This window comes from Croceivirga sp. ABH4_376 (assembly GCF_056160685.1).
In genome coordinates, this window is sequence record NZ_JBSWXQ010000001.1 from 115,344 (window position 1) to 173,014 (window position 57,671).

At 37.1% G+C, this 57,671-nt stretch carries 46 protein-coding genes (2 of these 46 cut by a window edge); 24 read left to right on the plus strand and 22 right to left on the minus strand.

All coding sequences use genetic code 11. From position 1 onward, the window contains the following. The 5 genes from ACXAGS_RS00475 to ACXAGS_RS00495 all read left to right on the plus strand — a co-directional run. Window positions 1-456: the final stretch of a WD40/YVTN/BNR-like repeat-containing protein gene (locus ACXAGS_RS00475; protein ID WP_474903624.1), read on the plus strand. The gene continues 2,763 nt to the left of window position 1, outside the view; only the last 456 of its 3,219 coding nucleotides appear in the window; its start codon lies beyond the left edge, outside the window; its stop codon occupies window positions 454-456. Window positions 457-528: 72 nt separating this feature from the next. After that, the gene (locus ACXAGS_RS00480) at window positions 529-1,011 is read left to right on the plus strand and encodes a hypothetical protein (RefSeq protein WP_474903625.1); all 483 of its coding nucleotides are present in this window, start codon (window positions 529-531) and stop codon (window positions 1,009-1,011) included. 66 nt (window positions 1,012-1,077) lie between these two features. Beyond that, window positions 1,078-1,476: a hypothetical protein gene (locus ACXAGS_RS00485; protein WP_474903627.1), complete on the plus strand. Its 399-nt coding sequence runs from the start codon at window positions 1,078-1,080 to the stop codon at window positions 1,474-1,476. A gap of 72 nt (window positions 1,477-1,548) precedes the next feature. Further along, the gene (locus ACXAGS_RS00490) at window positions 1,549-5,874 is read left to right on the plus strand and encodes a CusA/CzcA family heavy metal efflux RND transporter (RefSeq protein WP_474903629.1); all 4,326 of its coding nucleotides are present in this window, start codon (window positions 1,549-1,551) and stop codon (window positions 5,872-5,874) included. 3 nt (window positions 5,875-5,877) lie between these two features. Continuing rightward, window positions 5,878-6,993, plus strand: a complete 1,116-nt coding sequence (locus ACXAGS_RS00495) for an efflux RND transporter periplasmic adaptor subunit (protein ID WP_474903631.1) — start codon at window positions 5,878-5,880, stop codon at window positions 6,991-6,993. 4 nt (window positions 6,994-6,997) lie between these two features. Here the strand turns inward: ACXAGS_RS00495 and ACXAGS_RS00500 are convergent, their stop codons facing one another. The 8 genes from ACXAGS_RS00500 to ACXAGS_RS00535 all read right to left on the minus strand — a co-directional run bounded on the left by ACXAGS_RS00500 (window position 6,998) and on the right by ACXAGS_RS00535 (window position 19,665). Beyond that, window positions 6,998-10,996: a DUF2194 domain-containing protein gene (locus ACXAGS_RS00500; RefSeq protein ID WP_474903633.1), complete on the minus strand. Its 3,999-nt coding sequence runs from the start codon at window positions 10,994-10,996 to the stop codon at window positions 6,998-7,000. Then, window positions 10,980-12,962 carry a hypothetical protein gene (locus ACXAGS_RS00505; RefSeq protein ID WP_474903635.1) on the minus strand — a complete coding sequence of 661 codons (1,983 nt, stop codon included), beginning with the start codon at window positions 12,960-12,962 and terminating at the stop codon, window positions 10,980-10,982. Before ACXAGS_RS00505 ends, ACXAGS_RS00500 begins: the two co-directional genes overlap by 17 nt. Before the next feature lie 12 nt (window positions 12,963-12,974). After that, a complete protein-coding gene (locus ACXAGS_RS00510; RefSeq protein WP_474903636.1) occupies window positions 12,975-13,751 on the minus strand; it encodes an endo alpha-1,4 polygalactosaminidase in 777 nt (258 codons plus the stop codon). Window positions 13,752-13,764: 13 nt separating this feature from the next. After that, window positions 13,765-15,366 carry a hypothetical protein gene (locus tag ACXAGS_RS00515; protein WP_474903638.1) on the minus strand — a complete coding sequence of 534 codons (1,602 nt, stop codon included), beginning with the start codon at window positions 15,364-15,366 and terminating at the stop codon, window positions 13,765-13,767. Continuing rightward, window positions 15,366-16,913: a GT4 family glycosyltransferase PelF gene (gene pelF, locus ACXAGS_RS00520; protein WP_474903640.1), complete on the minus strand. Its 1,548-nt coding sequence runs from the start codon at window positions 16,911-16,913 to the stop codon at window positions 15,366-15,368. Before pelF ends, ACXAGS_RS00515 begins: the two co-directional genes overlap by 1 nt. A gap of 118 nt (window positions 16,914-17,031) precedes the next feature. Further along, window positions 17,032-18,060 carry an endo alpha-1,4 polygalactosaminidase gene (locus tag ACXAGS_RS00525; RefSeq protein WP_474903642.1) on the minus strand — a complete coding sequence of 343 codons (1,029 nt, stop codon included), beginning with the start codon at window positions 18,058-18,060 and terminating at the stop codon, window positions 17,032-17,034. A gap of 126 nt (window positions 18,061-18,186) precedes the next feature. Then, window positions 18,187-19,008 (minus strand): ZIP family metal transporter, encoded by an 822-nt coding sequence (locus ACXAGS_RS00530; protein ID WP_474903644.1) that lies wholly within the window; start codon window positions 19,006-19,008, stop codon window positions 18,187-18,189. Next, a complete protein-coding gene (locus ACXAGS_RS00535; protein ID WP_474903645.1) occupies window positions 19,009-19,665 on the minus strand; it encodes a metal-dependent transcriptional regulator in 657 nt (218 codons plus the stop codon). 193 nt (window positions 19,666-19,858) lie between these two features. Between ACXAGS_RS00535 and ACXAGS_RS00540 the strand changes: the two genes are divergently transcribed. The 3 genes from ACXAGS_RS00540 to ACXAGS_RS00550 all read left to right on the plus strand — a co-directional run bounded on the left by ACXAGS_RS00540 (window position 19,859) and on the right by ACXAGS_RS00550 (window position 24,357). Beyond that, complete coding sequence (locus ACXAGS_RS00540; RefSeq protein WP_474903647.1) at window positions 19,859-22,135, plus strand: TonB-dependent receptor; 2,277 nt, start codon at window positions 19,859-19,861, stop codon at window positions 22,133-22,135. A gap of 106 nt (window positions 22,136-22,241) precedes the next feature. Continuing rightward, window positions 22,242-23,180 (plus strand): TerC/Alx family metal homeostasis membrane protein, encoded by a 939-nt coding sequence (locus ACXAGS_RS00545; RefSeq protein WP_474903648.1) that lies wholly within the window; start codon window positions 22,242-22,244, stop codon window positions 23,178-23,180. A 25-nt stretch (window positions 23,181-23,205) separates the two neighbouring features. Next, window positions 23,206-24,357, plus strand: coding sequence for a lycopene cyclase family protein (locus tag ACXAGS_RS00550; RefSeq protein ID WP_474903650.1), 1,152 nt, complete (start codon window positions 23,206-23,208; stop codon window positions 24,355-24,357). Window positions 24,358-24,378: 21 nt separating this feature from the next. On the opposite strand, the gene ACXAGS_RS00555 is transcribed toward ACXAGS_RS00550, so the two are convergent. Continuing rightward, complete coding sequence (locus ACXAGS_RS00555) at window positions 24,379-25,353, minus strand: polyprenyl synthetase family protein (protein ID WP_474903652.1); 975 nt, start codon at window positions 25,351-25,353, stop codon at window positions 24,379-24,381. Window positions 25,354-25,487: 134 nt separating this feature from the next. Between ACXAGS_RS00555 and ACXAGS_RS00560 the strand changes: the two genes are divergently transcribed. The 7 genes from ACXAGS_RS00560 (at window position 25,488) to ACXAGS_RS00590 (ending at window position 33,302) form a co-directional block, all read left to right on the plus strand. Beyond that, window positions 25,488-26,033, plus strand: a complete 546-nt coding sequence (locus tag ACXAGS_RS00560) for an RNA polymerase sigma factor (RefSeq protein WP_474903654.1) — start codon at window positions 25,488-25,490, stop codon at window positions 26,031-26,033. Further along, window positions 26,020-26,427, plus strand: coding sequence for a hypothetical protein (locus ACXAGS_RS00565; RefSeq protein ID WP_474903656.1), 408 nt, complete (start codon window positions 26,020-26,022; stop codon window positions 26,425-26,427). The genes ACXAGS_RS00560 and ACXAGS_RS00565 overlap by 14 nt, the downstream gene beginning before the upstream one ends. Then, the gene (locus tag ACXAGS_RS00570; RefSeq protein ID WP_474903658.1) at window positions 26,417-26,554 is read left to right on the plus strand and encodes a hypothetical protein; all 138 of its coding nucleotides are present in this window, start codon (window positions 26,417-26,419) and stop codon (window positions 26,552-26,554) included. Before ACXAGS_RS00565 ends, ACXAGS_RS00570 begins: the two co-directional genes overlap by 11 nt. Before the next feature lie 82 nt (window positions 26,555-26,636). Further along, window positions 26,637-27,242, plus strand: a complete 606-nt coding sequence (locus ACXAGS_RS00575; RefSeq protein WP_474903659.1) for a TetR/AcrR family transcriptional regulator — start codon at window positions 26,637-26,639, stop codon at window positions 27,240-27,242. Further along, a complete protein-coding gene (locus ACXAGS_RS00580; protein WP_474903661.1) occupies window positions 27,243-28,583 on the plus strand; it encodes a TolC family protein in 1,341 nt (446 codons plus the stop codon). 18 nt (window positions 28,584-28,601) lie between these two features. Continuing rightward, window positions 28,602-29,792 (plus strand): efflux RND transporter periplasmic adaptor subunit, encoded by a 1,191-nt coding sequence (locus tag ACXAGS_RS00585; protein ID WP_474903662.1) that lies wholly within the window; start codon window positions 28,602-28,604, stop codon window positions 29,790-29,792. A 3-nt stretch (window positions 29,793-29,795) separates the two neighbouring features. Further along, window positions 29,796-33,302, plus strand: coding sequence for an efflux RND transporter permease subunit (locus tag ACXAGS_RS00590; protein WP_474903663.1), 3,507 nt, complete (start codon window positions 29,796-29,798; stop codon window positions 33,300-33,302). A gap of 50 nt (window positions 33,303-33,352) precedes the next feature. On the opposite strand, the gene ACXAGS_RS00595 is transcribed toward ACXAGS_RS00590, so the two are convergent. Continuing rightward, window positions 33,353-33,700 carry a toxin-antitoxin system YwqK family antitoxin gene (locus ACXAGS_RS00595; protein WP_474903665.1) on the minus strand — a complete coding sequence of 116 codons (348 nt, stop codon included), beginning with the start codon at window positions 33,698-33,700 and terminating at the stop codon, window positions 33,353-33,355. 286 nt (window positions 33,701-33,986) lie between these two features. Here ACXAGS_RS00595 and aspS point away from each other — a divergent pair, with 286 nt between their 5' ends. The 4 genes from aspS (at window position 33,987) to ACXAGS_RS00615 (ending at window position 38,105) form a co-directional block, all read left to right on the plus strand. Next, entirely contained in the window at window positions 33,987-35,735 is a 1,749-nt protein-coding gene (gene aspS / locus ACXAGS_RS00600; protein ID WP_474903667.1) for an aspartate--tRNA ligase, read from the plus strand. A gap of 52 nt (window positions 35,736-35,787) precedes the next feature. Further along, the gene (locus tag ACXAGS_RS00605; protein WP_474903669.1) at window positions 35,788-37,569 is read left to right on the plus strand and encodes a chloride channel protein; all 1,782 of its coding nucleotides are present in this window, start codon (window positions 35,788-35,790) and stop codon (window positions 37,567-37,569) included. A 1-nt stretch (window position 37,570) separates the two neighbouring features. Continuing rightward, window positions 37,571-37,828 (plus strand): hypothetical protein, encoded by a 258-nt coding sequence (locus tag ACXAGS_RS00610; RefSeq protein WP_474903671.1) that lies wholly within the window; start codon window positions 37,571-37,573, stop codon window positions 37,826-37,828. Between the two features lie 85 nt (window positions 37,829-37,913). Further along, window positions 37,914-38,105 (plus strand): cold-shock protein, encoded by a 192-nt coding sequence (locus tag ACXAGS_RS00615; RefSeq protein ID WP_010518744.1) that lies wholly within the window; start codon window positions 37,914-37,916, stop codon window positions 38,103-38,105. A gap of 59 nt (window positions 38,106-38,164) precedes the next feature. Here ACXAGS_RS00615 and ACXAGS_RS00620 read toward each other — a convergent pair whose 3' ends face one another. Then, window positions 38,165-38,614, minus strand: a complete 450-nt coding sequence (locus ACXAGS_RS00620; protein WP_474903672.1) for a nucleoside deaminase — start codon at window positions 38,612-38,614, stop codon at window positions 38,165-38,167. Window positions 38,615-38,683: 69 nt separating this feature from the next. On the opposite strand from ACXAGS_RS00620, the gene ACXAGS_RS00625 reads away from it, so the two are divergent. Together ACXAGS_RS00625 and ACXAGS_RS00630 are read left to right on the plus strand one after the other, a co-directional pair. Then, window positions 38,684-40,450, plus strand: a complete 1,767-nt coding sequence (locus ACXAGS_RS00625) for a 1-deoxy-D-xylulose-5-phosphate synthase (protein ID WP_474903674.1) — start codon at window positions 38,684-38,686, stop codon at window positions 40,448-40,450. After that, window positions 40,434-41,513 carry a DUF3078 domain-containing protein gene (locus ACXAGS_RS00630; protein WP_474903676.1) on the plus strand — a complete coding sequence of 360 codons (1,080 nt, stop codon included), beginning with the start codon at window positions 40,434-40,436 and terminating at the stop codon, window positions 41,511-41,513. The genes ACXAGS_RS00625 and ACXAGS_RS00630 overlap by 17 nt, the downstream gene beginning before the upstream one ends. A gap of 1 nt (window position 41,514) precedes the next feature. Here the strand turns inward: ACXAGS_RS00630 and dgt are convergent, their stop codons facing one another. After that, on the minus strand, window positions 41,515-42,873 hold the full coding sequence (dgt, locus tag ACXAGS_RS00635; RefSeq protein ID WP_474903677.1) for a dGTP triphosphohydrolase: 1,359 nt from the start codon (window positions 42,871-42,873) through the stop codon (window positions 41,515-41,517). Between the two features lie 159 nt (window positions 42,874-43,032). Between dgt and ACXAGS_RS00640 the strand changes: the two genes are divergently transcribed. Next, complete coding sequence (locus ACXAGS_RS00640; protein ID WP_474903679.1) at window positions 43,033-45,312, plus strand: inorganic phosphate transporter; 2,280 nt, start codon at window positions 43,033-43,035, stop codon at window positions 45,310-45,312. Continuing rightward, on the plus strand, window positions 45,305-46,018 hold the full coding sequence (locus ACXAGS_RS00645) for a DUF6503 family protein (RefSeq protein WP_474903680.1): 714 nt from the start codon (window positions 45,305-45,307) through the stop codon (window positions 46,016-46,018). Before ACXAGS_RS00640 ends, ACXAGS_RS00645 begins: the two co-directional genes overlap by 8 nt. On the opposite strand, the gene ACXAGS_RS00650 is transcribed toward ACXAGS_RS00645, so the two are convergent. Next, complete coding sequence (locus ACXAGS_RS00650) at window positions 46,002-47,468, minus strand: YfdX family protein (protein WP_474903681.1); 1,467 nt, start codon at window positions 47,466-47,468, stop codon at window positions 46,002-46,004. The two genes, ACXAGS_RS00645 and ACXAGS_RS00650, sit on opposite strands and share 17 nt — an antisense overlap. A 155-nt stretch (window positions 47,469-47,623) precedes the next feature. Here ACXAGS_RS00650 and yiaA point away from each other — a divergent pair, with 155 nt between their 5' ends. Continuing rightward, window positions 47,624-48,079, plus strand: a complete 456-nt coding sequence (gene yiaA / locus ACXAGS_RS00655; protein WP_474903682.1) for an inner membrane protein YiaA — start codon at window positions 47,624-47,626, stop codon at window positions 48,077-48,079. A gap of 78 nt (window positions 48,080-48,157) precedes the next feature. Here the strand turns inward: yiaA and ACXAGS_RS00660 are convergent, their stop codons facing one another. The 9 genes from ACXAGS_RS00660 to ACXAGS_RS00700 form a co-directional block, all read right to left on the minus strand. After that, a complete protein-coding gene (locus ACXAGS_RS00660; RefSeq protein ID WP_474903683.1) occupies window positions 48,158-50,635 on the minus strand; it encodes a zinc-dependent metalloprotease in 2,478 nt (825 codons plus the stop codon). Between the two features lie 63 nt (window positions 50,636-50,698). Next, the gene (nadD, locus tag ACXAGS_RS00665; protein WP_474903684.1) at window positions 50,699-51,286 is read right to left on the minus strand and encodes a nicotinate (nicotinamide) nucleotide adenylyltransferase; all 588 of its coding nucleotides are present in this window, start codon (window positions 51,284-51,286) and stop codon (window positions 50,699-50,701) included. Then, on the minus strand, window positions 51,283-51,885 hold the full coding sequence (gene gmk, locus ACXAGS_RS00670) for a guanylate kinase (protein WP_474903686.1): 603 nt from the start codon (window positions 51,883-51,885) through the stop codon (window positions 51,283-51,285). The genes nadD and gmk overlap by 4 nt, the downstream gene beginning before the upstream one ends. Continuing rightward, window positions 51,882-52,739 carry a YicC/YloC family endoribonuclease gene (locus tag ACXAGS_RS00675; RefSeq protein WP_474903687.1) on the minus strand — a complete coding sequence of 286 codons (858 nt, stop codon included), beginning with the start codon at window positions 52,737-52,739 and terminating at the stop codon, window positions 51,882-51,884. Before ACXAGS_RS00675 ends, gmk begins: the two co-directional genes overlap by 4 nt. Before the next feature lie 70 nt (window positions 52,740-52,809). Continuing rightward, on the minus strand, window positions 52,810-53,628 hold the full coding sequence (locus ACXAGS_RS00680) for a 3-keto-disaccharide hydrolase (RefSeq protein WP_474903689.1): 819 nt from the start codon (window positions 53,626-53,628) through the stop codon (window positions 52,810-52,812). Between the two features lie 11 nt (window positions 53,629-53,639). Continuing rightward, window positions 53,640-54,380 carry a 3-keto-disaccharide hydrolase gene (locus ACXAGS_RS00685; RefSeq protein WP_474903691.1) on the minus strand — a complete coding sequence of 247 codons (741 nt, stop codon included), beginning with the start codon at window positions 54,378-54,380 and terminating at the stop codon, window positions 53,640-53,642. Continuing rightward, window positions 54,377-55,429 carry a sugar phosphate isomerase/epimerase family protein gene (locus ACXAGS_RS00690; protein WP_474903693.1) on the minus strand — a complete coding sequence of 351 codons (1,053 nt, stop codon included), beginning with the start codon at window positions 55,427-55,429 and terminating at the stop codon, window positions 54,377-54,379. Before ACXAGS_RS00690 ends, ACXAGS_RS00685 begins: the two co-directional genes overlap by 4 nt. A 119-nt stretch (window positions 55,430-55,548) precedes the next feature. After that, entirely contained in the window at window positions 55,549-56,688 is a 1,140-nt protein-coding gene (locus tag ACXAGS_RS00695) for a Gfo/Idh/MocA family protein (RefSeq protein ID WP_474903694.1), read from the minus strand. A gap of 27 nt (window positions 56,689-56,715) precedes the next feature. Beyond that, a protein-coding gene (locus tag ACXAGS_RS00700; RefSeq protein ID WP_474903696.1) for an MFS transporter crosses the window boundary here: on the minus strand, window positions 56,716-57,671 show its 3' portion. The gene runs 274 nt beyond the window's last position; 956 of the gene's 1,230 nt are visible here — the last part of the coding sequence; its start codon lies beyond the right edge, outside the window; the stop codon is at window positions 56,716-56,718.

Below are 57,671 nucleotides of genomic sequence, written 5' to 3' on the forward strand. Positions count from 1 at the left end.
AAAGGTATTTCTAACACGGAAAGAATTGCATTCAAAGAGCGTTATGATGCTTTTACGTTGGAATTAAATAAAACTAATTTACAGTTAGATAAGGCGCAGCAAAGATTAGACGCCATGCAACGCGCATTCTTGTTGGCAGACAGCCAACCTACCAACTTAGCAAATTCTTTATACAGCCTAAAGAAAGAATTAAACAATCTAGAAATTCAATTGAATGGAAGCAAGAGTAAGGATGAAGTGGGTGCTAACCAAGCCCCGACTCCCAACGACGTACGATATTTGGGCAGAAGAGCCCTTAGTACAACTTACGGACCAACGGGCAATCACAGCAAAGCAATTGATAGGGCTTCTAAACAGTTAAATGCCATAGCCCCACTAGTGAATACCGCTGTTGCAAAAATTCCAGCTTTGGAAAAGCAGTTACATGCAATTGGAGCACCTATTATAGAAGAATAGAAAGACTAAATCTATATTTAAATAATCCCCTTCTTCAAAAAGAAGGGGATTTCTTTTAGTTATTTTTAGCCTATGAAAGCAGCTACCCTTGCACAACTAAAAAAAGAACTTCAACATTTAGACCGTGAAGAACTACTGCAATTTTGTTTGCGTTTGGGCCGGTTTAAATTGGAAAACAAAGAATTACTTACGTACCTTCTATTTTTTGAAAACGATGAAGACGGCTACATTGAAACAGTAAAACAACAGCTAGACAATCAGTTTGCAGAGATAAACACTACCAGCTACTTCTATATAAAAAAGAGTGTTCGAAAAATAGTAAAAGGGTTGAAAAAGAACATTAGGTATTCTGGCAAAAAGGAAACCGAAGCTGAGCTGTTAATATACTTTTGCAAAAAGCTTTTAACCATAAAACCTTCCATTAAACGCAATAAGGTACTCACTAACACCTATGAGCGTCAACTTGCATTGGCCCAAAAGAAAATAAGTAGCCTACACGAAGATTTGCAATATGATTTTCAAATAATGATTAATGAGTTATCCACAACCAACTAAAATTAAGACTAGTTATAAATTAGTAGGAAATAAAATTAATGTCCCTTTAAATTGTAATTTTAAGGTATGTCAAGGTGTTTTTATTTAGTGCTTTCATCTCTGATTTTACTTCAGAGTCTCAACATACATTTAAATGACTTGTTGGAAATTGATGCGCTAATTGAGCACTATGGATATCATAATAAAACCTATGGAGATACATTTTTAGAATTTGTTTCCAAACATTATGGCGAGTTAAAGACAGAACATAACCAAAAACATCAAGAGGAGCAATCTGACCATGAAAAACTACCTTTTCAACATACGGGCCATGCTTCTTCTATGTTAGACTTTATTGTTTCTACCGGATTTCCATACAATTCTTTAACGGAACCCTTAATTACAAAAAAGGCTAATTTTTATTATCAGATATCTTATTCTTTTGATTTAACCTACGGCTTATTGCAGCCACCCAAGCATTCATAGAATCAACTTCCTTTATTTTTTTTGACTATGACCTTTACTCGTAGTCTTCACTATTATCTATTTCTATGAATCATGCTTTCGTATATCATCAACTTTAGTTTCAAGAATAAGGTTATTGTTATCTTATTCACCCTATTTATTATAGGATTTGGGTTGTATTCGTTATCCAAAATATCCGTTGGAGCAGTGCCCGATGTTACCAATAATCAAGTTCAGGTAATTACTACGTCTAGAAACCTATCAACCCAAGATATTGAACAATTTATAACCTACCCCGTTGAATTGGAAATGGCCAATCTACCGGGCGTTAAGGAAATTCGCTCCATATCTAAGTTTGGTTTATCTGTAGTTACCATTGTTTTTGAAGATGAAATGGGCACTTATTTGCCCAGACAACTCATCGCTGAGAAAATACAATCGGCCAAAGAACGCATTCCTAGCGAGTTTGGCAGTCCACAAATGGGTCCTATTAGTACAGGTCTTGGAGAAATTTACCAATATATTCTAGATGTAAAACCAGAATTTAAAAATCGATATTCACCAACCGAATTACGTACCATACAAGATTGGATTGTTAAACGACAATTATCCGGAATACCTGGAGTAGTAGAAGTAAATACGTGGGGAGGTTATTTAAAACAATATGAGGTGGCTATTTCTACTCAAAAACTAAATGCCTTAAATATTAGCGCCAGCAAAATATTCGCTGCGCTCCAAAACAACAACAGTGTTGCAGGCGGCGGTTATATTGAGAAGGTAAATCAGGCTTATTTTATTCGTGGAGAAGGTTTGGTCACCAATCTAAACGATATAAAAAACATTGTAGTTGAAAATAGAAATGGCAAGCCTATTTTAATTAAAGATGTGGCCCAAGTTGGTTTTGGTAGAGCTCCCCGTTTTGGAGCTATTACAGGTAATGGCGAAGGCGAAAAAGTACTGGGCCAAGTAATGATGCTCAAGGATGCTAACTCTAAAAATGTAATTGAGGCGGTAAAAAAACGCGTAGCCTCTATATCAAAATCGTTACCAGAAGGAGTCTACATAAACGCTTTTTTAGACCGAAGCGACTTAATTGGAAGAACCACATTTACAATAACCGAAAACCTAATTTTAGGCTGTTTAATTGTCATTTTTGTAGTGGTGTTATTACTTGGCAATTGGCGGTCTGGTTTGGTAGTTGCCTCGGTAATTCCACTATGTTTATTAGTTGCAATCTCTTTAATGTATTTATTTGGTGTAGATGCTAATTTAATGAGTTTGGGTGCAATTGATTTTGGCATTATCATAGATGGGGCTGTTATCATTGTGGAATTTATAGCCTTTCAATTTACTAAAAATCAAAAGCTGCTAAACACAGGTGATAAAGCTGAAATTCAAGCTAAAAAAGATGAAATCACCTTTGATGGAGCTTCTAAAATGATGAATTCTGCTGTTTTTGGCCAACTGATTATTCTATTGGTTTTCATCCCCATTCTATCCTTAAGCGGTGTTGAAGGTAAAATGTTCAAACCTATGGCACTGACTTTTAGCTTTGCTTTAATTGGTGCAATGGTATTGTGTTTTACTTATGTACCAGTATTAGCTTCTTTAGTTATTAAACCATCAACAAAACAAAATGGAATTTCTCAAAAAGTAATGCATTGGCTCAGCCAAAGATTTGAACCTATATTGGAGTGGGGTTTGCAAAAGAAAAAATTGGTTTTGGTTATAGCTGCTGGCCTACTTGTGGGTACTATTCTTTTGTTTAGCAGCATGGGTTCAGAATTTGTGCCCACTTTAGACGAGGGCGATTTTGTAATACAACCCGTATTAAAGACTGGTACTTCTTTAGAAAAAACAGTAGCTACTACAACTAAAATAGAACAAATTTTATTGGATTCTTTTCCAGAGGTAAAACAAGTGGTTAGTAGAATTGGTGCGGCAGAAGTACCTACAGACCCCATGTCCATGGAAGAAAGCGATGTCATAATTGTACTAAAGCCAAAATCAGAATGGACATCTGCAAAAACCAAAGACGAACTTGCCGATAAGTTTAAAGAGACCTTGAGTATTCTACCGGGCATGGAAGTAGAATTTACCCAACCCATAGAAATGCGATTTAACGAATTAATTACTGGAGTAAGAGCAGATATTGCCATTAAAATTTTTGGAGAAGATTTAACCGTTCTTAATTCCAAAGCCAATGAAATAAAAACACTAATTGAAAAAGTAGAAGGTGCAGCGGATATTACCGTAGAAAAGGTAGAAGGCTTACCTCAAATGAATGTAACTTATAACAGAGCTAAAATAGCGCAACATGGAATGGACATTGCTTCGTTAAACCAAATGGTTTCCATGGGTTTTGCTGGTAAAACAGTAGGCAATGTTTTCGAAGGAGAAAAACAATTCGATTTGGTGGTACGCCTGGATGATGACCACCGTAAAGATATTACCAACCTACAAAATTTGTATGTAGACACGCCTACGGGAAACAAAATTCCACTTAGTGAATTAGCTGCAATTACCTATCAAAAAGGAGCAGCTAAAATCTCTAGAGACGATACCCGCAGACGTATTGTTGTGGGGATTAATGTTCGTAATAGGGACTTACAATCAGTTGTTGATGATGTGGAACAATTAATAAATACCAATGTTAAACTACCCGTGGGTTATACCATCTCTTATGGCGGACAATTTGAAAATTTGCAAAGTGCAAGACAACGCCTACTTGTAGCAGTTCCCATAGCATTAGCACTCATTTTTATAATGCTATACTTTGCTTTTAAATCAGTCAAAGAAGCCTTACTCATTTTTGCAACAATTCCATTATCAGCAATTGGTGGTGTATTGTTGCTATGGTTAAGAGGAATGCCATTCAGTATTTCTGCAGGAGTTGGGTTTATTGCCTTATTTGGTATCGCCGTTTTAAACGGAATAGTACTCATCGAGCATTTTAAAGATTTAAAAAAACAAAAATTCGATACCATGGAAGCCTTAATACAACAAGGAACAAAAGACCGTTTACGAGCCGTTTTACTCACAGCTTCTGCTGCGGCTTTAGGATTTTTACCTATGGCAATTTCCACGGGAGCAGGTGCCGAAGTACAACGCCCTTTAGCTACCGTAGTCATTGGAGGTTTGGTTTCTGCAACCTTATTAACCCTTGTAGTGTTACCGGTACTTTATGCCTATTTCAATTCGTTTAAAAACACTACTAGATTACAAGTATCAAAAAAACTTATTGTTGGTTTATGCTTAGTGTTGCCCTTTACAGGTTCTGCACAAGAAATATTAGGCTTAGAAGATTTAAAAGCAATGACTATTGAAAACAACCTAACTTTAAAAGCGTCAGCCTTACAAGTGGAACAGGCAAAATCAGATAGGGGCTTAGCCTTTGATTTTGAAAAAACTGAGGTGTATTATCAATACGATGAGAATAATATTGCTAGAAACGATTTACCTATAAATGTTTTTGGGGCACAGCAAACCTTTAGTTTTCCTACGGTTTATGCCGCTAAGAACAAGACGCAAAAACTAAACGAAAATCTTCAAGAATCGGTTTATCAAATCACTCAAAAACAGATATTAAAACAGTTAGAACAGGCTTATTACAATTACCAAACCCAGCAGCAAAAATTAGCGTTATACCAAAAGTTAGACAGTATTTATGCCCAATTTGCCTATTCTGCCAGAAGACGTTTTGAACTTGGGGAAACCAATTACTTGGAGAACGTAACGGCAAAAGCCAAACAAAAAGAAATCACGCTACAAAAGGATAAAGCTAGCCAAGAAGTCAAAAATCAATTGCTCCAGTTACAACTTTTAGTTCAAAGCAAAGACTCGTTAGTTATTAAAAAGGAAAACCCTAGTAGATTAGATTTCAATAGCAATGACCTAAACGTTGGTTTAGAAAAGCAATATTTAGAAAATAGACATCAACTGAGCATAGCTCAAAAACGTCTTCAAAATCAAGGTTTTTTACCCGATTTAAGCTTGGAATATTTTCAAGGCACTAATAACGAATTAGACAATACGCTATATGGGGTTCAGTTTGGTATAAAGCTACCCTTGTTATTCTTTGGTCAAAAAAGCAAAGTTAAAGCCGCTAAGTTACAAGCTGATATTATTGCCACAGAAAACATTTTATTAAGCAAAACATTGGAGAAAGAAAAGAAAGAAAAGCAAAACCTTCTTCGCCAATACAATGCAGAACTCACCTATTATGAGAACGAAGGTAAAGTTTTGTCAGCACAGCTTTTAAAAGTAGCACAGGCTGGTTTTAAAAATGGCGAAATAGATTTTTTCCAGTACATCCAAACCTTGGAAAACGCGTATACCATAGAACTCAACTATCTGGAAGCATTAAACCAATACAATCAAACCCTTATTTCTATTAACTATTTATCTTTTAGTAATTAAGTCATGAAAACATATTTACAATATTTACTAGTAGCCCTATTCTTAGTGAATTGCGGCACTAAAAATGAAAACGAAACCAACACAAATGCCATTTCTGGCATTAGTTTGACCAAAGAGCAAATAGCCACGAATAACTTTGAACTAGGTACTTTATCTGAACAAAATTTTGAGGTTACCGTACAAACCACAGGTATGATAGATGTACCACCACAAAATAAGGCCGTTATTACTGCGCCATTAGGTGGTTTCATTAAAAACACACATTTAATCATAGGCGATAAAGTAACCAAAGGGCAGCCCATGGTTACTATTGAAAATCAAGAATTTATACAATTACAAAAAGAGTATTTAACGGTTTACAATAATCTTGACTTTTTACAATCTGAATACGAACGTAACAAAACCTTATTGGAGGAAAATATAACTTCTGAAAAGAATTTTCTACAAGCCAAAAGCAATTACGAAATGGCTAAAGCCAGCTACCTTACTTTACAAAAGCAACTGCAAATGGTAAATATCTCGCCTAAAACAGTTGAATCTGGTGCAATTAGTTCACAAAGCACCTTATTTGCTCCTATATCTGGTAGCGTAACTCAGGTTAATGTAAATAAAGGAAGCTACGTTTCACCAAGTTCAGAGATAATTCAAATTGTAGCTAATGACCATATACATTTAGAGCTAATTGTATTTGAAAAAGATGCGCTAAAAATAAAGAAGGGCCAACACATTGATTTTACCATACCAGAAACTGGTAATACACATTACAATGCTGAAGTTTATCTAGTAGGAACCACAGTAGATGAAGCCAACAGAACTATAAAGGTCCACGGTCACCCGAAAACCGAAAATGAGCTGCTAACAGGAATGTTTGTTGAGGCTTCTATACAAATAGATTCTAAGAAAGCATTAGCGCTACCAGAGAATGCTGTAGTTGAAAAAGATGGCGAATTTAGTGTTTTGGTGTTATTAGAGCATAAGAATGGTAGCTACATCTTTGAAGAAAAAATGGTAACCATTGGTTCACGACGTAATAGTTATGTTGAAATTCTGAATGCTCAATACTTTGAAGATGACACTCAATTTTTAAGTAATGGTGCTTTTGAGTTAATACAGGAATAGAAATCTAAAAATTATATTTAAACGGTTTTAAATGGTAGGTAAACCCTAAGTTAAAAGCATTAGAAAAGAAGTTTTCTATAGTATAAAATTCAGCCCCTGCACTTACGGTAAAGTATCTTCCCAAATTGGCATTTAAATTAGCTAAATACCTTTCAAAATTTGGCTGATTCTGATTTTCATAAAAATAAGTTGCGCTGCTATCCAAGTAAAATTTGCCGTCTTGTTTACCAATAATAAGGTGTACTCCCCCACCGCCAATAAAACGTTTGTCTGCTAACCAATACGGAAAACCATCTCTTTGGTCCTTACTTGCAATACCATAAGATGCTTCTACTAATGGCCCCATTTGCCAATTAGCATTTGCATCTAAAACATTATAAGTAGTTCTTGCCGTGCCCGTAGCCATAAAAGCAGCATCAGTAAAGTAATTACCCTCAAGGTTAATCACTTGGGTAAGTTTGGGCATTAGCATTAATTCATTATAACTTTCTACGGTTGCCATATAAATTCCACGTACATATCCGGGTCCTGTAGGGACCGGGTTAAAACTCAGTTTATTGCTATAAAAATTCTTCTGCTTAGCAAAACTAATATTGGCAGCAGCGTGGAAAAATGTATTGTTAAAGTTATCCCCTTCTATCCTTGCACTTAAGGTTAAATCGTATTCCTTATTCCTATCGTTCTTAAAGATATATTCTAAGCCCAGTAAGTTACGCTCCTCATTATCTAACGTATCTCCTATAAAATTGATAGGGTACACAAAACCCCTAACACCAGCCAAAGCATGAATATTATTTTTTTTGTCCCTAAGATTATACCCCCCTTTAAAATTAAGTACGGTTGGGTCTAATCTATCATTCATAGAGTTGCCCTTAAAAAAAACATCGTTCCCCTCTAAAAGTCGCTCTTTAGACCGCAATCCTGCTTTGGTATTATCACTAAATAGTTTAGGATACTTACCAACCAAGTACATCTGTTCTTGGGTGGGCAGGTATTCTATGTTTTTATTGATTTTACCCCGTAATTCAATGTAGTTTTTTCCACTTGCAATTTCGTTAGTTATAGTTGCTGCGCTGTTTAAATCTCCCGTGTACATTAATAAGGTAGCCATATGGTAACGCACCTCGTTATCCTCTGGATATAAATCCATGTATTCTTGATAGATACGTTTCATTTTGGTGTAGCGTCTAACCTCGTAATTCCAAGTAAGCAAATCTTTAACGGGTACTGCCGTTGCGCAGTCTGTCCATGCTAAAGCTCCTTTGTAATTTTCTCTATTACCAAAGAGAATCGCTATTTTATCAGCGATAGGCACCAGTTCCTTTGCACAATATGATTTATTTAAAAGTTCCGCATAAGCCATCTCCTCATCGGTTCTAATTAAAATACCGTAATATTCCGCTGGGTTAGTTTCTTTTAAGGCCTCAAAACGTGTAGATTTTAAAAACCAAAAATCTTTAGTCTCCTTATCTATAGCTTCTGAACAGTACGCCCAATCCAAGGCATTGGTATAATCTAAAACATCTGCATAATACCAAGCCAATTCTGTTGCTATATCCCTGTAATTTTCTTGGCATGGTTCAATACTTGCCAATACCGTATTTAAATCGGCATCTTTATTGTCTAGTAAAAACTTTACATATGCTTTTTGGTGTTCTGCACTTCCAGAAACTTTGCTTAATTGTCTATACGCTTCTTTAATATTTTTAAGGTTGCCCTCTGTGTAAAACACGGCAATGTATTCCTTTGTAAAAGCTGTACTGCCTTGTTCTGCTTTAAGCATTCTATCAAACCAAAGTTTCTGTACGGCCATGTTATTATACCCATGCTCTTTACCAATTTGCAGTACGTTATGTAAAAAAGCGGCATCTTCAGAATTTTTAAAATAGGTATCAAAATAATCCCACATGCCTTCTTGTCTGTTGGCGCCTAACATAAGGTCTGCATACTTTTTCCACAGAGAGGCCGTCAATTTATTACCGGCCGTAACATGCTTTTCCAGCTCTTCCGCTGCCTTTCCATATTCCCCTGTGTTCACCAATTTTTCTAATTTCATGGTTAAGGGCAAAAACTGAAATTTAAAGTCTTTAAAGGTTTTTCTTTCTGCCGTAACTCTAGCAACAACTGCAGCATCTTCTTCTCCTGTCTTCGCTTTTAAGTGGCCTACAGCAATAAATGGGTCGTGCGTTTTTATTTGGTATAAATGACCGTTTAAAATAGGAAGTTTTGTGAACTCTAAAATGTTCCCTGTTAAATCTTGCTCAAATTGTGATGCCTTCTCTGTTGGTACATAAGCAAACCAAAGATGCTCTGTTTGTTCTTGACCATAACTATCTGAAAATACCATATGTACCCCATCCTCGTCTGTGTGTTCGTATTTTGCATAGCGCCATTTAATAGTAAATTCAGAACCATCTTTTGCGGTAACAAAGCGGGTATACGGGTATTTACTTTTAAATGAAAGTAGTTCTTCTTCAAAAGTTTCATACAAACCTTTTTTGCCGTCCTTAGTTCGCCAGGGTAATTGATTAGCATTTCTATAGGTGTAATGACCACTTGTCTTTTTATTAGAACCATCTGGTATTTGAAAAACATCGTCTGGATGCAAAAAGTGATTCCATATTCCAGTGAATAAAAACAAAGAGTGTATTTCCACTTTTAAGTCGTCCGAAATTTCAAAACCACTACTTATCCTTGGATAATCAAAAAAATGGGGATTCCACCTATCTGGATCAAATTCCCTATTACTACCTCTATCAAAATCTCCAAAATACTGACTCTGCATGTACCTTAAAGTAGGGAAGGCTTCTTCTAGTTTGGCCAAGCCAACACTATCTATAACATTAGATGGGGGAACGTAAGAGACTGGCAGCGTACCAAATTTTGCCGTTTTCCATTTTTTTTCTGCAGAATTCAAAGCCGTTACCATATAGTCTTGATTGGGCCATTCTTCTTTGGTCAAGGAAACATGGTTATAACCATGTAAACCCAGTTCATGACCATTTTTTAGTAACTGCCTACCAAACCAATTACTAATTTCTTCTTCATAACCACTACGTTTAAACCTGTTAGCTTCCCATTCTGTAAAAATAAAAGGAGGCTTTACATTGTAATTGTAATCAAAGGCTGGGTATGCCGTGTACTTAAGTTCTAACCTTTCTGCTAAAGCTAACATATCTGGCCACCATACATCTGTAAAATATTTAGACATGGTTATGTTCTGATTAGTATTTACAGGTTCCTTATAAATATTATAAACAGGCGCAGGGAAATCATCTAAATGCACATTGGCTACATTAGAAACAGGGTAAGGCATCCCTTCTAAACCTAGCAGCAAACTAGAAAACAATACACCTCTAGAAACCTTGTAGAAATTATCGTCTGTATTGTGTACAATTACTTTTCCTTTACCAATCTTATGTTCAAAAATTAAAGGGTAAGCTTTATTGTTTTTAGCGGTAACCCAAACTTTTATATCGTCTTTAAAATTATCTGCCGCAAAACCATTATGTACATAATTTAAACCAGGATGTACTTTTCCTTTACTTTCTGGAAATAACTCTTCTTTTAAAAAATAACCTTTAGCAGATTGGTCTCTATTTAATTTGTACGTAGGATCCATACCCATTAAATACGCCATGCGTTCATCTGCATTTACATTTACCAAAAAGAGACTACCGCCTCTGGCAACAAATGCATGTAAGGTATCTACAGCTCTTTCATTTAACTCAAACGAGTTAGAAACGCATAGTAGTTTTACAGCGGCAGGTATTTTTGCTGTTAAGTTAAATTGATTGGCACCAATTGTGGTTAATGGTAATTTAGCATAGTCCGTAACCTTTGCTAAGTTGGTATAGGTATTGCTCTTTTGGCCAATATAGGCTAATACAGGATTAGTATTATTACGTTTAACACTACTCCAATCTTTTTGTAAATCTTTACCTGGTTGACAACCATAAACCAATACCAAAACAAGACATAAAAACTTAAATCCCTTGGTCATAATTAAATATCATTTCGTTAATGCTACTAAGATTAGGCGCATTGATTATTTCTAAAACTTTTAAATGTTCTGTTTCGTGGTAGGTTCTTACGGCGCGTCCTCTAGCTTTAAGCTCCTGAAGTAACGCCTCTATACCAGCATACGCTTCTTCTTGCGTATGAAACAGTGATTCTGAAGTTTTCTCTTTAGTAACCACAACAAAAACACTTTCTGGTAGAATCTCATCCTCTTTAAATTCTACCGCATCTCCCAAAGCTTTCTTGGCATAAAACACCGAATCCCTTTGGGCATAATTCGTAATAAACTGTTGATGTGATAAGAACAAATGTTCTTTTTGCGCTAGTTTATATCCGTAGTAATTGTTTACTACGATGTAGCTATTCTGAAATTGATTTCGGTACAACTTGTCATACAGGTTAACAATTTCTTTTTTTACTGCTCCTGTTTTAGCGGTAGTAGTATTAGTTGCATCTACCATAAAGGTGGTAATGGTTAAACAAGCTAATACTACAATTGTACTAATTCTTTTAATTTTTACCCAAGAGGTTTTCTTAAGTAAAACCATATCTAACATGCGTAAAACAGCGTATAAAGAAATTGCAAACTGTATAGGGTAAAGAACCATAAGTGCTTTAAAGAATAAATCAATATCCATCCATTTAAAGCCCATGACACTAATATTAAATGCCAATAAAAAGAAAATGGTAAACGATAGGTTAGGCCCAATATTCTTTTTATTCAACCTTAAAAAAACAAGTACTAATAACCCTACACCTGCCGTAATTTGGTAGAGTAATAATAGCGTATTAAAATCTACCAATATAGTTGGAAAGTAAGAATACGTATCTACACTCAATATATTACTGGTAAAAAACGAATAAACATCAATTTCTCTAGCATAGCATACCAATAACTTTATACCTACCATAAGTAGTACCGCGAACAAATACGCTAAAACACTTTTTACTATAAACTTTTTATTCTTTCCAAAATCTACCAGGGATGCCACCAATAGAATTGGCATTAACATAAAGAGCACGTAATAATTAATCAAGGCAACGGCACCGGCCAATAAGAACTGTACCAAAAAATACTTTGCCTCAAAATGTTCAATCTCCTTTGGTTTACACAGAAAAACAAAAAACATAAGAGCAAAGAACAAGCCTAAGTAGATAGGAGAGTGCTCCATTACAACATTCGGGTTTACTGGTAATAAATAAAAAACTGAAGTAAAAAACATTGTTCCTACAAACGGCAATCTCCACCTAGACCCTGTAAAATTTGCTATGAGATAAAAAATAACCGCACAAAGCATAAAGGCTTCTATAAAACCAAAAGTATACAGCGCCATCTCTTTACTTATACCCGTTAGTTTTGCATATACGTTAACTAGTGCCAACTCCCCTACCACACGGTAGTCATCTATAAGCCAAAAATTAGCGTCAAAGTTTTTTACTATATCTAAAGATTCTAACCAAGATTTAGATAGGGTGTAACTATCTAAATCTACATAACCAAAACGCATAAGAATAGCTACAAAACCAATACTTAATAATAACAATGTAGGCTTATGAAATTGTTTTGGTAAATAATTCTTAAGTTCTTTCTGCCATATTTTTTTAAAACTACGTTCTCTTTTTTCTAAGAAAATAAAAAATGTAATCAGCATACGCCTTTTTAGATTTTTATCTTTTCCTCTAGGATTTATTAAAGAACCAATTTTGAAGTAACTGTAGAAAGAAATTCCAAATAATAATAGGATTAGGGTAAATGTACTGTACATGTTCAATTGTACTAAAACAAACATACCCAGTATTAATGAAGCCCCATATATTGCGGTTCGTCTTACAAAATAAGAGTAGGTATAATTTTGTAAATGCTGCCTTACCGCAAATTGATGCACTATCAATAGGCCTAATAACAATAGGATAAGTCTAAATGGCGCTATTAAAAAATTATCGAACATTGGTTACGCTTATTAATTATGTTGATTTAGGGCGATGTTGCTAACAAAATAAGATATTGGCAGTCCCTTTAGTCGCTGGTGAACTTGTTGTACCATTGTTTCTTCTAAAGCATACTCTACTGCCAAAACTTCTACCTTAAAATTCTTTTTAGCATCTAGAAGTTGTTGCTTCCTTTTATTAAAATCTTGCTGATCTCTCAATCGATACACTTTTTCTTTAAAGTCGTAATCCGTAGCTACAGATTCCACTAACACCGTGGTTATAAGTTGATGCGTTTGTGGCAATAGATCCAATCCACCATTTTGAACCCACATTTTAGGCTTCGCCTTTTCATTTATGGTATGGATTAAGTATAAAACCTCATCCTTCAATTCTGGTAAATCTCCCCAAGCACCAACGTTATCCATGGTGTCTAGAAACAACCCATCGAATCCCTTTTGTAATAGAGACAATCCACGTTCTTTCATAAGGCTCAGGGCTTGGTTGTTTTTTAGGTTGATGTAGCAACTGCCCCAAGTTTCATTTTCTCCCATGGTGTACGGTGCAAAATTTTTATAACCTGCATCGTCCTTACTTATTTCCGTGAAGCTGATGTATGCCAGCACCAAATTGCATTTTGCCTTTAATGCTTTTACCTCTTGTGCATTGTATAAGCTTCCTTCTACAATTAATAACTTTAGATTATTAGGTAGCAACCCTGGATTTACCTTTGCATAACTCACCACAAAATCTTGCTGTGCTTTGGTTTTTGTGCTCCAGAGACCCGCCATACTCAAAAAGGTAATCATTAGTATATTTTTTTTAATAGGCCGCACTGTAATGAAAGTCTAAACGATTAAAAAAATTGTGTAGATGTCTATAGGTAATCACGGTAAAAACTATTGCCCCAAGCAACATACCGTACACACTTAAATCGTGCGTAAACGCCCTGCTTAAAACAAAACCAATACTAAAATTTACCAAAGTTGCAATGCCTAAAGCGTGTAAACTAGGCCTTACTACATTAAGCGTAAACATATAAAGTACATTAAGCATGCCCCAGCTTAAGAAAATATAGCCCAAAGCACCAGCAATGGAAACATGCATACTTGTAGTAGCCAACTCCTCTCCAAACTTGGCAATATAACCCCAAGGTTCTGTCACTAAAATGTAGATAACCACGCTAGAAATAATTGCAGTAATCCAAAGAATGAGAATATGGCTGCGATACAACTTCTTAAAGTGACTGCCAAAAACTTTTCCGTTGGTAGCAGCTAATCCTTTCTGGTTTTGGTCTAATTTTTTACTAAACTCTGCAATTGCATATTCCCCAACACCTACAAGAGCAAAAAACATTAGAATGGCCAGATCCATACCAATTTCATAATTTTTTTCGTACAACAGGGGGAACTTAAAATTATTGGCCCAATTAGCAGACCAAGCAATTATACGGTCCATAAAAACAAAGACGTACAACAGTATTCCATAAAAAAAGTAAGGATAATTGTTGTAAAACACTTTTATCTTAGACGGACGCTCATATTCTCTTTTATCTGCACCAATTTTTTGTCTAAAAAAATACCAGATAAATGTAAGATTAAAGGTGATAGCTGCTGCAAGCCCTAAAAAATGACTCACATAAACATGTACCTTAAATACTTCGTGTAATACTAAGGCTACTATTGTGGCCAAAGTTATAGTAATGGTTACCGCCCATCTTTTTTTAAGCGGATAGAATGGCGCAATAGTTAATAACAAGGTGGCCAGCATAAACGTATACCCACACAAAACCATCATAAAGGATAAAGGAAACAGATGTAGCAGAAAATTGGTTAAAAACAAAAAGAGCACCCCTCCTAAGAAAAGTTTGACTCCAGTTTGGGTATAGGAATATATGAGATGTCTTGTTTTGGCGTATTTTTTATGCTCCCAATAGAAAAAAGCCTGTCTACCCATTAATTGTACAAAACCACCAGAGATTATAAAACCAAATATTACGCCTAGCACTACAGCGGTAGATTGTACAATATTAAACTTAAGATAAGTCCAAAGGGAATAGTTAAAATAAATAATAGCGAATACCTGAATAAAAATAGGCAACAAGTAAAACAAACCAAGCCCGTAATATTTAGCAAACCAGTTTAATTTCACTTTAGAATAATCGTTAACTGGCAAGTAGGTCTCTGTTGCTTTTTCTTCCTTTTCCGCAGTATTTTTAACCTCCTCCGCAGGCATCCCTAATATCTGATTGTAAATTGCAGACGCCAAATCTTGTAAGGAGTCAAAACCGTAATCTTGTTTTGTATCTTGGTTACGTATACCAAAAGATTCTAGTGCCGCATATACTACCAGTAATCCTTGGGGTTTACCTACTTGAGCAACTACTTTAGCGCTCAAATTGTTGTACCTGTCTACTGTGTCCATTAAGCTAACTGAATCTTTTTTAGGGGTAATCTTTCAATTTGGGAAACAGGCAACATCATAGATTTGTATTCTTTTGTAAACTGCGCAATAAACTGTTCAATAGTAAATAGTTCCAACACTCTTTTTCTACAGGCCTCTCCCATTTTTTTTCGCAGCGTTTCGTCTTTTAAAAGGGTAATAACTTTTTCTGAAACACCCACAAAATCCCTTGGCTTACATATAAAGCCACAAGCATCTGTTAAAGCTTCTGACACACCACCAACATCTGTGGCTACCACAGGGATACTACAGCTCATAGATTCTATTACCGTATAAGGAAAACCTTCAGAAATTGAAGTAAGGATAGAAATATCACCCTCCAAAAACAATGTTTCCGGTTTATTATGGAAACCAGCAAGTTTAAAATGGTCTTCTAACCCTAATTCCGAGATTAAACTTTCGCATTGTTCTGTATATTCTGGAACCGCATCTTTATTACCATACACCAAAAAAAGCACATTAGGTATAGATTTGCGTACTTCTGCGCAAACCTTTATCATGGTAATAATATCTTTTAAATCGAATATTCTTGCTGCTGCCACCACTGTAGGCCGTTCTTTTTTGCTGACATGCTTGGCAGGAACAAATTTTGATGCTTCTACCCCGTTATAGACAACATCTACTTTTTCTTTCTGCGCACCATAACGCAGCGCCCAATCTATATTAAACTTACTTACTGTCAAAATACGGTCGCACTCCCTATAGGTTAATCGCGTAAGCATTTCTGAAAAAACAATCAATAGTCTTTTCAAAAATGGGGAATAGGCGGTTTTGCTTATCGCCAACATACGTTCTCTAATAAAAACGCCATGCTCTGTAAGCATTGTTTTTGCGCCGTATTTTTCTTTATTCTTAATGGCGGGTATTATTCCAGTACCGGCAATAGTTAAGTGGGTGATAGCTGCTTTTGGTGGATCTATGGCCAAAGGGATTAAAAACCGATAAATTAACCGAATACCCATACTCATATCTTGTAAGGTAGCCTGGTTAAACTCTTTCTGAGGCCAAATTTTTGCTATGCAGTGATTAAAACAATTCCAAACAGACTCACTCCTTAAAGTAGATTTATAGTCGTAATTATTAAAAAACTGCCACATTTTAATAAAGGCCTGTTTAATAGCCTCCAACTCCGTATCCGTTTGTGCAAATGCTTTAAAGGTATTATTTAAAAAGACTTTAAAATGAGGTATAAATAAATTCTGGACGTTCTCATAGGTAGTCATTTCCCTACGCATAAGAATAGTCTTGTATTCTTCATTATAATCCACACAATCATGAGGCTCTTCTGGAGACCAAACCGGTATTTGCACTACTTCTTTAACAGAAGTTCCCAAATCATATATAGGTTCATATTCTACATCTGCGGTTAAGGCGTACAAACTAAAGTCAAAATCTTTAATGTTTTGGGTAAGGTAATGCGCCCATGTAGACACCCCTCCGCTTTTGTATGGGTAAGTGCCTTCTGTAACAAGAAGTATGTTCTTATTTTTTTTAGATGGGGAATGCATTGTTATTAGTTAATGGATTACAAAAATCCACCTGCAAATACCCAATAACAAAATTTTAGGATTATAAGCATATTACATCTACAAACCGCAAGTAGCGGGCTTATTTATAGGAAAAACACTAATCTTCAAAGAATTCAAAGGCATCGATGATATCCAAATAAACACCGTCGAACTGTGAAGAGAGGATTAAATTTAAATAAGAGTTTTGATTGTAAATAATGGTATTCTGCCAATCATCCTCCCAATATTTTACTTTAAAATTACCTGGCCAATTTGGATTCTCATCTGCCAACCAAATAGGAGGTTCAAAATCCCAATTATTATCCCAATAAAAACGATAATCTTCTGCTTCACCAATAGACATGTAAGCAATAACTTTACGACTACCCCCGTTTGCCTTGGTCTTTAATGCGGTTATATCTTCCGCGGTAAGTTGTTGTTCCGTCGCAAAAAATGCATCAAGAATTAAAACGTCATAGTTTGTTGCTGTAAGCTGGGTTAACCAATCCTCTTTTGTTTGTAAAGCTGCGTAGTTTAAATAAAACAAATGATTTCTAGCATCCATTAATTTTAAAACATCGTTTTCGTTCTCATTAGGTATAGCGTAAGCTTCCGTGGGTATCACATTTAATTCGCGCTCAGTAGCTACAAAATGAACAAACCCTTTTTCTTGGGCATTACTTATACTTGTATTTATTTTATTGTTGGTACGGCAGTAATCAGTCACCAATATGGCATTACCTTCTGCTTTAGACTTTTCTAAGTAGTTTAATAGATAGCTAGTTCTACTATTCCCGGTTGCCGAATTATCTCTGGGGTCTCCATACCAAAGCGATTCTTGCCCGTGACCATCTATAGCATTTAAATAATCCATAGCTAGCTCCCCATTTTCTGTACCATCTAAGGTTACTAATTCCACCCCATTTTGTGGAATAATGCTGAATTCTGGATTTATTTCTTTGGCGTAACGAGATATTTCTATAACAAATGCTCGCATTTCGTCCTTATAAAAGGTAGCATTCACAGGTGTTTCTTCTTCAGGTTTCTTTACTGCTTCTTCAAATTCTTGTGTGCCTTGAGAACAGGTAAGGAAAAAGACCCCCATCAATACTGAAAAAATAAAACCCCTATGTAGCATATCTATCATAAATTCAGCTTTCAAAGTTAGAAGCAAATTTTAGACCACAAATAGTTACACCATCAATATTTGTAGCCTAAGACAATGAAATACTTTAATATAACCACTATAAGTTAGTATCTACATTCTAAGTTGCTAACCCAGCCCCACATCTAACGTCATCATTATAACAAAACCAGCAATAAAGCCCATGGTAGCAATATCTGTGTATTTATCTTGTTGGGTTTCTGGAATAACTTCTTCTACAACCACAAAAATCATGGCTCCTGCTGCAAAAGCTAGTGCATAGGGTAAAATAGGCTCAAATGTTAATACTGCCCAAGCCCCTAAAACACCTGCAATGGGCTCTACAATAGCAGAAGCCTGGCCATACATGAAACTTCTTCTTCTACTTAAACCATGCCTACGCATGGGCACTGCTACGGCAAAACCCTCTGGAAAATTTTGCAATCCAATACCTAAGGCCAGAGCAACGGCACCACCAATGGTAGCTCCTTCAAACCCAGATGCCACCCCTCCAAAAAGTACGCCAACGGCCAAACCTTCTGGTATGTTATGTAAGGTAATGGCCAGTACTAAAAGAACGGTTCTATGCCATGGCGTTTTAATACCTTCTGCCTCATCAGTTTTGAAGTTAATGTGTAAATGGGGCAATACCTTGTCTAACCCAAAAATAAAAGCTGCCCCTAGCAAAAATCCGATTGCCGCGGGTATTACCTTAACAAAACCTTCGCCCGGACTCATTTCTATTCCTGGCGCCAATAAACTCCAAAAGCTAGCCGCTACCATTACACCTCCGGTAAAACCAAGCATGCCGTCCATGATGGAACGCCTAGGGTTTTTAAATAAAAAAACCAAGCCCGCACCTGCGGCGGTTAAACCCCAAGTAAATAGGGTAGCGTATAAAGCTGCTAAAATTGGGTCTATACTTTCAAAATAGGAGACAATTGCTTCCATTTAATTTTCTTTTTTAATGTATAGGTTATTTGCAATTTGGCTAGAAATATGTAGTTCCTTGCCATCTATTTTAACTAGTAAAGATTCATCAAAATCTTCAACATCAAGAACCTCAATAGTGTGCCCTAACGCTATTTGATTTTTATCTAAAAATTTTAAAAATGCGCTAGAGGTATCCTTTACCCCAACACAAATACCTTTTTGTTGGGTTGTTAACTCACTCAATAATTGTTTTTCCCGCTCATGAAATTCACCATCTTTTGTAGGTATGGGATCCCCATGTGGATCGTATTTAGGAAATTCTAACAATTCATCAATTTTGTCAATTAACTTCTCGCTTTTAATATGCTCTAATTGTTCGGCAACTTCATGTACCTCATCCCAAGTAAAATCAAGCTTTTTTACTAAAAACACCTCCCATAGCCTATGTTTACGAATAATGGACAGGGCAGTCTTTTTTCCATTGGCGGTTAAAGAAACACCTTGATATTTTATATAGTTAACAAGCGATTTCTCTGCCAGCTTTTTGGCCATATCCGTAACTGAAGACGGTTTGGTATCCATCTCTTCTGCCAATGCATTGGTACTAATGCTCTGCTCTTTATGGCCGCCTAAATGATAAATAGCCTTTAAATAGTTTTCTTCGGAACGGGTCATCAATTACTTTATTAGCATCTAATAATCAGTATTAAATAATCTCAACAACTAAAGGTTAAGAGCACAAAACAAACACTTTTTAGTTAATCCAAATATAATAGTACAGGAAATAACATCTTTGGTTTGAATTGACACAAAAATACATTTTTATTTATCAAATAGTATTTTTAGTTTTGTCTAAATTTAATTTTACATGAAGCAAAATCTATTTTTTGCACTTATCATATTATTCGCTACTAGTGCCTTAGCTCAAACCGCAACTGTTAAAGGCAGCGTTTTTGACAGGGAAGGTCCTGTACCATTTGTAAACATTTATTTAGAAGACAGCCAAACCGGGACCGCCACTGATGAAAACGGCAATTATATTTTAATCAATGTAAAGCCAGGAACCTATACTTTAATCGCTTCTGCGATAGGCTACCAAACTTTTAAAAAGATAATCACCGTAGCCAACAGAGAAACACTTACTTTAAATCTTAACCTTGTAGCGAGTGCACAAAATCTAAACGAAACAGTTGTTACCGGCACCTTAAAAGCCGTAAATAGAATGGATAGTCCTGTACCGGTAGAGGTGTACTCTCCTACTTTTTTAAAACAAAACCCTACCCCAAACGTTTTTGAAGCCTTACAAAATGTAAATGGTGTTAGACCACAGATTAACTGCAATGTTTGCAACACTGGAGACATCCATATAAATGGCTTAGAAGGTCCTTACACCTTGGTTTTAATTGATGGTATGCCCATTGTTAGCGGACTGGGCACGGTATACGGTTTGTCTGGTATACCCAACTCCCTTATAGATCAGATAGAGGTGGTAAAAGGACCGGCATCTACTTTATACGGTAGCGAAGCAGTAGGCGGTTTAATAAATATAATTACCAAGTATACCCCTGAGGCTCCCAGCTTTTTTGCCGATTCTTTTGGCTCTAGTTGGGGAGAGTTTAACTTAGATGTAGGCACTAAATTCAGCTTGGGCAAAAAAGCCGATGCTTTAATAGGATTAAATTATTTTAAATACGATACCCCTACGGATAACAATAACGATAATTTCACTGATCTTACACTACAAGACCGGATTTCTGTATTTCAAAAATGGAATTTTAAAAGGGAAAATGCCCGAATATTTTCTTTGGCCGGCCGCTTTTTTTACGAAGACAGATGGGGTGGAGAACTACAGTGGACACCAGAATTTAGAGGGGGCGACGAAATTTACGGCGAAAGTATTTATACCCGTCGTTGGGAGGTTATTGGAAAATATCAGTTACCAATAAATGAAAAAGTATTGCTTTCGGTTTCTTATAACGACCATCATCAAAATTCTGTTTATGGCAATGTGCCGTATTTGGCAGACCAAAGAATAGGCTTTGGACAATTAACTTGGGATAAAACCCTAGGTAAACATGATATTTTATTGGGTACTGCGTTACGATACAATTATTATGACGACAATACCCCTGCAACGACTAATCTTCAAGGGAACTTTGCAGATGAAATTTGGATTCCAAGTATTTTTCTTCAAGATGAATTCAAAATCGATCAAAAACATGCGCTATTAGGAGGTATCCGTTATGACTATGATAAACGTCATGGCAGCATACTTACACCAAGGGGCGCTTATCGTTACAAAATTACCGACAATGATATAATCCGGTTTAACTTTGGAACAGGTTTTAGGGTAGTAAACCTTTTTACGGAAGACCATGCTGCATTAACAGGGTCTAGAGAAGTAGTAATTACGGAAGAATTGAATCCTGAAAAATCCCTCAATTTCAACCTCAACTACCTAAAAAAGGTTTACATGGATAGCGGCATGTTCATTGGTTTGGATGCCTCATTATTTCATACCCGGTTTAGCAATCAAATTCTACCAGATTATGATACCGATCCAAACAAAATCATTTATGATAACCTAAACGGTAGTTCTGTCTCTCAAGGGGCGTCTGCAAATTTGGATATTGTTTTACCAAACGGTTTAAAATTCTTACTTGGAGCTACCTATCAAGATGTTACCAACAAAGAAAATGGTATTAAAAAGCAACAAATATTAACAGAGCGGTTTTCTGGAACCTGGAATGCTTCATATACTTTTCGCCAACTCAATTTAAGTGTAGACTATACGGGGAATGTATATGGCCCCATGCGTTTACCCTTGTTAAGTGAACTTGACCCTAGAAGCGAATACTCGCCTACTTGGAGCATACAAAACATACAATTTACCTTTAAAGGATGGACTAATTTTGAACTCTACACTGGTGTGAAAAATCTTTTAAATTGGACACCAAATAAAGGAAACCCCTTTATTATTGCCCGTGCCAACGACCCATTTGACAAGGACGTTCAATTTGATACTAACGGAGAGGTAATTGCTACGCAAGATAACCCCTATGCCCTAACTTTTGATCCAAGTTATGTTTATGGTCCCAACCAAGGTATACGTGGTTTTTTTGGCCTTCGCTATTCTATAAACTAATCAACTATTTATCTTATTGGTTTGCGCTTTACAATAAAAGATTTGCGCTAAAGGGCGCTTTACATAACCTAAAACCAATTAAATTTGATTAAATTTTTATAGAAAAATGCAAGAAAATCTTCCTTGGTTTATACTCATTGGCCATGTGCTTTTACTCCTCTTTATTGATTTTTTTGTACTTCATAAAAAGAACGAGATAGTCACCAATAAAAAAGCCTTATGGGAAACCCTATTTTTTGTTTCCAATGCGCTTTTATTCACGGGTGCCGTTTACTATTTCTATAAAAACGGCATGGTTGCCAACCCTACGGAAATACCAGCTTCAGAAGCGGTATTTAAATATATTTCTGGTTACCTAATAGAACTCTCCTTAAGTGTAGACAATCTCTTTGTAATCGCCATCATATTTACCGGTTACAACATCCCTCTTAAATACCAACATAAATTACTTTTCTTGGGCATTTTAGGAGCCATAGTCTTTAGGGCAATTTTAATTGCTTTTGGCTTATTGTTGATCAATAAATTTCATAACGTAACCATCATCTTTGGGCTGTTTTTATTGTATACGGCAATAAGCATGTTCAAAAAAGAAGACCTGGATAAAAACAAGGACAAGAAAAATAAAGGCATCGCAAAATTCTTTAATATTTCTGATGTTATAGATGGTGACAAATTCCGCACCACTATTGATGGTAAAAGGGTTTTTACCGCATTATTCGGCGCACTAATTACCATAGAATTTACAGATTTATTGTTTGCACTGGATAGCATTCCTGCAATTTTGGCCATAACCACAGATCCATATATTATTTTTAGCTCTAACATTTTTGCAATTATGGGGTTGCGTTCCCTTTATTTTTTCTTAGCCAATATGTTAGAACGCTTTTACTATCTTAAATACAGTGTTTTTGCAATTCTAATTTTTGTTGCGTTTAAATTGATGTTAGCCAATTGGTTAAAGATTCCAGAATGGATTTCCCTTACCGTGATTGCCATTTCTTTGGCTATTGGCATTTGGGTTTCCATGGTTCGCTCAAAAAAGTAAAGTGTTGCTTTTGTACCTTTAACAAATGCATTATAACTACGTAATTGTTGGTGCAGGCGCTGCAGGCTTGCTTTTACTTAAAGCAATGGCCAAAGATGGTTTTTTTGATAATGCATCTATTCTGGTACTAGATAAAAGCGAAAAAACGGAAAACGACAGAACTTGGTGTTTTTGGGAAAAAGGAGAAAGCGAATTAGATTCTTTTACCCACAAACAATGGAGCACCATACAATTTAAAACCAATACTTTTAATAAGGTAGAATCCATTAGTCCTTACCGCTATAAAATGATAAGGGGAATTGATTTCTATAAACAATTGATTCCCGAGCTTAAAGCGAAAAAAAACATACATTTTTTACAAGACAGAGTTACCAGAATAGCAGTCAAAACCCGACAGCTATTTATCGAAAATAGTACGGAGCCTATTAATGCGGATTATATTTTTGATAGTAGGTTTGACTATAAAGAATTACTAGAGCAAAGCAAATATCCGGTTTTGCAACAGCACTTTATCGGTTGGCATATTAAAGCAAAGTTGCCGCATTTTAATGCAGATACCGCCACTTTTATGGATTTTAGCGTACCGCAAAAAGGCAATACACGATTTATGTATGTACTCCCTTTTTCACAAACCGAAGCCTTAGTGGAGTATACTTTATTTTCTGCCGCACCATTAGATACCAAAGAATACGAAAAAGCCATTTCTGATTATTTGCGGGAAATGGGCATTTTAGAATTTAAAATTGTTGCCAAAGAAAAAGGCAATATACCCATGACATGCCATCCGTTTTATACTGAAAACCAGACGCATTACTTAAAAATTGGCGTTGCAGGCGGCTGGGCAAAACCAAGTACGGGTTATACCTTTTACAACAGCACAAAACAGGTAGAAAAAGTGATTTCCGTAATTAAAAACAAGCAACCCTTAAACCAATTAAAACCAAAGAAAAAATTCTGGTTTTATGATGTTTTATTATTAGATATTCTAGACCAAAAGAACTATTTAGGGAGCATCATTTTTGGTAGTATGTTCCAAAAACGAAATTCCAAACTCATTTTAAAATTTTTAGACGAAGAAACCAACCTTTGGGAAGATCTACAACTTATTTGGGCCTGTCCTAAAATGCCTTTTTTAAACGCGCTATTTAAAAGGATTTTTCATAAGCAGAAAACCTAACTTTTTATCTGTCCACCTTGCTTAAACTCTACGGGTCATCAAACTTTTACCAAAAGCCAATAAAGCATCCTTACTACTATCTGAAACATTAATATGTTTAAGTTGGTCAAAAGCCAATTGGGTATATTCTTCTACCGCGGTAAGTATGGCGGTAACGGCTCCACTTTTTTCAAAAATAGCCTTTACCGTTTCTATTTTGGTCTGGCTGTCTTCTGGTTGCAGGCTAAATAATTGTTGCAAGCTCTTTTTGTCTTCACCTTTGGCATTTTGCATGGCAGTAATGTACAAGTAGGTTTTTTTGTTTTCAATAATGTCTCCACCTACTTGCTTGCCAAAGCTTTCTGGATCTCCAAATGCATCTAAATAATCGTCTTGTAATTGAAAAGCAATACCAAGGTTTTTACCAAAGGCATATATAGCTTCTTGATCTTTGGCAGAAGCCCCGGCAACAATAGCGCCCATTTGTAAAGCGGCCGCTACCAAAACTGAAGTTTTATAAGCTATCATATGTAAATACTCATCCAACGTTACATCATCCCTTACCTCAAAATCAACATCATATTGTTGGCCCTCGCAAACTTGTAAAGCGGTGGTGTTGAATAATACCAACAGCTCTTTTAGCATTTCTGCATTATACCGCGCTAAATATTGGTAAGCAATAATCAGCATGGCATCGCCAGAGAGTATACCTGTATTAACATCCCACTTTTCATGAACGGTGGTTTTACCACGGCGTAAAGGCGCATCGTCCATAATATCGTCATGTACCAAAGAAAAATTATGAAAGACCTCCACGGCCATAGCCGCGGGCAAAGCTTTTTTATAATCGGTCCCAAAAAGCTCGCATCCCATTAAGGTTAAAATAGGACGCATACGTTTACCACCAAGTTCCAATATATAATTAATTGGTTCATACAACTGTATTGGTTCTTTGTGGGTAGCATTTTCTTTTAGATAGTTCAAAAAGGTTTCGCGGTAGTCTTGCAAACGGTGCATAAATGGCTTTTTGCCCAAAAATACATCCAAAAACATTAACAATTTTCGAAACCAATCGTCTAAACAATAGAAAATAATGCAATAGAATAAAAAAGTATCGTCTTTATAAATGAGGTAACCCTCAAAACAACCAATTGAAAAACAACAACCACATACAATTGTCTAATTTTTTTAAGGAAGAATACCAATCCTTAAAAAGGTACGTGTACTACCGTATTAACGATACGGCAGATAGCGATGCCGAAGATATTATACAAGATGTGGCCTTAAAGGTTTTTTCTAGACAAGATGATGCCATGCCCATTAACAACATAGCATCTTTTGTTTACAATGCGGTAAGAAATAAAATAATAGATACGCTACGTACAAGAAAAACCAAGGATTATGATGAAAACAATTTGGAACGCTTATGGACAGAATTTAGTGAGCGATTTTATACCGACTCTGCTGAAGCATATTCTGATGCTACAAAAGAAAGATTAAAACAGACCCTATTTGATCTGAAACCCGTGTATAGAGACATTATAATAGCAATTGATTTTGAAGGCTATACCTACAAAGAAATTGCACAAAAAACGGGTATAGCACCAGGTACGCTAATGTCTAGAAGGCATAGGGCCATGTCTATTCTACTAAAAAAATTAGAACAAAATAAAAAATTGGATTATGAAAACCACTAACGAACAATACATGGAAAAAAAGATGGAAAACTATGTAAAAAAAGCACTAAAGATAACCGCAGCCATTGTTTTTGGCATTTTGCTTTTTGCTTTGGCCATTTATGTTTTAATGCGGTTATGGAATTGGTTGGCCCCAGACCTATTTGGCTGGCAAACCATAACTTATTGGCAAGCATTAGGCCTATTTGTTCTGGCCAAAATACTATTTGGATTTGGGGGCGAAGGCTCTAAGTGCAGACCTAAAAAGCACAAGAAAAAGAAAAAATGGAAAGCCCAATGTGATATGCGCAAAGACTTTTCTGATTGGAAATTTTATGATGAATATTGGAAAGAAGAAGGGGAAGCAGCTTACAAGGCTTACGTAGAACGCAAAAAAATAGACCATGATGAGTAAAATTAAAACAACTTCCGCATTGGGTGTTTTTAAGTTTTTAGGATTCTACTCTATACCCAAACACAAAATACAACCTGCTAAAAATGAAGAGGAAAAGCACCAGGAACAGCAATTAAAAACCCAATAGATTACCATTCTGTTAAAAAAAGGTAAAAACCGAGGAAACTTTTTTTGTTTTCAAAGTTTCCGCATTAGTTTTGCCGCTTCTTATGAAAGATAAAATCTTAAATAAAGCGACAAACTTATTCTTAAACCTTGGTTTTAAGAGTGTTACTATGGACGATTTGGCTCAGGACATGGGAATTTCAAAAAAAACCATCTATTCTCATTTTGAAAACAAGTCCAAACTAGTAGAAGAAGTTTCCATGAATTTGTTTTGGGTAATTTCTAATGGCATAGATCAGATTGTGCAATTACAGAAAAACCCAATTGAAGAATTATATGAAATAAAGCGCTTTGTAATGCACCAATTAAAGGACGAGAGCACCTCTCCTATCTTTCAATTGCAAAAGTATTACCCAAAAATATATCAAACCATAAGGGATAAACAGTTTGAGGTAATGCAGCATTGTGTGGTAGAAAATCTAAAAAGAGGCGTATCCATGGGTATTTATAGAACTAATTTGGATGTAACTTTTGTAGCACGCATCTACTTTTTGGGCGTAAACAACCTAAAAGACCAAACCTATTTTCCTACAGACAAATTTACCATGACTCACCTTATGGATAATTTTTTAGAGTATCACTTAAGAGGAATTGTTACCCCAGAGGGTAGAAAAATATTAAACTCAATCATCAATTCAAATCAACAATAAATGCAAAAAATCCTATTTATAAGTTTAATCCTCATTGGTTGGTTAACCATGGCACAGGAGCAACCCAAAGAAGCATACAGCTTTACTTTAGAGGAGGCAATTGCTTTTGCTATGGAAAACAACTACACAGCAATAAATGCAACAAGAGATTTAACAGATGCACAAAAACAAAAATGGGAAACCATAGCGGCAGGTTTACCACAGATTAATGGTAACGTTAATTACCAAAACCAATTAAAGCAACCTGTACAGGTAATCCCAGCCGAAATTTTTGGGGGCGAACCTGGTACGTTCACAGAAGTAGTTTTTGGAACAAAGCAATCTGCAACGGCTACGGCAACTTTAACCCAACTTATATTTGATGGCTCTTATATTGTGGGCGTACAAGCGGCAAAAACCTTTGTAGATTATACCCAAAACACTAAAGAAAAGTCAGACTTAGAAGTACGTAAGTCAGTGGTAGAGGCATATGGCAATTTATTGCTGGCCAAAGAAAGTGTTCTCATTTTAGAAAAGAACAAGAATACGTTAGAAAAGAATCTTTACGAAACGGAAAAGATTTACGAAAACGGACTTGGAGACGAAGAAAGTGTAGACCAATTAAAGATTACACTCTCTTCTATTAACAATCAGCTTAAAAACGCAATTAGGTTGGAAGAGATAACCTTACAAATGTTCAATCTAATTGTTGGCCTACCTATAGAAACACAGACTACGCTTTCTGAATCTTTAGACGGCCTAACGCAAAGTCAAATAGATTTTAATCTGCTAGAAACCCCCTTTGCTATAGAGAACAATGTAGACTTTAAGCTAATGAATAATTTAAACGAGCAAAGGTCTTTAGAATTAAAGCTTGCAAAAAGTAAAGCACTACCAAGCATTAACGGTTTTGTTAATTATGGTGCATCTTCTTTTAGCAATGAGTTTAACTTTTTAAGTAGCGAGGCAGATTGGTTTGACAGTTCTATTCTAGGTATAGAAATGAACATTCCCATTTTTAGTTCTTTTAAACGTTCTGCAAGCACACAACGTGCAAAAATTGCTTTGGAAAAAGCAAAAACCCAAATGACGGAGACCAGACAGCAATTACGTTTACAGTGGGAAAAAGCGAAAAGCGATTACATTTTGGCCATAGAAGAATTTAATACGGCTAAAAATAACTTAGCGCTAGCAGAACGCATTGAGAACAAAAATCAGATTAAATACAGTGAAGGTCTTGCTACCAGTTTTGAGTTAAGACAGGCGCAAACACAACTATACGATACCCAGCAACAATACTTGCAATCCATGGTTAACGTAATTAACCAAAAAACAGAACTGGCTACAGTTCTAAATCAATAATCAATTAAGTCAATCAGAATGAAAAAAATAACAACCGTATTTTCCATAGCATTAGTACTTGCTGCCTGTGGTGGTAAAGAAAACAATGCATCTATAGAAACCTTAGTTGCTGGCAAAGATGTTACGGCCATGAACGCCAAAAAACAAGAACTGGACGCGCAACGCAAAGCAATTGAAAATCAAATTTCCTTATTAGATTCTGCAATTGTAGCTAATGACCCAGAAAGAAAACTGCCATTAGTTAGTACACTGGAAATTAAACCGGAAGAATTTCATCATTATCTAGAGTTGCAAGGCGATGTAATGACGGACCAAAATGTTCTAATCTATCCAGAAATGGCAGGCACATTATACCGCGTGTATGTTAAAGAAGGCCAAAAAGTAAGCAAAGGACAGCTTTTGGCCGCTATAGATGACGGCGGAATGTCTAGCCAACTGGCACAGATAAAAACACAAGCAGCGTTGGCCAAAACCACATTTGAACGTCAAAAAAGGCTTTGGGAACAAAATATTGGCTCAGAAATTCAGTATTTACAGGCAAAAGCACAATACGAAGCCCAAGAAAGTGCCGTAAAACAATTGGAAAGTCAATTAGGAAAATCAAGTATACGAGCTCCTTTTTCTGGAATTATAGATGATGTTATCAAAGACCAAGGAACTGTGGTAAGTCCAGGTCCGGGCTCAGAGGTTTTTAGAATTGTAAACTTAAACGACATGTATATTGAAGTTGAAGTTCCAGAAGCACATTTGCAAACGGTAACCCCGGGCAAAATGGTAGAGGTATATTTTCCAATTCTAGGAGAAACGGTTAATACCAAGGTTAGACAAACAGGTAACTTCATTAATCCAAGCAATAGGGCGTTTAGCGTAGAAATTCCCGTACCAAATAAAGGAGGCACCATAAAACCCAACTTAACGGCACAAGTTAAAATTAACGATTACACCAATGATAATGCCATCTTAATACCGCAATCCGTAGTTTCTGAGAACGCAGAAGGAGAGCAATACATCTATATAGCCCAAGAGAGTGGAAACAGCAACTTTATTGCCCATAAGCAAGTTATTGAGACCGGTAAGACACAGGGAGATTACATAGAGGTGTTGAACGGCTTAAAAGCTGGCGACCAAATTATTTCCGAAGGTGCCAGAAGCGTTAGGGACGAACAAGAGATACGCGTAGGTAATACAACCGAAACCGCCAAAAAATAAAGCATGGAAAAAGCAAAAAAGAACGCCAATAAACTTTTTGGCCCTAGTTCATGGGCCATAGAGAACCCATCGGTAGTATATGTAATGATATTCCTCTTTTTAATATTTGGACTATCTGCCTATTTTGCCATGCCACGGGAAGATTTTCCGGAAGTATCTGAAACCAAAATTTACATTAGCACCATTTATCCGGGTAACACCGCAGAAGATATGGAGCGTTTGGTTACCGATCCTTTGGAAGACGTACTTAAAAACGTAAGTAATGTAAGAGAAATTACTTCTACCTCTCAGGAAGATTATTCTATGATCCAAGTAGAATTTGATGAGGACATTACCGTAGAAAATGCCAAGCAAAAGGTAAAAGACGAAGTAGATAGCGAAAAAGCAGGTGAAGACTGGCCCGTGTTTAACGGAGCAAAGGTAGAGCCTAATGTTTTTGACCTTAACATTGCAGAGTCTTTCCCAATTATGAACGTAAACATCACTGGGGATTATCCTGTAGAAAAACTAAAGGAATTTGCAGAGTATCTAGAAGATGAAATAGAAGACCTACCTGAAATTAAAGGCGTAGATATTCGCGGTGCACAAGAAAAAGAGGTAGAAGTTGCCGTGGACGTTTACAAGATGATGGCCGCTCAAATTAGTTTTGACGATGTTATCAACACCATTAACGGTGGTAACGTAACCATGAGTGCCGGTAATTTAATTACCAGTGGGCAAAGAAGAACCATTCGTATTCTAGGAGAAATCGAGAATCCACAAGAGCTACAGAATTTTGTGGTAAAATCCCAGAACGGGGCGGTTTATTTAAGAGACATAGCAACTATCTCCTTTCATGAAGAAGATAAAACCACCTATGCTAGAGATTTTGGTGAACCGGTGGTGATGTTGGATATTAAAAAACGTTCTGGTAAAAACACTATTGAGGCGGCGGATAAAATTAGGGCCATAGTTAAAGAATCTAGGGAAACGGTTTTTCCTAAAAACTTGGATGTAACCATTGCAAACGATTCTTCTAGTAGAACCCTTAATCAAGTAGATGATCTGGTTAACAACATCATTTTTGGTATTATTCTAGTGGTAACCGTTTTAATGTTTTTCCTAGGATTTAGAAATGCTTTATTTGTTGGTTTTGCCATACCCATGTCCATGTTCATGAGCTTTATGATCATTAACCTAATGGGATATACGCTCAACACTATGATTTTATTTGGTTTGGTAATGGGTCTTGGTATGTTGGTAGATAACGGGGTGGTAGTTGTAGAGAACGTTTACCGCTTAATGGATCAAGAAGGCCTATCTAGAAAAGAAGCCGCCAAAAAAGGTATTGGGGAAATTGCAATTCCTATTATTATTTCTACCCTTACTACGGTAGCTGCATTTGTTCCGTTGGCATTTTGGCCCGGTATAATGGGGCAGTTTATGATGTATTTTCCAATAACCCTTTCCATAGTATTGGGATCATCGTTATTTGTGGCCATTTTTATGAACTCCATGTTGGTATCTCAATTTATGGAGGTAGGCGAAAAAGTATTGACTAAAAAACAGCTAATACGTATAACCCTTATTCTTTGCGGTTTTGGACTGTTCATATTTTTTGTAGGAGGTTCTGTTAGAGGTTTAGGAACCTTAATGATTGTAATTGCAGGTTTGTTCTGGATTTATAAGTACTTCTTAAAAAGATGGGCAATTAATTTCCAAACCAAGACATTGGTAAAATTTGAAAACTTCTATGAAAAGCAACTGATTAGAGCCGTGCGTGGTAAAAATGTATACTGGTACTCTGGTATTACATTTGTATTACTATTGCTTGCTTTCGTGTTTTTTGGAATGTCCGTAGGTTCTCAAAGAACCAAAATAGAGTTTTTCCCAGATAATACGCCAAACGAGATTTATGTATACATAGAGTACCCTCAAGGAACAGATATAGATAAGACCAACACGATTACTAAAAAAATAGAAGAACGTGTTTATGGTGTCGTAAACAGGCCTAAGTATAATAATGGAGACACCAATTACTTGGTACAATCCAGTGTTTCTCAAGTAGGGCAAGGCGCACAAAACCCATTTACAGAAGGAGGATCTTCTGCAGAAATGCCGCACAGAGGTAAGATTACCCTTTCTATGAGAGAGTTTAAATACCGCAATGGTCTGGATACAGAAGAATTGCGTCTTAAAATACAAGACACCTTAACTGGCGTTTATCCGGGAGTAACCATATCCGTAGAGAAAGATGCGGTTGGGCCACCGGCCGGTTATCCCATAAACCTAGAAATTGCGGGGCAAAATTATGATACGCTAATCAATACGGCAGAGCGTATTAGAAATTTTATCAATAGCAAAAACATTGCAGGTATAGAGGAACTAAAGGTAGACGTAAACAAAGGAAAGCCCGGGATGCAAGTAATTGTAGACCGCAAAAAAGCGGGCGAACTGGGCGTTGCCGTGGGTCAAGTGGGCAACCAGCTTAGACGTTCTATCTTTGGAGACAAAGCCGGTATTTATAAAAAAGATGGAGAAGATTATGACATCTATGTTCGGTTTAACGAAGACCTGCGTTACAATACCAGTGCTCTTTTTGACCAAAACATCATTTTTAGAGATCCTGCTACTGGGCAAATAAAGGAAATACCAATCTCTGCGGTAGCCAATAAACGCAACACTTCTTCTTTTAGCGCTATTAAACACGTAGATACTAGAAGGGTGGTAACCGTTTACTCTGCTCTTAAGCCTGGGTTTACAGATGCTGGTGCCATTGTAGCAGAAATACAGAAAGAAATGGAAGCCTTTAACGGCTTACCAGATGAAGTAAAGATTGATTACACTGGACAGTTGGAAGAGCAAGAAAAGCAAATGCAGTTTTTAATGGGTGCCTTTTTTGGCGGACTAGGTTTAATTATGCTTATCCTAATTTTTCAGTTTGGCGGTGTATCCAAACCAACCATAATTATGCTGGCTATTTTCTTAAGCTTTATTGGTGTGTTTGGTGGTCTTATTGTTACGGGGTGGCCCTTTGTAATAATGATGACCATGATGGGAATTATTTCCTTGGCCGGTATTGTGGTAAACAATGGCGTAGTACTCTTGGATTATACCCAAATACTTATGGATCGTAAAAAAGTAGATTTGAATATTTCTGATGAAGAATTGCTTACCATAGAAGAAGCCACGGAAGCCATTGTTAAAGGTGGTAAAGCACGTTTAAGACCAGTTATCTTAACAGCCATTACAACCGTTCTTGGTTTAATACCCTTAGCTATTGGTTTAAACATAAACTTTGTAACCTTGTTCTCTGAGTTTGACCCACAGATTTACATGGGAGGAGACAACGTAATCTTTTGGGGGCCTTTGGCTTGGACTGTTATATTTGGTTTAATTGTAGCTACCTTCCTAACTTTAATTATTGTACCGGTATTGTTCAATATCGTATACCGAATTAAAATTAGATTAAAAGGAGATTATACCAATTCAAAATCTACGGTTCCAGATGCGGTACCAGAAACCATATAAAAAGAAAAAGCCCGGCCAATTGGCCGGGCTTTTTTTAACACTTACCCTAATTAGTGTATCGAAACCACTTCAGATTGGTTCCAATTTTTTACGTTGGTTATTCTGTTATCAACAAAATCTACTTCTCTTAAGACATCGCCTCTCCAAAACAACCACTTACCTTCTCTAGTACCATCTACGTACTTACCGGTAGCTATTTTTTTACCATTGGCATCATACATGAACCACTGGCCGTGTAATTTGTTATCTTTTAGGTAACCTGTTTGTGCAATTTCGCCATTATCATGAAAATAAGTTGCCTTTACCATCTTACCCTCTTTCTCAAACTTTGGCTTAACTTCTTGTGCAAAAGTAACCATAGATATCATTAACGCTACTATAATTGTAATATTCTTCATTGTATGGGGTTTAATTAATAATTCATTTACACTAACGTTACAAATATACGTATTATTTTACACTAATTACATATTTACATAACTTTTACTTAACATTATATTTACATTGTAGATATTAAACACTGTTTTACAGCTACTTACAATAGTTGCAAATCATTAGTTCAACATATTAAAGTCATCAATATAAGGTCATATAGGGGCATACATCAACTCAAAAACTTCGTAGTAATTAAAGTTGTTATCCAACCCCATATCTCATTACCTTTGCGCAGCTAATTTTATTACCATGTACAGAAGTCATACTTGCGGTGAATTAAGAGCATCACATATAGAACAAAGTGTAACCCTTAGTGGATGGATATCTAAAGTAAGGGATAAAGGTTTTGTGGTTTGGGTTGATTTAAGAGACCGTTATGGTATTACCCAACTTGTTTTTGATGAGGAAAGAACAGCTACAGCGCTTCTAGAACAAGCCAAGCACCTAGGTAGGGAAACTGTTATTCAAGTTAAGGGTACGGTAATAGAACGGGCTTCTAAAAACAATAATATTCCAACAGGAGCAATTGAAGTGTTGGTTAAAGAGCTTACGTTACTAAACAAAGCGCAATTACCACCTTTTACCATTGAAGATGAAACGGACGGTGGCGAAGACCTCAGAATGAAGTATCGTTATTTAGATATAAGACGAAATCCGGTTAAAAACAACCTAATTTTTAGACATAAGGTTACCATGGAGGTTAGAAAGTACCTTTCTAACCAAGATTTTATAGAAGTAGAAACACCTTATTTAATAAAATCCACACCAGAGGGCGCAAGAGATTTCTTGGTACCTAGCCGTATGAACGAAGGGCAATTCTATGCCCTACCACAATCTCCCCAAACTTTTAAGCAATTGCTTATGGTAGGCGGTATGGATAAGTATTTTCAAATTGTAAAGTGCTTTAGGGACGAAGATTTAAGGGCCGATAGACAACCGGAATTTACACAGATAGATTGCGAAATGGCTTTTGTGGAACAAGAGGATATCCTCAATATTTTTGAAGGGTTAACCCGCCATTTGCTTAAAGAAATAAATGGGGTTGAGGTAGCAACGTTTCCACGTATTACCTATGATGAAGCTATGGCAAAATATGGTAACGACAAACCAGACATTCGTTTTGGGATGGAATTTGGCGAGTTAAATGCCGTTGCACAACATAAAGACTTTGCTGTATTTAATAGTGCGGAATTAGTTGTGGGGATAGCCGTTCCTGGTGCTGCTAGCTATACCCGTAAAGAAATAGACAAACTCATAGATTGGGTAAAACGACCGCAAGTAGGCGCTAAAGGGATGGTTTATGTAAAGTGTAATGAAGATGGCACTTTTAAATCTTCTGTAGATAAGTTTTATGACCAAGAAGATTTAGCTAAATGGGCAAACGCAACTGGAGCTCAAAAAGGTGATTTAATCTGTGTTCTATCTGGAGAAACCAATAAAACCAGAGCTCAGTTAAGCGCTTTACGTATGGAAATGGCTACCCGTTTAGGGCTGCGCAAACCAAACGAATTTGCCCCTCTTTGGGTGGTAGATTTTCCCCTTTTAGAATTGGACGAAGAGACCAATACCTACCATGCCATGCACCATCCGTTTACGTCTCCTAAACCTGGACAAATAGAATTGTTAGATTCCCAACCCGGTTCCGTTAAAGCAAACGCCTATGATTTGGTATTGAACGGTAATGAAATTGGCGGTGGCTCTATACGTATTCACGATAAAGATACACAGGCAATAATGTTTAAACACCTTGGGTTTACACCAGAAGAAGCTAAAGAGCAGTTTGGCTTTTTAATGGATGCTTTTCAATATGGTGCACCACCACATGGCGGTATTGCATTTGGCTTAGATAGATTGGTAGCGATTTTAGGTGGCCAAGAAACCATAAGGGATTTTATTGCTTTTCCTAAAAACAACAGTGGTAGGGACGTAATGATAGATGCCCCGGCCAATATAGATCAGGAGCAATTGAAAGAATTACACATAAAATTAGATTTGTAAATAGAAATTTAGGTTAAGATTTTTAATACTTTTATTGGGAATCCATGCCTTTATGAAAAAAAGCACCCACCTTTTTAGGCAATTCTTAAAATGGCGCTACAAGAATATTAGCAACAAATATTTTGTTCAACTAATTAGTATTCTTATTGGGTTTTTGGCTGGTTTAACTGCAGTAACCCTAAAAAACATCACCTATTTTATAGAAGCGCTTTTGGAGAATGGTATTATTCTATCTGAAAATCAGCTGTATTTTATTTTACCAATAGTTGGGTTAACCTTGGTGTATTTGTATACCAAATTTGTAAACAAACATCCTTTGGGCAATGCGGTTTCCTCCATCATGTTTGCATTGTCTAAAAAAAATGGAATCCTTAATATTAAGAAAATTTATAACCCTCTAATCACCGCCCCGTTAACGGTAGGTTTTGGTGGTTCTGTAGGTTTGTTAGGGCCTGCGGTAGAGTCTAGCTCCGCCTTAAGTTCTAATATCAGCAAATTTTTAAGAATAGATGCCAAAACAAGAACCTTACTTATTGCCTGTGCTTCCGCTGGTGCTATAGCTAGTATTTTTCAATCCCCAATTGCGGCCATAATTTTTGCAGTAGAGGTTTTTAGTTTGGATTTGACCATGCTTTCGGTTCTACCGCTATTGTTGGCTTCTATTTCTGGGGTGCTTACCTCCTATTTCTTTTTAGGTAATGAAGTACTGTTTAGTTATTCCCTACAAGAAAGTTTTGAGTTAAAAGACACTTTTTTTTACATTTTATTAGGCGCTGGTACTGCCATTGCATCTATCTATTTTACCAAAATGTATTTTTGGATAAACAATGCTTTCAAAAAATTAAAGAGCCCTAAATACAAGCTGTTGGTTGGCGGTATTGCCATTGGTATTATGCTCTATTTAATACCACCGCTTTACGGTGAAGGTTTTGGGTTTATAAACAACTTATTACACGGGGATGATTTAGTTGCCTTGGGCAAGACGCCGTTTGATGCCTACACCGCAAACATTTGGGTGGTTATTTTACTATTATTCGGTATTACCATTTTCAAGGCCATTGCCATGACTACCACAATTGCAGCCGGTGGTGCCGGGGGTATTTTTATTCCAACCATGGTAATGGGTAGCGCTTTGGGCAACGTAGTAGCCAAATTAATTAACAATATTGGGCTTGGGTTTGCGGTCTCTGAAAGCAATTTTACGTTAATTGGCATGGCTGGACTAATTGCCGGGGTAATACACGCGCCGTTAACCGCCATTTTCTTAATTGCAGAAATTACCGGTGGGTATGAACTTTTTGTTCCCCTAATGATTACGGCTTCCATATCCTATTTGGTTACTAAGAATACAATGGACTTTAATATCTACACCAAAGAATTGGCAGAAAAAGGTGCTTTACTTACACATGATAAAGACCAAACCGTACTTACCTTAATGAATTTGGACGATGTTATCGAGACTAATTTTAAAATGGTGCATCCTGAAATGACCTTAGGCGAAATGCTAAAGAAATCTGTAGCAAAATCTACCCGTAACATTTACCCCGTAGTAGAAGCAGACCAAAAAATGGTTGGAATTATCTTGCTAGATGATATAAGGGATATCATGTTTAAGTCCGAACTTTATGAAACCACCAAGGTGGAAAACATTATGCATGCCGCCCCGGAATATATTTTTCAAGACAAGGACAACATGAACCAAGTGATGAAAAAATTTCAAGAAAGTGGAGCTTGGAACTTACCCGTGGTAAAAGACGGCAAATACATTGGGTTTGTTTCCAAATCTAAACTCTTGACCGCATACAGAAGAAAATTAATACAGCATACCACTTAATATGAAATCTAGATACCTTGTTGCGCTTATAGTATTGGCCTCTTTTGCGGCTATTGGATACGGTTTATATACGGCAGAAGAAACCACTACAACACACCACAAATACATAGGTTTTGGCGTTATAAGCCTATTTTTTATAGCTATGCCGCTGTTTTTATTCACAGAAAGCAAGGGTAAGCAGATGAAAGATTATATGTTAACCAAAGAAAATATTGAGAAAATGCGTAAAAAAGAAAGCAAAAATACTGATAATCAATAATTTTCGTAAAAATAATGTACAGTTAATCCTAATCGTCCTTAAAAAGATTACTTTCGTACTTTATTTAATTATTTATTTTTTTTTAATGACTGGTACAGTAAAATTTTTTAATGAGTCCAAAGGTTACGGATTCATTACCAACGACGAAACAGGTAGAGACATTTTTGTACATGCTACCGCCCTTAACGGTTTAGTTTTGAACGATGGAGACAAGGTAGAATATCAAGAAGAAGAAGGACGCAAAGGTATGGTTGCTGCCCAAGTGGAAGTGATCTAAAACTATATTTTATTTTGAAGACTCAGGAAACCTTGGCAAATGCCAAGGTTTTTTTATGGCTAATTTAAATTTCTTCGTTCAATAAAAAAGCGCTTTAAAAGGGCTCCCGCCTCTTCTTCCATAATACCACTGACCACCTTGGTTCTAGGGTGCAAACTGGTGCCCATTGCCCTATAGCCTCGTTCCACATCGCTAGCGGCAAAAACAATCTTAGAAACCTGACTCCAGTACAGTGCACCTGCACACATCTGGCAGGGCTCCAAGGTTACGTAAAGTGTACAATCATGCAAATACTTTCCGCCAATAAAATTAGCCGCAGCCGTAATAGCCTGCATCTCGGCATGTGCAGTTACATCTAGCAAGCGCTCTGTTAAATTGTGTGCCTTACCTATTATTCTGTTTTGTGCAACAACAACTGCGCCTACGGGCACCTCGCCTAAATCAAAAGCTATTTCTGCCTCTTGCAAGGCTTTTTTCATAAAATAAGTATCGTCAAACGGATTCTCCATAATTCTTCTGCTTGATCAAAACTACAAATCCTAGCTAAAGATTACTCTATTAATAGGTATTTTTGAAATATGAAAAAGGTGTTGGAAAAAATTAATGCTCCGGCAGATTTAAAAGTACTCAAGCCAGATGAATTAGTACTATTAGCAAAAGAATTAAGAGCTTTTATAATAGATGTAGTGGCCACTAAAGAAGGGCATCTTGGTGCTAGCCTTGGTGTTGTGGAATTAACCATAGCCATACACTATGTGTTTAACACACCTAAGGACAAACTAATCTGGGACGTAGGCCACCAAGCTTATGGACATAAAATTTTAACCGGCAGAAGAAATCGCTTTCATACCAACAGGCAACTTAACGGTATAAGTGGTTTTCCTAAAATGGACGAAAGTGAATATGATGCTTTTGGTACAGGACATAGCTCTACCTCTATATCTTCCATTTTAGGAATGGCTTTGGCTTCCAAATTAAAAAAATCAGACAACACCCAACATATTGCGGTTATTGGGGACGCTTCTATAGCTAGCGGTATGGCATTTGAAGCATTGAACCATTTAGGAGAAACCAACACCAACGTACTGGTTGTACTAAATGACAATACTATTGGTATTGACCCCAGCGTAGGTGCATTAAAAAAATACCTAACCAACGTAAAGAAAGGTACGGCAAAAGAAGAAAATATCTTTGAATGCTTAAACCTAACCTATTCCGGCCCTGTAGACGGGCACAATTTACCCATTCTTATTGCAGAACTAGAACGGTTAAAAACGGTGGATGGTCCAAAACTGCTACACGTAATTACTACAAAGGGTAAAGGCTTAAAGCAGGCCGAAAAAGACCAGGTTACCTACCATGCGCCAGGAAAATTCAATGCCAAAACAGGCGAGCGGGAACTTAAAAACGCACAACCAGTGCCCCCAAAATTCCAGGATGTATTTGGTAAAACCATTATAGAATTAGCGGAAAAAAATGAGAAAATAGTTGGTATTACACCAGCAATGCCCACAGGAAGTTCTTTAAAATACATGATGGAACAGATGCCAGACCGTGCATTTGACGTAGGTATTGCCGAACAACATGCAGTAACCTTAGCCGCTGGTATGGCCAGCAACGGCCTTATTCCATTTTGTAACATCTATTCTACTTTTATTCAACGAGGGTATGACCAAATAATACATGATGTAGCCATACAAAACATACCCGTCATTTTCTGTTTAGATAGAGCTGGACTGGTAGGAGAAGATGGCACAACCCACCATGGAATTTATGACATTGCCTTTCTTAGGTGTATTCCGAATATGATCATATTTTCTCCTTTGGACGAAGTAGAGCTTAGAAATATTATGTACACTGCCCAAAAAGGACTTAAACAACCCATTGCCATTAGATATCCAAGAGGTAGAGGCTACCTAATAGACTGGCAGCAACCCATGAAACAAATAACTATTGGAAGTTCTGTTTGTTTAAAACAAGGAAGCAATACAGCGGTATTATCTATTGGCCCAATTGGCAATGCCGTAAAACAGGCCATAGCCGCTGCTAAACACCCGGATAAAATTGGACATTTTAACATGCGCTTTGCCAAACCACTGGATACAAAGGCTTTGGATGCTATTTTTAAAAATTATGAGCACATTGTAACCGTAGAAGATGGTTGTGTAGTTGGCGGATTTGGTTCCGCTGTACTAGCGTATGCAAATTCTAAAGGATTTAAAACAAAAATTAAACAATTTGGGGTGCCAGATAACACAATTGGTCATGGTACAATAAAAGAATTGCACGATATTTGTGGAATTAGTTGGGAACAAATAAAAAAATACCTTGACCAGACCAATTAAACTCTTTACAGCACTTTTTCTCTTTATAGGCGTGTTTGCCTTTGGCCAAGAAGAGAAAGAAACCCCACAAGACAGTACGCAAGTAGCTATAGACTCTATGGCCATAGATACCATTGTTATACGTTGGGAGCAAAAGAAAATAGACAATATTAAAAAGGGGGTAGACCTTAGGGCTCCTGAGGTTTCGTTTTTAGGCACAAAACCGTTGAACCAAAGAGCTCGTTTTGCCAGCCCCACCAGTTTTTGGGAAAACTCCAATCAATTTAATCTAGATATTACAGAAACCGCCTTTGTTAACTGGAATGCCGGTGGTGAAAATGCAGTGTCCGCATTAGGAAACCTCAACTTTACGCGTAAATACAAATTTGCACACACCTCTTGGGATAATGAACTACGGCTGCGTTATGGTATTAACGCACAAAAAGGAAGAAAACTTAGAAAAACAGACGACTTTATAAAACTTACCTCAACCTTTGGTTTTAGAAAAGATTCTACCTCCAAATGGTTTTGGTCTGCCAAACTCAATTTTAACACCCAATTCTCTAACGGATACAAATACCCAGACCGTTCTACACCTATTTCTAGGTTTATGGCTCCGGGTTACCTATTGTTGGGTGCGGGTACAACCTTTAATCCGGAAGGTAAAAAGTTTGAACTTTACCTATCGCCAATTACGCAAAAAGCAACTTTTGTTTTGGATGACGCCCTTTCACAACAGGGTGCATTTGGTGTTAACCCTGGCGACAATGTTTTTATGCAATTTGGTTTCCTTCTGACAAACAATTGGGAAGAAGAAATCTTTACCAATATCTTTATTAACCACCGTCTATCCTTGTATACCGACTATATAAACAGTTTTGGAAATATTGATGTGGATTGGGAAATCAACTTTTTATTTAAAGTGAACAAATTTATACAAGCCAATATCAGCGGACATCTTATTTATGACGATGATATTAAGTTTGATGAAGTTTTGGCAGAAGATGGTTCTGTATTAGACCCAGGTATTCCTAAAATCCAATTTAAACAAAGTTTAGGCCTAGGTTTAACCTATACCTTCTAATTTAAAGCTGTTTGCCCGTAAGGGTATTGTTTAGTTTTACCGCAGCACTGTCAGACAACCCAGCTACAAAAGAACAAACCCCCAAGAGTAACTCATACACGGATTTATCTACATCTTTTAAATGATCGGGCAAGGTGCCTAACAACAAATGGTCATAACTACCCGCTCGGTTGTCCTTGGCATTTAAAACCGCTTCGCAATAATGCTCTAAAATATTCTCAATTATCTTGTAACCGGCAAGCTCTTTCTCCACAACCTCTTTAGACTGATAAATTTTATTTACGCACAGGTTAATAATATCCTCAATTTGCGCCTTGTAGGTACTTTTATCCAAAAGGGCACAATCAAATGTTCCATTTAAGATAGCCGTTTCATTTTCCATGAACACCCTAGCTGCTTCATTTATTAAGGTGTTAATGGCCAGGGCACGCAAATAGCTTAACCGATCACTAACACTTTCCATTTCATGATATTTATTGGTGTTTATGGAATCCTTCACCAACTTTATCATGTATTCCAAAGCATAATCTTCCGGAATTAAACCTAGATTAATACCATCCTCAAAATCGATTATGGTATAGCAGATATCATCTGCAGCCTCTACCAAATAAACCAATGGATGTCTATGGTAAGAGGGGTTATCTCCTGCGGTTTTCTTTAACAACCCTAAATCATTGGCCAAGGCATCAAAAAAAACCTTTTCAGATTGAAAATAGCCGTATTTCTTGTCCGAAATATGTTTGGTTGGCTTTTTTGGAAGCGAAGCCTTAGGGTATTTAACAAAGGCTCCTAATGTGGCATAACTTAAGCGTAACCCACCCGGTATACCTTTTCTAGAAGCCGTTAGCAACCTTAAGCCATTGGCGTTTCCCTCAAAATCTACCAAATCTTGGTACTCGGAATCGGTAAGGAACTCTTTGTACTGCTTTCCCGATCCAGATGCAAAAAAATTACCAATTGCCTTTTCCCCACTGTGCCCAAAAGGAGGATTACCGATATCATGAGCCAAAGCCGCGGCAGCAGTAATGGTGCCAAAATCGTTAAAACGATACCCTAATTCCGTACTTAATTCAGGATATTTTTTTAAAAGCTCAATTCCTACCTTTCTACCTAAACTTCTACCAACCACACTTACTTCTAGGCTATGAGTTAATCGGGTATGCACAAAATTACGATCAGACCCAATATGAATGGGCAATGGCATAACCTGCGTCTTGTCTTGTAAACTTCTAAATTCAGAAGAAAATATAATACGATCGTAATCTACCTCAAATCCCAATCGGGTTTCGTCTTGCTCTTTTCTAGGTCTTTCTTGGGTATCTCCAAATCGTTTTAAGGACAATAATTTATGCCATTCCATGCCAACGTCTTTATTTCTAGCGAAGATACTTTAAACCTTCTTTTTATAGAATTTATAATTACTTTGCTTTTTTAGAACACTACATCGGGTATTTGGTAACGTTTAATTAACCTGCAACTTAATTTATAATAGCAATTTTGCGCTATTTGAAAGCGACCTATGGGGGAGAATATTTACTTGTTTATGGTGATTGCACTTGCAATCCTTGCCATTACGGATTTAGTTGTAGGTGTTAGTAATGACGCTGTTAACTTTTTAAACTCCGCAATTGGCTCCAAAGCCATTTCTTTTAAAACCGTAATGATTGTTGCTAGTTTGGGTATTGCGTTTGGGGCAATGTCTTCTAGCGGTATGATGGAGGTTGCTAGAAAGGGAATTTTTAATCCAACTGAATTTGTCTTTGCCGAAATCATGGTCATTTTTATGGCCGTAATGATTACGGATATTTTGTTACTGGATTTTTTCAATACCCTAGGGATGCCTACATCTACCACCGTTTCTATTGTTTTTGAGTTATTGGGGGCTGCGGTAGCTATTTCATTGGTTAAAATAGTTAGTGCAGATGGTAGTTTTGGCGATTTGGTCAATTACATAAATACTCAAAAAGCAACGGAAATTATTTTTGGAATTTTGCTATCTGTGGTGGTGGCCTTCTCTATTGGTGCCCTGGTACAGTTCATTACAAGGATTTTGGTTTCTTTTGATTTTAAAAGGAACCCTAAGTGGATAGAATCTATTTTTGGAGGTATTGCCATCACCGCTATCATCTACTTTATATTGGTAAAAGGCCTAAAAAGTGCAAATCTATTTGATGCCACTTTTATGCAATTTATTACCGAATCTACAAGCCTGTTTCTACTAATAAACCTAGTTTTCTGGTCCTTGATATCTTGGGCGTTTACGCTACTTTTTAATTGGAATATTTATAGAATAATAATTATACTAGGCACCTTTGCCTTGGCAATGGCTTTTGCCGGTAACGACTTGGTAAACTTTATTGGTGTACCCATTGCCGCCTTACAATCCTATCAAGACTGGTCTGCTTCTGGTGTAGACCCAAATTCTTTTAATATGAAGGGCCTAACGGCAGCCGTAAAAACACCCACATTGTTGTTATTGCTGTCTGGTGCTATTATGGTAATTACCCTATGGCTTTCTTCCAAAGCACGTAGCGTAGTAAAAACAAGTGTTGATTTAGCCAGACAAGATGAAGGTGACGAACGTTTTCAACCCAATTTTTTATCAAGACAAATTGTAAAATTTACCATAACCGCATCTAATAATATTACGGCAACCCTACCTCCATCATGGTTAAAAAAGCTGGATTCAAGGTTTACCATGCCTAAAAATTATATTCCTAAAAGCAAAACCCAAGATGCTCCTGCTTTTGATATGGTAAGAGCCTCTGTTAACTTAATGGTTGCCAGTATTCTTATTTCTTTGGCAACTTCCATGAAATTACCATTAAGTACCACCTACGTAACATTTATGGTAACCATGGGTACCTCTTTAGCCGATCGAGCTTGGGGAGCAGAAAGTGCGGTATACCGGGTTGCAGGGGTATTAAATGTAATTGGTGGTTGGTTTTTTACCGCCATCTGTGCTTTTACCGCTGCTGCTATAATTGCTTACATACTGCATTTAGGAGGATTCATTGCTCTAGTGGTTTTATTGGTAATCGCTGCTGTTTTACTCCTTAGAAATTACATGGCTCACAATAAAAAGAGCAAAGAAATAAAGGCAGAGGACAGTTTAAGAAAAGCAGAAAGTAGCTCCATACAAGGGGTTATACAAGAAAGCGCGGATAATATTGGCCATGTTATAGCGCGTAGTAATAAAATTTATACTGGTGCCATTAATGGATTAGCCAGGCACGATTTAGAGACTTTAAAAAAGAACAATAAAGAGGTAAGTAAAATGTCTAAGGAGATAGAGAGCTTACAAAATAATATTTTCTATTTTATTAAAAATCTGGACGAGTCTAGCGTTGGTGGCGCTTCTAACTTTTACATTAACCTTTTGGGGCATCTACAAGATATTTCCCAAAGTTTGGAACATATTAGTAAAGTGGGATACAAACACGTTAACAACAACCACAAAAAGCTTAAATACAACCAAATAAAAGAGCTAAAAGACTTGGACCAGCATTTAGAAGAGCTGTTCAACGGAACTTCCAAAGCATTTATAAGTCACTCCTTTGAAAACTTAAGCCCGTTGTTGGCTAAAAAAGAAGTTCTTTTTGATGTTATAGATCAGAAGATAGAGAAGCAAGTTGCCCGCACCCGCACAGAAGAATCTAGCCCAAAGAATACCACTTTATACTTCTCCTTACTTACGGAAAGTAAAGACATTGTTAAGGCTACTATGCGATTAATGGAGTTGTACTACAGCGAACACGACAGCTCTATAGAGCCAGCTAAGCTTCCTAAAGATGTGTAAATTAATTAGTATACTGGCTTTTTTAGTAAGTACGGTAGCAATTAATGCCCAAACTTTAACTGGCTCAAAATTATTAGATAAAGCTATTGCCTACCATGACCCTAACGGCCAATGGCCAACCTTTAAAGACAGTTTAAAAGTGGTTATGGAAACCCCAAATAGTGCTGATCGGGAAAGTATTATCTTTCTAAATTTACCAAAAGAGGTGTTTAACCTTACGGTAAAAAAAGAGGAAAACATAACGCAATACCAATTAGAGCAAGATAATTGCAACATCAGTTTTAATGGTAAGCGCAATTTTACTGAAGAAGAAAAAGCTACCTATAGATTAGACTGTGACCGTGCTTATATGATGAAGGATTACTACACCTATCTTTATGGGCTGCCCATGAAATTAAAAGATCCTGGCACTAACCTAGATCCTAAGGTGGTTACCAAAACGTTTAAGGGTAAAACGTATTTGGTTTTAAAAGTTACCTATGATGCCGTAGTAGGTAAAGACACTTGGTATTTTTATTTTGACCCTACCACTTATGCCATGGAAGTATATCAATTTTACCATAAAGAAGCAGACAATGATGGTGAGTACATACTACTATCTGGTATAGAAAATTTTAAGGGCATTAAGATGCCTAAAACACGCAAGTGGTATTACAATAAGGACGATAAATTTTTAGGCACGGACATTCTTAGTCATCCAAATTAGACACTAGGTCTAGCGTTACGGCATAAAGTTCTTGCTGGGTTAATTTTGATTTAAGCCATGCATAAAAACTCATAACAAAGATATCTTCTTGCCTCCGCCCTTTATAGTCAAAAGCATTTTCTACTTTGGCCTTAAATTCTGGAGTTGTAGCCAAATCAGGGTTTTCTGCATACGCTAACACTAATTGTATAAAAGTCAACACCCGCTCTTCTTGTACCGCCACTAACTTACTTTTAAACTTTCGTCTAAATTGTTGCCCTTTGGCGTGCACCAAATCGTGCTCTTGCAGTTCTATAAGCGTTAATATCTCAATAATATTCTTTTTAAGCACCCAGGCCCAACCCACATGTTCTTCGTACCAATTGTCAGATTTTTTAAGCAAACGCAACTCCCGATATACTTCTTTAAACTTCCCCTGTTGAAAAAGACACATGACCAACACCAATTTGGTGTCCAAAGAAGCAGTAGGCAAACCATCTAGAAGTAATTCTGCTTGGGCAACTTTACCCGTATACAATAGCAGAAGCGCTTTTAGAAGCATTCGTTTTTTAAATAACGCTTTCTGCTCTGTAGTATCAACATCTTCTAGTACCGTCTCCAACTCAGACAATAAACTAGCAGACTTTTTAAATTCTTTAGTTCTAAAAAAGGATAGCGCCAATAAGTGCAACATACGCACATAGTAATACCTGTATTTAGCCGGCACGCCTCCTTTACTTTTTAGTGCGATGAAAAGTTGTTCTATGTAGGGCGATATTGCATAAAAATTACGTTGCAGGTTGGCTTCCGTTGCCGTTATGGTCATTAATTGATAGAGCGATTTATAACTTAAATCGTTCTCAAGTTCGATGTCTAAATCAGAAAAGATTTGTTCTAAGTCTTTTGAAGCTTTTTGTAGGTTAGACTCTTTTAATTGCGCTCTAATTTGTGCGTAAGCAATATTAAATCGTGTTGCTGTTTGGAGTTTTTTATTATTTGCTTCTAAATCTTGCACCAGATTAGCTAAAGTAAAATCGGGCACCAGATGCGCAAACTGTATTTTGGTTTGTATTACTTCAGACAATATAGGATAGGCATCTATAACGTTAGCTAATTCTTCGGCTTTTAACAGTACTTTACGCGCCATTTTAATTGTTCCTTTTTCAAAAAGTATTCGCGCAGCCAATAAATGTTTTAAAGCGTGAAAGTCTTCTGCACTTTCATGCTCAAAACCATAACTCCCAATAAATTCTAACAATGCATCTTGGACTCTGGCACACAGCACATAAAAAGCATTTTTATTGCTTTGTCCATAAAGTTTTACGTCTAGATTGGTAACATCGCCTTTGGCCAATAGCTTTACCAACGTTATGTTTTTTACGTCAGTTCTCTTATTTTTTTTACCCAAATACTGTAAAAACTCCTTCAATTCGTGCTCAGAAAGACTATCAATAAGTATTTTTAAATCCATTAAATCGTAAGTTTAATACGCCATTATATCACTAATTACAATATATTTTGGACAAGCATAAATATTTATATCGTAAGTATAATAAAAATAACACCATTGTGTATTGCATCGTCCTAAAATAGCTTTGCCCCATACTAATTTTATAAACTTTAGTTATGGAAAATGCTTTAGAAAACAATAAAGAAGTAAAAACCAGAAAAGAAAACCAATCAACCTTAAAACCATCACCAGCATTTATTTCTGCATCTTGGGCAGCTTTAAGTATTGGAATGGCGTCTTATTGTATTGGCCTATGGAATTCTTCCCTTTGGCTGAATGAGAAAGGCTATTATTTTACGTTACTATTATTTGGACTTTTTTCCGTGGTCTCTGTACAAAAAAGTGTTCGTGATAGGCTAGAAGGCCTACCCGTTACAGATGCGTATTACAGCATAAGTTGGTTCACCACCTTTGCCAGTATTATTCTCTTAGTGATAGGATTATGGAATGCAGATATGGAGTTAAGCGAAAAAGGCTTTTACGGCATGTCTTACACCTTAAGTATTTTTGCTGCAGTTGCCGTACAAAAAAACACGAGAGATATGAAATATTACGAGCAGCCCGAAAAATAAAGTCAATTTTTAATGCGAAAGCCCCTTTAGTGCCTTACAAGCTGCACTAAAGGGGCTTTTTTAGTAACATTAAAGAAACTAATCTACTGCCAACAATTTGTCTATACGAGCTATAAGGTCTTTGTAATGATAACGACTTATAGTTGTACCACTATTTTTTACCGCATTTAGTTGCCTTTTAAGTGTTTCTAACTCGCCACGCACCAATGCTCTTACATCAGACGTATTTACATTGTACACCAGTTTACTTTCAAAACCAGGTCTAGAATAATTGAAGCCTTTATCCTCCTCTGTCATTAAATACTGCATACGGTCTACATAGGTACGCTGTAAATTTCTACGGTATAGGCTAACGCTCTTTCCTTGAGCTACCTCTTTAAAAAGACCAGCCCTCAGTTCTTTAAACATATCGTAAGTAGTGTACCCTCCTTTTTCTTCATTATCTATAAGCCTGCCTAGCCTATCAAAACTCAATAAAGAATTAAGCTGTCTAGCTTGGACACTACGTAGGGTTTCAAAATAACCTGCATGATCTATATTAGGCATTGCGTCTTCTATTAACAACCACTTAGGCGTGTTAAATACATTTTGGTGCAACCAACGCATAGCCTCTTGTTGTTCCGCTTTTGGTACCGCATGGTACACTACGCCTTCTTGGTTAGGTTTCTTCAAATCTTCAAAAACGCCACCTACTGTTGTGGTCACGTGACCCGCAAAACGACTATAGACACGGAGTAACTCACCATACAACTCTTCCAAATCGGCATAATCATTGGTTTGCTCAGATGTCCATTCCGGTAAATGTTCAGCCACATATTTAAGGTTTTTAAGTCCGTAAGTACTAGCCAATACGGGATTATCACCAATACATTCTGTTTGGGATTGCGGGTCGAACCTGCTTGACTGTCTACCAAATTTATAAACAGGATTGTTTGCTTTTGCTAAAATCCATTGGTCTAGCGTAGGCACTTCTTCCGATGGTGAAGATGCTTCTGGCAAGTACCTATACCCCCAATTGGTAGCATAATGGTCATAAGGACCCATTTGGCGCACAAAACGAATATTTTCATCCCCAGGTTGTGCCACATAATTATAGCGCGCATAATCCATAATACTAGCCGCTATACCATTTTTTTGCGTAAAGGCTCCATTACGTAGGGAATCTACAGGATACGCATAACTTGCTGCCATATTGTGTGGAAAGCCAAGAGCGTGCCCCACCTCATGAGCAATAACCATACGCATCATCTCACCAATTTCTTCTGCTGGCGTATCTAAGGTACGAGCAGAAGGGTTGGCCGCTGCTGTTTCTAGCAAATACCGGTTGCGGTAGCTTCTAAGGTGGTTATGGTACCAAATAATATCGCTTTCTATAATTTCGCCACTACGTGGATCAGATACACTTGGGCCAACGGCATTCCTTGTGGTACTTGCCACGTAACGCACCACAGAATATCGTATATCTTCTGGACTAAAATCTGGGTCCTCTTCTGGGGTTGGTGCATCTTTAGCAATAATTGCATTTTTAAAACCAGCAGTTTCAAACGGTTTTTGCCAATCTTCTATTCCTTGCTTTATGTACTTCTGCAATTCTTCCGGCGTTCCAGGATCTAAATAATACACTATGGGCTTTACGGGTTCTACCAATTCGCCTCTAGCGTATGCCTCTGGGTCTTTTGGTTCTAAACGCCATCTGCGGATGTATGTTTTGTTATCTGCTTTCAACTCTTTAGAGCCAAAATCGTACTGACTTACCGTAAAAAAGCCCACCCTTGGGTCATAAATACGGGGTTGCATGGGTTTTTCTGGCAAAAGAATCATACTCTGATTCATTTGTAGACTAATGGTCTCTGCCCTGCCCTCTGTTGGCGGTTCTGATGCCACATAAGTGAAGTCTTGTTTTACCTCTATGTTCTTAGGAAAACTCTTTACGCTATTAATAAAACTACGGTCGCTATCTAATTTTTTAACCTTGTACGTTTTGCGCAACCGTGCGGACAAACCACTTATGGCAGGCACGTCTGAGGTAAAAAACTTGGTAACATCAATTACAGCTGCAGTAGAATCTCTAGAAAATGTTTTGATATCAAAAGCGTACAGAATAGGCTCATAGTTATTTACCTTAACAGAATTACGTATAGCCTTACCCTCTTCTGCAACATTAACGTAGGATTTTATTTTGAGTAATATTTTGTTCTGAAAACGCTCCCAATGCACTACTTGTTCATTGGTTTTAGAACCTGCATTTACATAACCACCACCCAAACCATTGGGTATTTGGGCAATTCTACTTACCCAAAGCATATCTTGATTTAAGTTGTTAAAAGGAATTTCGTAGAAATAGGCATCATTAACCTGATGCACTTTAAAAACGCCATCATCTGATTTTGCATCTTTGGTAATCACCTCCTCGTAAGATTTAATACCGTTTTTTGGTTTCTTAGCAGGAGTAGTAGTTTCTTGTTTGCTCTTCTTTTTCTTTTTCGATTTTTGAGCTTCTAGTGTTTGGTTGGTCAGGAAAAGGCATGCTAATCCTAAAAGTAGAACGTTTTTCATCTTTCAAATATGAAACTTTTGAAAAAGGAAAAACCATCTAGATAAGTTAAATAAAACTAAATTTTAGCGATAAAAATTCATTTCGTCCAAATAGGTCCAAACTTTTGGCGGTACTAAGGGTCTAATATTTTTACCTACTTTATGATTTTTTCGAATAAAGGTGGAGGAGATTTCTACAATAGGCGCGTCTACTCGGTGTACTTTTGGATGCTCTAAAAATTGATGATTTACAATACCTTCTGAAATTCTGGGATACACATAAATATCATGATGTTCTAAGATTACCTCATAGTTTTTCCACTTATGAAAGCTTTTTAGATTGTCCTCTCCCATTAATAAAGAAAAATGGTATTTATCGCCATATTTTTCTCCCAAATGCACAAGGGTATCTACCGTATAATTGGGTTGGGGTAAATTAAATTCGATGGTACTTGCCTTTAGTTTAGGAAAGTTGTCTTCAATGGCTTCTTCTACCATTCTTAGTCTATGGTGGTTGTCTAAAAGCGATTTTTTAACCTTGAATGGACTTTGTGGGGTAATTACGAACCAAACCTCATCCAAATCCGAAAATTCGGCCATATGGTTTGCAATAATCAAATGGCCTATGTGTATGGGATTAAACGTCCCAAAATAAAGCCCTACCTTTTTCATTCTTTGTCAGAATCTATACTTGCGGTTACCCCTACGTAATCTGCTACCATACGGTGGGCTTCTTGTAGCGCAGTATCCAAATCGTAATTCTTTATTATCTTATCAAACTGAGGTGCTGTAGCCAATTCTACCGACGCTTTGGCAATACGCATGTTTATTTTATCCTCACTTTCCGTGCTGCGTTTTTTAAGTCGAATTTTAAGTTCATCCACACTAGGTGGCTTCACAAAAACCGCTAAGGTTTCTTCCGGATATTTTTTCTTAATACGCAAACCACCAACCACATCTATATCAAAAATAACGTTCTTGCCCTCTGCCCAAAGTCGCTCTACTTCTGTATTTAGTGTACCGTAGAAGTTATCTCTGTAGACCTCTTCCCACTCCAAGAAATCGTTTTGTTTAATGTGTTTTTTAAACTCCTCTGCAGAAATAAAATAGTAGTTAATACCATCTTTTTCTTCACCACGAGGTGCACGGGATGTTGCGGAAACAGAAAACGCCAAGTTTAACTCTGGCTGCTGCAACAAATGCCTTACAATAGTTGTTTTACCACTACCGGAAGGGGCAGAAAATATGATAAGCTTACCACCTTTTGTCATAGCACGTTCAATAATTGTTCTTTAATCTTCTCCAACTCATCTTTCATTTGAACAACCAACTGTTGCATTGGTGCATAATTGGCTTTTGAACCAATTGTATTAATTTCTCTCCCAATTTCTTGGCAAATAAAACCAAGCTTTTTACCATTAGAGTCCGCTGTGCCCAAAGTTTCTTTAAAATAGTTGAGGTGATTGGCCAAACGCACTTTTTCTTCAGTTATATCATACTTTTCCAAGTAATAAATCAATTCTTGCTCAAACCTATTGGCATCTACTTCCACCTTTAATTCGGACACTGATTTTTCTAAACGTTCCTTAACCACAGCTACGCGCTCCGGGTCTATGGATTTTACCTGCTCTAGTAAAACGGCTATAGTTTTAATACGTTCCGTAAAATCTTTTTCTAATACGTTACCTTCCTCAGTCCTAAACAGGTTTATATTCTCCAAGGCAGTCAAGACGGTATCTTGGATAGATTCAAACTCAGCTTCGTCTATCTCTTCTTTGTCTGTTTTTAGGGTGTCTGGCATACGAAGGGCCAACTCTAACAACTTTACTTGGTCACCATCTGCAATCTGCCCCAACTGTTCCATGTATTTTTTTACAATAGCGGTGTTAATTTCAGCAGAAGTCTCCTCACCCGTCATCTCTACATATAAACCAAAATCTATTTTACCTCTGGTAAGACCATCGGCAATTAATTTTCTCAATGGCAACTCCTTACTTTTATAAGCTTGTGGAATACGCGCGTTGATGTCCAGGTTTTTGCTGTTCAGCGATTTTAACTCTACCGTAATTTTTTTATTGGAAAGCTGCAGTACATGCTTTCCGTAACCGGTCATGGATTGAATCATGTGAATTGGAAAATTTTGGCAAAGGTAACCAATATAGAATTGTATACTGATTACCCCTACTATTATCTAGTTACAGTTCTCGTACCCAGATATTTCTAAAACTTACACGACTATTATCCCCATGGTCTTGTAGCATTAAAGGTGCCTTGCCATGAGCATCGTTCTTGGGCCAGCCTATATACTCTGTGGTTCCTTCTATTTCAAAATGGTCTTGTACCAATACCCCATTATGAAGTACGGTAATTGTAGCCGGTTTAGTTTTATCCCCATCTGCGTTAAATTCTGGCGCATGGTAAATAATATCATAACTATTCCATTCGCCCGTAGGATTAGATGCCATTGCCAATGGAACAGATTGTTTGTAGATTGAGCCTACTTGGCCATTAACATAAGTAGGATTATCATTATTATCCAACACTTGTACTTCATAGCGTTTTTGTAAAAACACCCCACTATTGGCCCTACTTTGATTTTCTCCTTGCACATCTGACGGAGATTTCCATTCAATATGCAATTGTACACTACCAAAACTTTGCTTGGTTTGTATGTTGCCCGTTCTATCGTTTACCGTCATGGAACCATCTTGGTTAACATGCCACTGAGCCGCAGAATTTTCATCGTTACTACTAACCCAATTCTCAAGATTTTCACCATCAAAAAGCACTATTGCATCACTAGGCACCCCATTTTTGTTAAGGTTAACTTTTGGGGGTACGGGCTCATAAAATTCCGTTTCTTCTGGTTTAGTAGGCTCTGCCTCTTTGTTAGCCTCGGTCATTCCAGTATTGTTAGTTCCTGACGTTTCTACAGCGGTTTTAGCTTGCTGATCCTTGCAACCAATCATAAAAAGTAAAGCACAGCCTAATAAACTTATCGTATTCAGTTTCATTTTAGTTTCTTTTAGAGTTCTTTTATTCTAATATTTCTAAAGGCAACCTGATCACCATGATCTTGTAGTCCAATTTTTCCGGTTTGGTATTCACCAAAACCTTCCCAACCTTTAAATTTTGAATTTTCTACCATCTTTGTCCAGGCTTCACCATTTACCGGAAATTCTACGATTTTGGTTCCATTTTGTATTACGTAGCCTTGGTTAGCTTGGTGATCTATCTTAATTTCCACACTATTCCACTCACCTATAGGCTTTACGGTTTTTTCACTTGGAGCCACCATGTCATACAAAGCACCCGCTTGGTGTGTAGTACCATTTTTGGCGTCAGGATGATTTTCATCATCCAGCACCTGAATTTCTGGACCTGTAGCATAGGGTTGCCCAAATTTTTCTAGCTCCTTTACTCCATAAAAGATACCACTATTAGCACCTTTTGCTACTTTCCACTCTAACTGTAATAAAAAATTGGTGTACTCTTTATTAGTTACAAGATTATAGCTTTCGCCATTGCGCTCTTTTGGTGGATAAAACACCATAGCACCATCTTCTATTTTCCAAGGCTCTGTAACTGCTCCGCCATTGTAATAATGCCAATCATCAAAAGAGCTACCATCAAATAACACCTCCCAATCTGGCGCTGCCACTTCTTGGGATAATTCCTCTACCACTTCTTTTACCGGGTCTTCTTTCTTTTCTTGCTTGCACGCTACTATGACCAATACAACCACTAATCCTATCCATTTTTTCATAATCCCAGAATACTATTTAAATAAGCCTCATCCACGTCTCCGCCGGCAAAATCATCAAAAGTTTTCTCCGTAGCTTCAATTATATGTTTTTGTATAAATGGTGCGCCTTCCCTTGCTCCTTGCTCGGGACTCTTCATACAACATTCCCATTCCATAACCGCCCAAACATCACAACCATATTGGGTAAGTTTGGAGAATATTGCACTAAAGTCTACCTGCCCGTCACCTAAAGAACGGAACCTGCCAGCGCGGTCTATCCAATCTGAATATCCGCCGTAAACGCCTTGTTTTCCGGTTGGATTAAATTCTGCATCCTTAACATGAAAGGCCTTTATAAATTCATGATAATAGTCTATGAAAGTGATGTAATCTAAATGCTGTAATACATAATGACTTGGATCATAAAGCATATTTACACGCTTATGGTTACCAGTTGCTTTTAAAAAACGCTCAAAACTTACCCCATCATGTAAATCTTCTCCTGGATGAATTTCATAACATACATCTACTCCGTTTTCATCAAAATGATTAAGAATAGGCATCCAACGCTTAGCTAGTTCATTAAAACCTTTATCTACCAAGCCGGCCGGACGCTGTGGCCAAGGATAAACCGTTTGCCAAAGTAACGCTCCAGAAAAGGTGGCGTGCGAACTTAATCCTAACCTTTTACTAGCTGTTCCCGCTTTTTTAACGGTATCTATAGCCCATTGGGTCCTTGCCTTAGGATTGTTACGTACAGCTTCTGGCGCAAAACCATCGAACATGCTATCGTAGGCAGGGTTTACGGCAACCAACTGGCCTTGCAAGTGGGTAGACAGTTCTGTAATCTCCAAACCATAAGAATTAATCTTGCCCTTTAAATCATCACAATAGGTTTGGCTCTCTGCCGCCTTATCCAAATCAATTAAAAAGCTTTCCCATGTGGGAATTTGAATGCCCTTATACCCTAATCCAGAAGCCCATTCGCACAGACCGTCTAAAGAATTAAATGGCGCCTTACTATCTACAAACTGTGCCAGAAATACTGCTGGCCCTTTTATTGTTTTCATCTGTTGTTCTTTAAATACTTAGTTACTGTTTTACCTTTAAATTAATTTACATAGCCCATCTGAAGTTATGTAAAAAAGGACCGCAAAAGCAGTCCTTTAAAGTATAATCCTATTGAATTTTAACCTTCCACTTTTACCCAAACGTTTCCGTTCTTATGTGATGCTACGGTACCTTCTATAAAACTCATGCCTCTAACACCGTCTTTCATAGTTGGGTAGGCACCATCGTTTTGGCCCTCTCCTCTAATGGCCCTTGCCACACCAAGATAAATATTGGCCATAGAATCAAAAATACCTTCTGGATGCCCTGCCGGCAACTTGGTTCCATCTAAGGAAAATTCGCTATTATAAGCATGACCGGGTTTATAAATCTTGGTAGGTTCTGTATCGCTCATCATATACAAGAAATTGGGTTTTTCTTGTTCCCATCTAAATGAAGCTTTTTCGCCATAAATAGCAATGGCCAAACCATTTTCCTCACCTGTTGCTACTTGGCTACCTCTAATAACACCCTTAACATGGTCTCCCATTCTAATAAGAACCGTGCCATCCACATCCATCTTGTTGTCCTCGTATAGGTAATTAAAATCGCACAACAAGGATTCAACTTCTAGACCAGTGGTATATTCTACCATATTAAACGCGTGTACCCCAATGTCTCCCATACACGAGCTGATACCTGCTTTTTCTGGGTCTAAACGCCAAACGCTATTTCTTTTCTCTTTGTCATGTATAATAGGATTAATCCACCCTTGGTAATAGCGTGCATCTACCTTGTGAATTTTTCCCAAAGCACCGGCTTTGATCATTTCACGCATTTGACGAACCATTGGATAACCTGTATAGGTATGGGTTAGCGCAAATATGGTCCCTGCCTTTTTATGGGTTTCCGCTAATATTTTAGCTTCTTCCAAAGAAGTAGTCATTGGTTTTTCACAAATAACATGAAAACCGTTTTCCAATAACTTCTTTGCCATTGGAAAGTGTAAAAAGTTTGGGGTAAGAATAGAGAAAACCTGAATTCTTTCGGATTCTGGCAACTTTAGCTCCTCTTCTACCATAGCATCAAAATCAGTATAGATTCTATCCAAGGGAACATCTATCTCTTCTGCAAACTCTTTGTTTTTTTCAAAGTCTGGATTAAAAACTGCACCTGTAATCTGGTAGTTATCATTTATATGAGAAGCTACACGGTGCAAAACACCAATTAGCGAATCTCCACCACCGCCAACAATTCCCAATCTTATTTTCTTTGGCATTCTTTTTTAAATTTTAAGATTTATTAATTAAGCTGTTTCTACATGAGAATTTAATCTTCTCTTTTCAATTTTTTGTCTTAGGGCGAACAAAATTCCAAATAACAGTACTAGTGCCAAAGGAAAGAAAACCATAAAGCCCAATACTGCCCTACCGGCTGCTATATCTGCTACCTCGCCTACTAAACCAGATGCTAAAGCGGTCGCTTTTTCCGTATCTAACCTAGAACCAATAATTGGGTTCCAAATAGAAACCGCGAACATTCCCGCGCCTCCCATTAAAGACATACCTAAGGCACCCGTTTTATGGGTGTATTCTGAAGTAAAACCAATCATAGTAGGCCAGAAATAACAAACCCCTAACGCAAATAGTGCTGCGGCCACGTAAATCATACTTCCTTCTGCTACGCTCATAAAATAAATAGCAGACGCAGTAATAATGGCAGACATGAACAATACCCCAATTGGATTTAATTTATGTACCAACGGACCTGCAAAGAACCTACCCAAAGCCATAATACCGGTTACCAAGGCCAGTACCAACATAGGACTTGCCCCGGAGCTACCCAAAATGGTTTCTACCCATTGTTGGGGAATAAATTCTGATGTAGCCGTCAGCGTCATACACACTATCATAAATATGAACAATGGGTCTGCCAGCGCTTTTATGTTCAAAGAAGTATCAGATTCTATATTCTCTGATTTTGGGAACTTCTGTGTAAAAATCAAGAAACCATAAATAGCTGTAGGTATTAGCATGGTAGCAATTTGCAATTGCCAGCCCATACCCGCATCTGTCATAAATTTAGAAACAAGCGAACCAATTACCAATCCGCCAGGAAACCAAACATGAAATTTATTTAGCATAGCCGTTCTGTTGTTGGTATACATATCTGCTATCATAGGATTACAGGCGGCTTCTACAGAACCGTTAGCCACCCCTATAAAGAAGGTAGAAATAATCAAAGACCAAAAACCACCCGCAA

Excerpts from the sequence above, each read along its gene's own strand:
- ACXAGS_RS00480 (WP_474903625.1), top strand. The coding sequence starts at position 529 with ATGAAAGCAGCTACCCTTGCACAACTAAAAAAAGAACTTCAACATTTA.
- ACXAGS_RS00485 (WP_474903627.1), top strand. The coding sequence starts at position 1,078 with ATGTCAAGGTGTTTTTATTTAGTGCTTTCATCTCTGATTTTACTTCAG.
- ACXAGS_RS00490 (WP_474903629.1), top strand. The coding sequence starts at position 1,549 with ATGCTTTCGTATATCATCAACTTTAGTTTCAAGAATAAGGTTATTGTT.
- ACXAGS_RS00495 (WP_474903631.1), top strand. The coding sequence starts at position 5,878 with ATGAAAACATATTTACAATATTTACTAGTAGCCCTATTCTTAGTGAAT.
- ACXAGS_RS00500 (WP_474903633.1), bottom strand. The coding sequence starts at position 10,996 with ATGACCAAGGGATTTAAGTTTTTATGTCTTGTTTTGGTATTGGTTTAT.
- ACXAGS_RS00505 (WP_474903635.1), bottom strand. The coding sequence starts at position 12,962 with ATGTTCGATAATTTTTTAATAGCGCCATTTAGACTTATCCTATTGTTA.
- ACXAGS_RS00510 (WP_474903636.1), bottom strand. The coding sequence starts at position 13,751 with ATGATTACCTTTTTGAGTATGGCGGGTCTCTGGAGCACAAAAACCAAA.
- ACXAGS_RS00515 (WP_474903638.1), bottom strand. The coding sequence starts at position 15,366 with ATGGACACAGTAGACAGGTACAACAATTTGAGCGCTAAAGTAGTTGCT.
- pelF (WP_474903640.1), bottom strand. The coding sequence starts at position 16,913 with ATGCATTCCCCATCTAAAAAAAATAAGAACATACTTCTTGTTACAGAA.
- ACXAGS_RS00525 (WP_474903642.1), bottom strand. The coding sequence starts at position 18,060 with ATGATAGATATGCTACATAGGGGTTTTATTTTTTCAGTATTGATGGGG.
- ACXAGS_RS00530 (WP_474903644.1), bottom strand. The coding sequence starts at position 19,008 with ATGGAAGCAATTGTCTCCTATTTTGAAAGTATAGACCCAATTTTAGCA.
- ACXAGS_RS00535 (WP_474903645.1), bottom strand. The coding sequence starts at position 19,665 with ATGACCCGTTCCGAAGAAAACTATTTAAAGGCTATTTATCATTTAGGC.
- ACXAGS_RS00540 (WP_474903647.1), top strand. The coding sequence starts at position 19,859 with ATGAAGCAAAATCTATTTTTTGCACTTATCATATTATTCGCTACTAGT.
- ACXAGS_RS00545 (WP_474903648.1), top strand. The coding sequence starts at position 22,242 with ATGCAAGAAAATCTTCCTTGGTTTATACTCATTGGCCATGTGCTTTTA.
- ACXAGS_RS00550 (WP_474903650.1), top strand. The coding sequence starts at position 23,206 with ATGCATTATAACTACGTAATTGTTGGTGCAGGCGCTGCAGGCTTGCTT.
- ACXAGS_RS00555 (WP_474903652.1), bottom strand. The coding sequence starts at position 25,353 with ATGCACCGTTTGCAAGACTACCGCGAAACCTTTTTGAACTATCTAAAA.
- ACXAGS_RS00565 (WP_474903656.1), top strand. The coding sequence starts at position 26,020 with ATGAAAACCACTAACGAACAATACATGGAAAAAAAGATGGAAAACTAT.
- ACXAGS_RS00570 (WP_474903658.1), top strand. The coding sequence starts at position 26,417 with ATGATGAGTAAAATTAAAACAACTTCCGCATTGGGTGTTTTTAAGTTT.
- ACXAGS_RS00575 (WP_474903659.1), top strand. The coding sequence starts at position 26,637 with ATGAAAGATAAAATCTTAAATAAAGCGACAAACTTATTCTTAAACCTT.
- ACXAGS_RS00580 (WP_474903661.1), top strand. The coding sequence starts at position 27,243 with ATGCAAAAAATCCTATTTATAAGTTTAATCCTCATTGGTTGGTTAACC.
- ACXAGS_RS00585 (WP_474903662.1), top strand. The coding sequence starts at position 28,602 with ATGAAAAAAATAACAACCGTATTTTCCATAGCATTAGTACTTGCTGCC.
- ACXAGS_RS00590 (WP_474903663.1), top strand. The coding sequence starts at position 29,796 with ATGGAAAAAGCAAAAAAGAACGCCAATAAACTTTTTGGCCCTAGTTCA.
- ACXAGS_RS00595 (WP_474903665.1), bottom strand. The coding sequence starts at position 33,700 with ATGAAGAATATTACAATTATAGTAGCGTTAATGATATCTATGGTTACT.
- aspS (WP_474903667.1), top strand. The coding sequence starts at position 33,987 with ATGTACAGAAGTCATACTTGCGGTGAATTAAGAGCATCACATATAGAA.
- ACXAGS_RS00605 (WP_474903669.1), top strand. The coding sequence starts at position 35,788 with ATGAAAAAAAGCACCCACCTTTTTAGGCAATTCTTAAAATGGCGCTAC.
- ACXAGS_RS00610 (WP_474903671.1), top strand. The coding sequence starts at position 37,571 with ATGAAATCTAGATACCTTGTTGCGCTTATAGTATTGGCCTCTTTTGCG.
- ACXAGS_RS00615 (WP_010518744.1), top strand. The coding sequence starts at position 37,914 with ATGACTGGTACAGTAAAATTTTTTAATGAGTCCAAAGGTTACGGATTC.
- ACXAGS_RS00620 (WP_474903672.1), bottom strand. The coding sequence starts at position 38,614 with ATGGAGAATCCGTTTGACGATACTTATTTTATGAAAAAAGCCTTGCAA.
- ACXAGS_RS00625 (WP_474903674.1), top strand. The coding sequence starts at position 38,684 with ATGAAAAAGGTGTTGGAAAAAATTAATGCTCCGGCAGATTTAAAAGTA.
- dgt (WP_474903677.1), bottom strand. The coding sequence starts at position 42,873 with ATGGAATGGCATAAATTATTGTCCTTAAAACGATTTGGAGATACCCAA.
- ACXAGS_RS00640 (WP_474903679.1), top strand. The coding sequence starts at position 43,033 with ATGGGGGAGAATATTTACTTGTTTATGGTGATTGCACTTGCAATCCTT.
- ACXAGS_RS00645 (WP_474903680.1), top strand. The coding sequence starts at position 45,305 with ATGTGTAAATTAATTAGTATACTGGCTTTTTTAGTAAGTACGGTAGCA.
- ACXAGS_RS00650 (WP_474903681.1), bottom strand. The coding sequence starts at position 47,468 with ATGGATTTAAAAATACTTATTGATAGTCTTTCTGAGCACGAATTGAAG.
- yiaA (WP_474903682.1), top strand. The coding sequence starts at position 47,624 with ATGGAAAATGCTTTAGAAAACAATAAAGAAGTAAAAACCAGAAAAGAA.
- ACXAGS_RS00660 (WP_474903683.1), bottom strand. The coding sequence starts at position 50,635 with ATGAAAAACGTTCTACTTTTAGGATTAGCATGCCTTTTCCTGACCAAC.
- nadD (WP_474903684.1), bottom strand. The coding sequence starts at position 51,286 with ATGAAAAAGGTAGGGCTTTATTTTGGGACGTTTAATCCCATACACATA.
- gmk (WP_474903686.1), bottom strand. The coding sequence starts at position 51,885 with ATGACAAAAGGTGGTAAGCTTATCATATTTTCTGCCCCTTCCGGTAGT.
- ACXAGS_RS00675 (WP_474903687.1), bottom strand. The coding sequence starts at position 52,739 with ATGATTCAATCCATGACCGGTTACGGAAAGCATGTACTGCAGCTTTCC.
- ACXAGS_RS00680 (WP_474903689.1), bottom strand. The coding sequence starts at position 53,628 with ATGAAACTGAATACGATAAGTTTATTAGGCTGTGCTTTACTTTTTATG.
- ACXAGS_RS00685 (WP_474903691.1), bottom strand. The coding sequence starts at position 54,380 with ATGAAAAAATGGATAGGATTAGTGGTTGTATTGGTCATAGTAGCGTGC.
- ACXAGS_RS00690 (WP_474903693.1), bottom strand. The coding sequence starts at position 55,429 with ATGAAAACAATAAAAGGGCCAGCAGTATTTCTGGCACAGTTTGTAGAT.
- ACXAGS_RS00695 (WP_474903694.1), bottom strand. The coding sequence starts at position 56,688 with ATGCCAAAGAAAATAAGATTGGGAATTGTTGGCGGTGGTGGAGATTCG.